Annotated in this window: 56 protein-coding genes and 1 pseudogene (2 of these 57 only partly in view); 33 read left to right on the plus strand and 24 right to left on the minus strand. The window is 41.1% G+C overall.

Annotation, left to right across the window (positions count from 1 at the left end; all coding sequences use genetic code 11):
* Positions 1-793 carry the 3' portion of a Y-family DNA polymerase gene (locus G2999_RS05305; RefSeq protein WP_010179468.1) on the plus strand. Its footprint begins 470 nt before the window's first position, so only the last 793 of its 1263 coding nucleotides appear in the window; its start codon lies off the left edge, out of view; it ends in the stop codon at positions 791-793.
* Between the two features lie 83 nt (positions 794-876).
* Positions 877-1476, plus strand: a complete 600-nt coding sequence (locus G2999_RS05310; RefSeq protein ID WP_010179470.1) for an HAD family hydrolase — start codon at positions 877-879, stop codon at positions 1474-1476.
* 42 nt (positions 1477-1518) lie between these two features.
* Here the strand turns inward: G2999_RS05310 and G2999_RS05315 are convergent, their stop codons facing one another.
* Entirely contained in the window at positions 1519-3768 is a 2250-nt protein-coding gene (locus tag G2999_RS05315; RefSeq protein WP_369769857.1) for a GspE/PulE family protein, read from the minus strand.
* A 321-nt stretch (positions 3769-4089) separates the two neighbouring features.
* Here G2999_RS05315 and rpsJ point away from each other — a divergent pair, with 321 nt between their 5' ends.
* Genes rpsJ through rpsQ form a run of 11 tightly spaced genes read left to right on the plus strand, consistent with a single transcriptional unit; the run spans position 4090 to position 9024 of the window.
* Positions 4090-4401 carry a 30S ribosomal protein S10 gene (gene rpsJ, locus G2999_RS05320; protein WP_010179497.1) on the plus strand — a complete coding sequence of 104 codons (312 nt, stop codon included), beginning with the start codon at positions 4090-4092 and terminating at the stop codon, positions 4399-4401.
* An 18-nt stretch (positions 4402-4419) separates the two neighbouring features.
* Positions 4420-5058, plus strand: coding sequence for a 50S ribosomal protein L3 (rplC, locus tag G2999_RS05325; protein ID WP_010179499.1), 639 nt, complete (start codon positions 4420-4422; stop codon positions 5056-5058).
* A 17-nt stretch (positions 5059-5075) separates the two neighbouring features.
* Entirely contained in the window at positions 5076-5681 is a 606-nt protein-coding gene (gene rplD, locus G2999_RS05330) for a 50S ribosomal protein L4 (RefSeq protein ID WP_010179500.1), read from the plus strand.
* Positions 5678-5977: a 50S ribosomal protein L23 gene (gene rplW / locus G2999_RS05335; RefSeq protein ID WP_010179502.1), complete on the plus strand. Its 300-nt coding sequence runs from the start codon at positions 5678-5680 to the stop codon at positions 5975-5977. Before rplD ends, rplW begins: the two co-directional genes overlap by 4 nt.
* A gap of 14 nt (positions 5978-5991) precedes the next feature.
* Positions 5992-6816 carry a 50S ribosomal protein L2 gene (gene rplB / locus G2999_RS05340; RefSeq protein ID WP_010179504.1) on the plus strand — a complete coding sequence of 275 codons (825 nt, stop codon included), beginning with the start codon at positions 5992-5994 and terminating at the stop codon, positions 6814-6816.
* Between the two features lie 15 nt (positions 6817-6831).
* Positions 6832-7107, plus strand: a complete 276-nt coding sequence (gene rpsS, locus G2999_RS05345) for a 30S ribosomal protein S19 (RefSeq protein WP_010179506.1) — start codon at positions 6832-6834, stop codon at positions 7105-7107.
* 12 nt (positions 7108-7119) lie between these two features.
* A complete protein-coding gene (gene rplV / locus G2999_RS05350; RefSeq protein WP_010179508.1) occupies positions 7120-7452 on the plus strand; it encodes a 50S ribosomal protein L22 in 333 nt (110 codons plus the stop codon).
* A gap of 9 nt (positions 7453-7461) precedes the next feature.
* Entirely contained in the window at positions 7462-8166 is a 705-nt protein-coding gene (rpsC, locus tag G2999_RS05355) for a 30S ribosomal protein S3 (RefSeq protein ID WP_010179510.1), read from the plus strand.
* A gap of 2 nt (positions 8167-8168) precedes the next feature.
* A complete protein-coding gene (rplP, locus tag G2999_RS05360) occupies positions 8169-8582 on the plus strand; it encodes a 50S ribosomal protein L16 (protein WP_010179512.1) in 414 nt (137 codons plus the stop codon).
* A complete protein-coding gene (rpmC, locus tag G2999_RS05365; protein ID WP_010179514.1) occupies positions 8582-8773 on the plus strand; it encodes a 50S ribosomal protein L29 in 192 nt (63 codons plus the stop codon). Before rplP ends, rpmC begins: the two co-directional genes overlap by 1 nt.
* Entirely contained in the window at positions 8773-9024 is a 252-nt protein-coding gene (rpsQ, locus tag G2999_RS05370; RefSeq protein ID WP_010179516.1) for a 30S ribosomal protein S17, read from the plus strand. Before rpmC ends, rpsQ begins: the two co-directional genes overlap by 1 nt.
* 166 nt (positions 9025-9190) lie before the next feature.
* On the opposite strand, the gene G2999_RS12630 is transcribed toward rpsQ, so the two are convergent.
* A complete protein-coding gene (locus G2999_RS12630; protein ID WP_010179518.1) occupies positions 9191-9652 on the minus strand; it encodes a malate synthase in 462 nt (153 codons plus the stop codon).
* A gap of 200 nt (positions 9653-9852) precedes the next feature.
* Here G2999_RS12630 and G2999_RS05380 point away from each other — a divergent pair, with 200 nt between their 5' ends.
* Positions 9853-11418, plus strand: coding sequence for a DUF3612 domain-containing protein (locus G2999_RS05380; RefSeq protein WP_010179519.1), 1566 nt, complete (start codon positions 9853-9855; stop codon positions 11416-11418).
* Between the two features lie 27 nt (positions 11419-11445).
* Here G2999_RS05380 and G2999_RS05385 read toward each other — a convergent pair whose 3' ends face one another.
* Both G2999_RS05385 and G2999_RS05390 read right to left on the minus strand, forming a co-directional pair.
* Entirely contained in the window at positions 11446-12093 is a 648-nt protein-coding gene (locus G2999_RS05385; protein ID WP_010179521.1) for a response regulator transcription factor, read from the minus strand.
* Positions 12090-13499, minus strand: a complete 1410-nt coding sequence (locus tag G2999_RS05390) for a cache domain-containing protein (protein ID WP_010179523.1) — start codon at positions 13497-13499, stop codon at positions 12090-12092. Before G2999_RS05390 ends, G2999_RS05385 begins: the two co-directional genes overlap by 4 nt.
* Before the next feature lie 249 nt (positions 13500-13748).
* On the opposite strand from G2999_RS05390, the gene G2999_RS05395 reads away from it, so the two are divergent.
* The 3 genes from G2999_RS05395 to G2999_RS05405 all read left to right on the plus strand — a co-directional run bounded on the left by G2999_RS05395 (position 13749) and on the right by G2999_RS05405 (position 16808).
* Complete coding sequence (locus G2999_RS05395; protein ID WP_010179525.1) at positions 13749-14861, plus strand: TRAP transporter substrate-binding protein; 1113 nt, start codon at positions 13749-13751, stop codon at positions 14859-14861.
* A 130-nt stretch (positions 14862-14991) separates the two neighbouring features.
* Positions 14992-15525, plus strand: coding sequence for a TRAP transporter small permease subunit (locus G2999_RS05400; protein WP_010179527.1), 534 nt, complete (start codon positions 14992-14994; stop codon positions 15523-15525).
* A 2-nt stretch (positions 15526-15527) separates the two neighbouring features.
* Positions 15528-16808 carry a TRAP transporter large permease subunit gene (locus G2999_RS05405; RefSeq protein WP_010179529.1) on the plus strand — a complete coding sequence of 427 codons (1281 nt, stop codon included), beginning with the start codon at positions 15528-15530 and terminating at the stop codon, positions 16806-16808.
* A 140-nt stretch (positions 16809-16948) separates the two neighbouring features.
* On the opposite strand, the gene G2999_RS05410 is transcribed toward G2999_RS05405, so the two are convergent.
* The gene (locus G2999_RS05410) at positions 16949-17569 is read right to left on the minus strand and encodes a LysE family translocator (protein WP_029257402.1); all 621 of its coding nucleotides are present in this window, start codon (positions 17567-17569) and stop codon (positions 16949-16951) included.
* A 43-nt stretch (positions 17570-17612) separates the two neighbouring features.
* Entirely contained in the window at positions 17613-18305 is a 693-nt protein-coding gene (locus tag G2999_RS05415) for a FadR/GntR family transcriptional regulator (protein WP_010179532.1), read from the minus strand.
* 114 nt (positions 18306-18419) lie between these two features.
* Between G2999_RS05415 and G2999_RS11935 the strand changes: the two genes are divergently transcribed.
* The 5 genes from G2999_RS11935 (at position 18420) to G2999_RS05440 (ending at position 25253) form a co-directional block, all read left to right on the plus strand.
* Positions 18420-19304, plus strand: coding sequence for a S9 family peptidase (locus G2999_RS11935; RefSeq protein ID WP_010179535.1), 885 nt, complete (start codon positions 18420-18422; stop codon positions 19302-19304).
* Positions 19304-20569, plus strand: a complete 1266-nt coding sequence (kynU, locus tag G2999_RS05425; RefSeq protein WP_010179537.1) for a kynureninase — start codon at positions 19304-19306, stop codon at positions 20567-20569. Before G2999_RS11935 ends, kynU begins: the two co-directional genes overlap by 1 nt.
* 89 nt (positions 20570-20658) lie before the next feature.
* Positions 20659-21876, plus strand: coding sequence for a 3-deoxy-D-manno-octulosonic acid transferase (locus G2999_RS11940; protein WP_010179539.1), 1218 nt, complete (start codon positions 20659-20661; stop codon positions 21874-21876).
* 160 nt (positions 21877-22036) lie between these two features.
* Positions 22037-22837: an SDR family oxidoreductase gene (locus G2999_RS11945; RefSeq protein ID WP_010179541.1), complete on the plus strand. Its 801-nt coding sequence runs from the start codon at positions 22037-22039 to the stop codon at positions 22835-22837.
* Between the two features lie 145 nt (positions 22838-22982).
* A complete protein-coding gene (locus tag G2999_RS05440) occupies positions 22983-25253 on the plus strand; it encodes a hypothetical protein (protein ID WP_198006090.1) in 2271 nt (756 codons plus the stop codon).
* A gap of 1 nt (position 25254) precedes the next feature.
* Here G2999_RS05440 and G2999_RS05445 read toward each other — a convergent pair whose 3' ends face one another.
* From G2999_RS05445 to purU, 3 genes are all read right to left on the minus strand, one after another.
* Positions 25255-25929: a nitroreductase family protein gene (locus G2999_RS05445; RefSeq protein WP_010179545.1), complete on the minus strand. Its 675-nt coding sequence runs from the start codon at positions 25927-25929 to the stop codon at positions 25255-25257.
* A gap of 51 nt (positions 25930-25980) precedes the next feature.
* On the minus strand, positions 25981-28179 hold the full coding sequence (locus tag G2999_RS05450) for a M3 family metallopeptidase (RefSeq protein ID WP_010179547.1): 2199 nt from the start codon (positions 28177-28179) through the stop codon (positions 25981-25983).
* A gap of 62 nt (positions 28180-28241) precedes the next feature.
* Positions 28242-29096, minus strand: coding sequence for a formyltetrahydrofolate deformylase (purU, locus tag G2999_RS05455; protein ID WP_010179549.1), 855 nt, complete (start codon positions 29094-29096; stop codon positions 28242-28244).
* Between the two features lie 326 nt (positions 29097-29422).
* Here purU and phbB point away from each other — a divergent pair, with 326 nt between their 5' ends.
* Entirely contained in the window at positions 29423-30145 is a 723-nt protein-coding gene (phbB, locus tag G2999_RS05460; RefSeq protein ID WP_010179551.1) for an acetoacetyl-CoA reductase, read from the plus strand.
* 67 nt (positions 30146-30212) lie between these two features.
* On the opposite strand, the gene G2999_RS05465 is transcribed toward phbB, so the two are convergent.
* The 9 genes from G2999_RS05465 to G2999_RS05505 all read right to left on the minus strand — a co-directional run bounded on the left by G2999_RS05465 (position 30213) and on the right by G2999_RS05505 (position 39361).
* Positions 30213-31409 (minus strand): lytic murein transglycosylase, encoded by a 1197-nt coding sequence (locus G2999_RS05465; RefSeq protein WP_010179552.1) that lies wholly within the window; start codon positions 31407-31409, stop codon positions 30213-30215.
* 64 nt (positions 31410-31473) lie between these two features.
* Positions 31474-32700 carry a polyhydroxyalkanoate depolymerase gene (locus G2999_RS05470; protein WP_010179553.1) on the minus strand — a complete coding sequence of 409 codons (1227 nt, stop codon included), beginning with the start codon at positions 32698-32700 and terminating at the stop codon, positions 31474-31476.
* Positions 32701-32828: 128 nt separating this feature from the next.
* Entirely contained in the window at positions 32829-33176 is a 348-nt protein-coding gene (locus tag G2999_RS05475) for a phasin family protein (RefSeq protein ID WP_010179554.1), read from the minus strand.
* 36 nt (positions 33177-33212) lie between these two features.
* A complete protein-coding gene (gene phaP, locus G2999_RS12635; protein ID WP_010179555.1) occupies positions 33213-33857 on the minus strand; it encodes a TIGR01841 family phasin in 645 nt (214 codons plus the stop codon).
* A 225-nt stretch (positions 33858-34082) separates the two neighbouring features.
* Positions 34083-34505 (minus strand): polyhydroxyalkanoate synthesis repressor PhaR, encoded by a 423-nt coding sequence (gene phaR, locus G2999_RS05485; RefSeq protein WP_010179556.1) that lies wholly within the window; start codon positions 34503-34505, stop codon positions 34083-34085.
* A 130-nt stretch (positions 34506-34635) separates the two neighbouring features.
* Positions 34636-36000, minus strand: a complete 1365-nt coding sequence (locus G2999_RS05490; RefSeq protein ID WP_010179557.1) for an NAD(P)(+) transhydrogenase (Re/Si-specific) subunit beta — start codon at positions 35998-36000, stop codon at positions 34636-34638.
* A 12-nt stretch (positions 36001-36012) separates the two neighbouring features.
* Positions 36013-36288 (minus strand): NAD(P) transhydrogenase subunit alpha, encoded by a 276-nt coding sequence (locus tag G2999_RS05495; RefSeq protein ID WP_010179558.1) that lies wholly within the window; start codon positions 36286-36288, stop codon positions 36013-36015.
* A complete protein-coding gene (locus G2999_RS05500; RefSeq protein ID WP_010179559.1) occupies positions 36285-37439 on the minus strand; it encodes an NAD(P) transhydrogenase subunit alpha in 1155 nt (384 codons plus the stop codon). Before G2999_RS05500 ends, G2999_RS05495 begins: the two co-directional genes overlap by 4 nt.
* Positions 37440-37579: 140 nt before the next feature.
* Complete coding sequence (locus G2999_RS05505; RefSeq protein ID WP_010179560.1) at positions 37580-39361, minus strand: alpha/beta hydrolase; 1782 nt, start codon at positions 39359-39361, stop codon at positions 37580-37582.
* 236 nt (positions 39362-39597) lie between these two features.
* On the opposite strand from G2999_RS05505, the gene mrcB reads away from it, so the two are divergent.
* Positions 39598-41904: a penicillin-binding protein 1B gene (gene mrcB / locus G2999_RS05510; RefSeq protein WP_010179561.1), complete on the plus strand. Its 2307-nt coding sequence runs from the start codon at positions 39598-39600 to the stop codon at positions 41902-41904.
* Positions 41905-41941: 37 nt separating this feature from the next.
* On the opposite strand, the gene G2999_RS05515 is transcribed toward mrcB, so the two are convergent.
* A complete protein-coding gene (locus tag G2999_RS05515) occupies positions 41942-42370 on the minus strand; it encodes a hypothetical protein (protein ID WP_010179562.1) in 429 nt (142 codons plus the stop codon).
* 22 nt (positions 42371-42392) lie between these two features.
* On the opposite strand from G2999_RS05515, the gene G2999_RS05520 reads away from it, so the two are divergent.
* The 3 genes from G2999_RS05520 to G2999_RS05530 all read left to right on the plus strand — a co-directional run bounded on the left by G2999_RS05520 (position 42393) and on the right by G2999_RS05530 (position 44595).
* Complete coding sequence (locus tag G2999_RS05520; protein WP_010179564.1) at positions 42393-42749, plus strand: hypothetical protein; 357 nt, start codon at positions 42393-42395, stop codon at positions 42747-42749.
* Between the two features lie 257 nt (positions 42750-43006).
* Positions 43007-43345, plus strand: coding sequence for a P-II family nitrogen regulator (glnK, locus tag G2999_RS05525; protein ID WP_010179567.1), 339 nt, complete (start codon positions 43007-43009; stop codon positions 43343-43345).
* An 11-nt stretch (positions 43346-43356) separates the two neighbouring features.
* Positions 43357-44595, plus strand: coding sequence for an ammonium transporter (locus G2999_RS05530; protein ID WP_010179569.1), 1239 nt, complete (start codon positions 43357-43359; stop codon positions 44593-44595).
* Positions 44596-44669: 74 nt separating this feature from the next.
* On the opposite strand, the gene G2999_RS05535 is transcribed toward G2999_RS05530, so the two are convergent.
* Positions 44670-45995: a DUF3422 family protein gene (locus G2999_RS05535; RefSeq protein ID WP_010179571.1), complete on the minus strand. Its 1326-nt coding sequence runs from the start codon at positions 45993-45995 to the stop codon at positions 44670-44672.
* Positions 45996-46286: 291 nt separating this feature from the next.
* The gene (locus tag G2999_RS05540) at positions 46287-46844 is read right to left on the minus strand and encodes a sugar O-acetyltransferase (protein ID WP_010179573.1); all 558 of its coding nucleotides are present in this window, start codon (positions 46842-46844) and stop codon (positions 46287-46289) included.
* Positions 46845-46881: 37 nt separating this feature from the next.
* Here G2999_RS05540 and G2999_RS05545 point away from each other — a divergent pair, with 37 nt between their 5' ends.
* The 3 genes and pseudogenes from G2999_RS05545 (at position 46882) to G2999_RS05555 (ending at position 49902) form a co-directional block, all read left to right on the plus strand.
* The gene (locus G2999_RS05545) at positions 46882-47115 is read left to right on the plus strand and encodes a VF530 family DNA-binding protein (protein ID WP_010179575.1); all 234 of its coding nucleotides are present in this window, start codon (positions 46882-46884) and stop codon (positions 47113-47115) included.
* A gap of 154 nt (positions 47116-47269) precedes the next feature.
* Positions 47270-48951: pseudogene (gene ggt / locus G2999_RS11955) on the plus strand (gamma-glutamyltransferase).
* Positions 48952-48978: 27 nt separating this feature from the next.
* Positions 48979-49902, plus strand: coding sequence for a Dyp-type peroxidase (locus G2999_RS05555; RefSeq protein WP_010179580.1), 924 nt, complete (start codon positions 48979-48981; stop codon positions 49900-49902).
* Positions 49903-49940: 38 nt separating this feature from the next.
* On the opposite strand, the gene hemL is transcribed toward G2999_RS05555, so the two are convergent.
* The 3 genes from hemL to G2999_RS05570 are packed head-to-tail and all read right to left on the minus strand — an operon-like array spanning position 49941 to position 52955.
* Entirely contained in the window at positions 49941-51233 is a 1293-nt protein-coding gene (hemL, locus tag G2999_RS05560) for a glutamate-1-semialdehyde 2,1-aminomutase (protein WP_010179582.1), read from the minus strand.
* Positions 51230-52258: an aspartate carbamoyltransferase gene (locus tag G2999_RS05565; RefSeq protein WP_010179585.1), complete on the minus strand. Its 1029-nt coding sequence runs from the start codon at positions 52256-52258 to the stop codon at positions 51230-51232. The genes hemL and G2999_RS05565 overlap by 4 nt, the downstream gene beginning before the upstream one ends.
* Positions 52259-52313: 55 nt before the next feature.
* Entirely contained in the window at positions 52314-52955 is a 642-nt protein-coding gene (locus tag G2999_RS05570) for a TetR/AcrR family transcriptional regulator (RefSeq protein WP_010179587.1), read from the minus strand.
* 100 nt (positions 52956-53055) lie between these two features.
* Here G2999_RS05570 and G2999_RS05575 point away from each other — a divergent pair, with 100 nt between their 5' ends.
* The 3 genes from G2999_RS05575 to G2999_RS05585 all read left to right on the plus strand — a co-directional run.
* Entirely contained in the window at positions 53056-54198 is a 1143-nt protein-coding gene (locus tag G2999_RS05575; RefSeq protein WP_010179589.1) for an efflux RND transporter periplasmic adaptor subunit, read from the plus strand.
* A 12-nt stretch (positions 54199-54210) separates the two neighbouring features.
* The gene (locus tag G2999_RS05580) at positions 54211-57369 is read left to right on the plus strand and encodes an efflux RND transporter permease subunit (RefSeq protein WP_010179591.1); all 3159 of its coding nucleotides are present in this window, start codon (positions 54211-54213) and stop codon (positions 57367-57369) included.
* A 124-nt stretch (positions 57370-57493) separates the two neighbouring features.
* Positions 57494-57671: the 5' end (the start) of a DUF2982 domain-containing protein gene (locus G2999_RS05585; RefSeq protein ID WP_010179593.1), read on the plus strand. Its footprint extends 521 nt past the window's final position; only the first 178 of its 699 coding nucleotides appear in the window; it begins with the start codon at positions 57494-57496; its stop codon lies off the right edge, out of view.

Below are 57671 nucleotides of genomic sequence, written 5' to 3' on the forward strand. Positions count from 1 at the left end.
TGGATTCACCCGAGGTATTGCTGTGATTGATACGCCTCAGCTACGCGAACAAGTATTATCACAAATGGCGACTCAAGATGTCTGGGGTATTGGAAAGCGGATTGCAAAACGTTTAAGTATGATGGGGATTAATACGGCGTGGCAGCTGGCAAACTATTCTCCAAAAGCGATGCGTAAACAGTTTTCAGTTGAAATCGAGCGGACGGTTCGCGAGTTAAATGGCGAAACCTGTTTAGCTTGGGATGATACTCGGGCGGCAAAAAAACAAATATTTTCTACGCGTGCGTTTGGTGAAAAAGTCACCGATTATATAAGCCTACGTCAGTCATTGTGTTTGCACGCAGAGCATGTCGGTGCTAAAGCTAGGCGTCAAGGGAGTGCTATCCATGCGATGCAGTTTTTTGCGCGTTCGAACCCGTTTCAGCCTGATCATTATTATCATAAGTCTCATGTCCATCGATTTTCTGTACCGACAGCAGATACGACGCAACTGGTATTAGCTGCGACTCACGCGGCACAGCAAATATATCAACTTGGTGTGATTTTTCATAAATCAGGTGCTGGTGCGATTGAGTTAGTACAAAATGAATTTGTACAAACTGATTTATTTGAATATAGCCAAGATAAGCCTAAACTCATGGCATGTATGGATCATATCAATCAAAAATATGGTACTCATACTGTAGGGTTGGCGGCTAAAGGCATTATGCCAAAATGGCGAATGCGGCGTGCTTATTTATCACCTCAGTTTACGACGCGCTGGTCTGATATACCCAAAATACGATGTGAATAACGTCAAATATAGTGCATAGACTATATCTTCTAGATTGATATAAATGCTAATGTCTTGGATATAATAATTAAGAGTTGAACACCATGCATAATAATCCAATAAAAGGTTTTATTTTTGATTTAGACGGTACATTAGTGACTAGTGATCTTAATTTTACCAAAATGAAAGAAAGGGTAGGTTGTCCTATCGCTGAAGATATCCTTGAATACATTAGCCATATCGAAGATGACCAAAAACGTATAGCAGCGGAAGCGGCTGTTGTTAATATGGAAATAGAAGATGCATTGATCGCTAAATGGATCCCAGGAGCCCAACGTTTTATTGAGAAATTATATTTGCGCAACATACCCATGGCCATCGTGACTCGGAATTGCAAAGCGGCCACGTCGATCAAAATAGACAATAATAGGATTCCAATTAAGTCGGTGATAACGCGTGAAGATGCACCGAGTAAACCGGATCCTACGGCATTACAAATGATTGCCCAAGAATGGTGTATGGAACCTAGTAATATAGTATATGTGGGAGATTATATTTATGACATACAGGCAGCGAATCTAGCCAAAATGCGTGCTTGGTCATTTGGATTTGATGCTCAAGGTTATACGCATAACAAAGTTGATAGGTATTTTGACTGTTTTACCGAGCTATATAATATAGCGGAACTCGTTGCACTAGAATAAATGCTTAACCAGCCTAGATAGTAATGATAATCTCCAAAATCACTATTCTAAACCGCCTAAAATCTGAATTTGCTTGATATCTGTTATTCCGGACAATAGCTTTTTGATCCCATCTTGCATCAAAGTTCGCATACCATCATTAGCAGCTTGCCTAGCGAGTTTAGATACATTGGCGGATTTATAAATGAGACTACGTAGCTCTGGGGTCATGGTTAATAGTTCATGTACAGCGGTTCTACCTTTATAGCCAATGTCATCACAGCATTCACAGCCTACTGCATCATATACGATGATTTGATCTTGTAAATTAAGTTCAGCAATAATGCTGTCACCATATTGACGGTAAATAAACTCAATCTCTTGTGATGTCGCGTTATGAGGAATTTTACATTCTGGACATAAGGTACGAATAAGGCGCTGTGCCAAAATACCCACACATGCATCGGAAAAATTGACAGGGTCAATCCCTAAATCTAATAACCTAGTGATAGTTTCAGGAGCTGAATTGGTGTGTAGTGTTGATAATACCAAGTGACCAGTGAGAGAGGCTTCAATAGCCACATGTGCAGTTTCTTTATCTCGCATTTCACCAATAAGAATAATATCAGGATCAGCACGTAAAAATGCACGTAAGGTACTGGCGAAGGTCACGCCGATTTTTGGATTAACTTGGACTTGTTGCAAACCAGATTGCGTGATCTCAACAGGATCTTCTGCCGTCCAGATTTTTTTATCACGGGTATTTAAGTGTCCTAATGTGGCATGGAGCATGGTCGTTTTACCAGAACCAGTAGGACCTACAACAAGCATAATACCATGAGGTTTACAGACCGCTCTCTTAAGCATAGATAGGTTTTGTTCAGACAAATTCATTTTGTGTATAGGTAAAGCTCCACCGTTCGTTAACATTCGCATGACGACACCTTCACCTGCTACCGTTGGGATTGTTGCAACACGGACTTCAAAAAGCTGATCAGATATTTTAAACGTGAGTTTGCCGTCTTGAGGTATCCGTTTTTCAGCGATATCAAGGTTTGCCATGATTTTAATGCGAGCAATAACCGCATTATGATGTGAAGCTGGGATGTTATTTAAATCACGACAAATACCATCGACACGCATTCGAACATGAGTGGCGGCAGATTTATCCGGATCAATATGAATATCTGATGCGTTAAGACGTTTAGCTTCATGTAAGATCCTAGATACTAGACGTACCACCGCTGGCGTATCATCGGAGAGGGTTTCTAGATCTTCATCTACAGTATTAGTGCTGGTACTAATTTCATCTAGGATATCTGACATATCACCTAGACCAAACATACCAGCAGGTTCGCCTAAAAATTGTAAAATATGGGTAGGGAAGCCAACTGCAATGCAACAAGACTCAATACACAAAGCGCGTTCAATTTCCCTGATAAGTGTCATATTGTTCGGTTGAGCCATCAAAATAATAGGTTTGTCATCATTTGCAGCAATAATCGCAACATGATTACGCTTCAAGTAAGAAACATTTAAATGATGAGCTGTGGAATAGACATGATAATGTTCAGAGTCATAACTGATATAGGGGAGTTGGTAGTACACTGAAAGTGAAATACCGATAATGTTATGGCTTATACCATGTTCGCTGACCAGTCTTGGGAGCAGAAAGGTAATATCATCATTGAGATAATTATCGATATCTAAAGACTCTAAGGCCTTTTCTGTGATGAGACCATGATGAATTAATGTATCAAGTGGCCGCTTTGTACCGCCAAGATCATATCCAAAAGTGTGACCTAATAATTCAGCAACATCTTCACCAAGAGAGATATCATAAGTAAAATTATCAATTGTATTAATTAACTGTAAGACGCCTACTAGTGTGTCTTGTTGGAGTATGGGAATACATAATATATTACGGGTCATCTCAGTACATTGTTGATCAAATTGATCGTTAAACCTAAGGTAAGGATTTATCGCACTTAGTACTTTTTCATCATAAGGATCTGAGACAATCAGCGGATGTTGAGATAAAGCGACATAGCCTGCAATTGAGGCTGGTGAAATAGGTAGATGTATATGAGGGGCAAATGATGTTGAATTAAAATGCAACGTCAAAGATTGTTGTTGTTTACGATATTGGAAAATATAGACACGCTCAACATTGAAAATGCTAATTAGGATTGCTTCCAATTCAGTAAAAGCAGCAGATAACGTATCATGCCTATCCAACACTAATCGCACTTTGTGTAAAGGGGCAGGAATATGATGAGCGAAGGGACTAAAGATATGAGAAGAAATAACAATCACCTGCAATAAAAGAGATTATAGACCTATTTAGTTAAAATATAGATGAATAAAAATAAAAGACCTAACAATAACTTGCAATCTGTACTCCAAAGTGTATAATTCGCGCCCATTGTCCATTGAGGCAATACCATTAGTAGTTGATGTAACAGGTATATTATTTTGGTACATTCAGCAGCAAACTAGCCTCGGCTAAGGCGCAATACTAATACTATGAACAGGATCCCGATATGGGATCATCGGTTTACGCACATCTTTTCTACCAAATAAGAATGGTTGGAGAAGGTGATTTTTTTTGTTCTTTCGATTGGAGCTTAATCGATGCCAAATCAAAGAATTCGTATTCGTTTAAAAGCGTTTGATCACAAGTTGATCGATCAATCTACGGCTGAAATCGTAGAAACAGCGAAACGTACTGGTGCGCAGGTATCTGGACCTATTCCATTACCTACGCGTAAAGAGCGTTACACGGTTCTTATTTCTCCGCACGTCAATAAAGACGCGCGTGATCAATATGAAATTCGTACACACAAGCGTTTAGTAGATATCATTGAACCAACTGATAAAACAGTTGATGCATTAATGAGATTGGACTTGGCTGCCGGTGTTGATGTTCAAATCAGCCTGGGCTAACAAGAGAGGGTTTTAACAATGGCGATTGGTCTAGTCGGTCGTAAAGTAGGTATGACTCGCATCTTCACTGAAGATGGTGTGTCAATTCCTGTGACCGTTATCGAAGCGACCCCAAACCGCGTTACTCAGTTACGTACTGAGGAAACTGACGGTTATCGTGCACTACAAGTTACTGCTGGCACTAAAAAAGCCAACCGAGTAAACAAAGCTGAAGCAGGTCATTTTGCTAAAGCTGGCGTTGAAGCGGGCAGTGGTTTGTGGGAATTCCGCCTTGACGATAGTGAAGGTGAGAACATTGAAGTCGGCAGTGAAATCACTGTTGAGTTATTCAATGACACAAATAAAGTTGACGTAGTGGGTACCTCTAAAGGTAAAGGTTTCCAAGGTGCTATTAAGCGCTGGAACTTTAGTTCACAACGTATGACTCACGGTAACTCATTATCACACCGTGCACCTGGTTCAATTGGTCAAAACCAATCACCAGGTAAAGTATTTAAAGGTAAGAAGATGGCAGGCCAATTAGGCAACAAACGTGTCACAACTATCTCTTTAGAACTAGTACGTGTTGATGTTGAGAACAACCTTTTATTAATTAAAGGTGCCGTACCTGGCGCAACTGGCAGCGATGTTATCGTTCGTCCAGCTGTTAAAGCGTAAGCTTGGGGAGTAAACTGATGGAATTAACATTAAAAGACGCAAATAGCGCTCTTGAAGTATCAGATGCGACCTTCGGACGTGAATTCAACGAAGCACTTGTACACCAAGTCGTAGTTGCATTCGGTGCCGGCGCTCGTCAAGGTACAAAAGCACAAAAGACTCGTTCTGAAGTACGTGGTGGTGGTAAGAAGCCATGGCGTCAAAAAGGAACAGGCCGTGCGCGTGCTGGTACTATCCGTAGCCCAATCTGGGTTGGTGGTGGTCGTGCATTTGCTGCGAAGCCTCGTGACTTTGATCAGAAAGTAAATAAAAAGATGTACCGCGGCGCAATCCGTAGCATCTTATCAGAATTAGTTCGTCAAGAACGTTTAATCGTCGTTGAAAAATTTGGTGTGGAAGCGCCGAAGACTAAAGAATTATTAAATGCATTAAGCACTTATGATTTAAACGATGTGTTAATTGTGACTCCTGAAGTCGACGAGAACTTATTCTTAGCGTCACGTAACTTATATAAAGTTGACGTACGCGATGTACAAGGTATTGACCCAGTAAGCTTGATTGCATTTGAAAAAGTGTTAATTACTGCAGACGCTGTGAAACAACTTGAGGAGGCATTAGCATGAACGAAGAACGTTTATTAAAAGTGCTTTTAGCACCTCACGTTTCAGAGAAGTCTACATTAGCGGCTGAGACGAACAATACGGTTGTATTTAAAGTAGTAAAAGACGCGAATAAAGCAGAAATTAAAGCTGCTGTAGAGAAACTTTTCGAAGTAGAAGTTAACTCTGTTCGTACTGTGAATTGTAAGGGTAAAACCAAGCGTCACGGTCAGTCTTTCGGCAAACGCAGTGACTGGAAAAAAGCATATGTTGTGCTTAAAGAAGGTCAAGACATCGACTTCGTCGGTGCAGGCGAGTAAGAAGGGGATTAGAAATGCCATTATTGAAAGCTAAGCCAACTTCTGCCGGTCGTCGTCACGTTGTCCAGGTTGTTAATCCTGATTTGCATAAAGGCGCGCCACATGCACCTTTACTTGATAAAAAGAGCAAGTCTGGTGGTCGTAACAACAATGGTCGTATTACGGTACGTCACATCGGTGGTGGTCATAAGCAACACTATCGTATCGTTGACTTTAAACGTAATAAAGACGGTGTTCCAGCCAAAGTCGAGCGTCTAGAATATGATCCAAACCGTTCTGCAAATATCGCATTAGTGCTATATGCAGATGGTGAGCGTCGCTACATTTTAGCTCCTAAGGGACTAAAAGCAGGTGATGCAATTCAATCTGGAGCTGATGCACCTATTAAATCAGGAAATACATTACCAATGCGTAATATTCCTGTAGGTACAACAGTTCATGCCATCGAAATGAAGCCAGGCAAAGGTGCACAAATTGCACGTTCTGCTGGTGCTTATGCGCAAATGCTTGCGCGTGATGGAGCTTATGTGACTCTACGTCTTCGCTCTGGTGAAGTTCGTAAAGTATTAGCTGATTGCCGTGCCACTATTGGTGAAATCGGTAATGCTGAACACATGCTTCGTTCATTGGGTAAAGCGGGTGCAACTCGCTGGCGCGGTGTGCGCCCAACTGTTCGTGGTGTTGCCATGAACCCAGTTGATCACCCACATGGTGGTGGTGAAGGTCGTACCTCTGGTGGCCGTCATCCAGTATCGCCTTGGGGCGTTCCTACCAAAGGTAAGAAAACCCGAAGTAATAAGCGTACCGATAAACTTATCGTACGTCGTCGAAATAAATAACAGCGAGGATTCACCATGCCACGTTCTCTCAAGAAGGGTCCTTTCATTGACCTACACTTGCTGAAGAAGGTAGAAGCTGCAGTGGAAAAGAGCGACAAAAAACCAATTAAGACTTGGTCTCGTCGTTCTATGATCATCCCAGATATGATTGGGTTGACCATTGCGGTCCATAACGGTCGCCAGCATGTACCTGTGTTCGTCTCTGACGAAATGGTCGGCCATAAGTTGGGCGAATTTGCGCCAACGCGTACTTATCGCGGCCATGTCGCTGATAAGAAAGCCAAACGATAATAGGAGATTAAAATGGAAGCATTAGCTAAACACCGTTTTGCTCGTACATCGGCTCAAAAGGCACGCTTGGTAGCAGATCAAATTCGCGGTTTACACGTCGAAAAAGCGTTAGAAGTTTTAACTTACAGCAACAAAAAAGCTGCTGATTTAGTTAAAAAAGTGTTGGAGTCGGCTATTGCCAACGCCGAACACAATGATGGCGCTGACATTGACGAGTTAAAAGTTGCGAAAATCTTCGTTGACGAAGGTCCAACTATGAAGCGTATCAAGACACGAGCTAAAGGTCGTGCCGATCGTATTTTTAAGCGTAGCAGTCACATCACTGTGGTTGTGGCGGATAACTAGGAGTAGATTATGGGACAGAAAGTTCATCCTACCGGAATACGCCTGGGTATCAGCAAACCATGGACATCAACCTGGTACGCTAATACAGCAGACTATGCCGATAATTTGTTTAATGACCATCAGGTCCGTCAATATTTGACTAAACAATTAAAGAGCGCGTCACTTTCTAAAATTGTTATCGAACGCCCTGCAAAGAGCATCAAAGTAACAATCCACACAGCCCGTCCAGGCGTTGTGATTGGTAAGAAAGGTGAAGACGTAGAGAAGCTTCGCAATCACGTATCTAAGTTAGCCGGTGTGCCAGCTCAGATCAATATTGCTGAAGTACGTAAACCCGAGCTAGACGGTCAGTTAGTTGCTGACAGCATTTCTAGCCAGCTTGAACGCCGTGTTATGTTCCGCCGTGCTATGAAGCGCGCAGTACAAAACGCCATGCGATTAGGCGCAAAGGGTATCAAAGTAGAAGTTAGCGGTCGTTTAGGCGGCGCTGAAATTGCTCGTTCAGAGTGGTATCGTGAAGGTCGTGTACCATTACACACTTTCCGTGCTGACATTGATTATGCAACATCAGAAGCGAACACTACTTACGGTATCATTGGCGTTAAAGTATGGATCTTCAAAGGTGAAGTATTAGGTGGATTACCACTTACTCAAGAGCAGCCAGCTGCTCCAGCACCTAAGAAGAAAGGCCGCAACGCTAAGCGAGAGGGCTAATCATGTTACAACCAAAGCGTACGAAATTTCGTAAGATGCATAAAGGCCGTAACCGTGGTCTTGCTATTGCTGGTAGCAAAGTAAGCTTCGGTACTTTTGGTCTTAAATCTGTCGGTCGTGGTCGTATGACTGCACGTCAGATTGAAGCAGCTCGTCGTGCTATGACTCGTCACGTTAAACGTCAAGGTAAAATTTGGATTCGAGTTTTTCCTGACAAGCCAATTACTGAGAAGCCTCTTGAAGTGCGTCAAGGTAAAGGTAAAGGTAACGTTGAGTACTGGGTATGCCAAATTCAACCGGGTCGTGTGTTATATGAAATGGAAGGTGTTCCAGAAGCATTAGCACGTGAAGCGTTTGCATTAGCAGCGGCAAAACTGCCATTTAAAACAACCTTTGTAACTCGAACGGTGATGTAATGAATGCGACTGAACTAAAAGCAAAAAGCGTAGCTGAATTAAACGAAGAATTATTAAATCTTCTTCGCGAACAGTTCAACTTACGCATGCAATATTCTACTGGACAGCTTGAAAAAACTGACCAACTAAGAAAAGTGCGTCGTAGCATCGCGCGTGTTAAAACCATTTTGACCCAAAAGGCTGGTGAATAATGACTGAACAAACTATTCGTACAGTACAAGGTCGTGTGGTCAGCAACAAGATGGATAAAACCATTACTGTTGCAGTTGAGCGTAAAGTGAAGCACCCTATCTATGGGAAATTCATTAAACGTACAACTAAACTACACGCACATGACGAAGCTAACGTGTGTAATGAAGGCGATTTCGTGTCAATCACAGAATGTCGTCCTCTTTCTAAGTCCAAAAACTGGATGTTAGTTGACGTAATTACTAAAGCGTAATCTACGCCTTAGACATTGCAAATGAATAAAAGCCGTTGTGCCTAGCACAACGGCTTTTTTGTATGGCTAGATTTAATGTTTATTTAAGATAAAAAAAACTCAGCTTATGAGCTGAGTTCTAACACTTATGCATGTAGGGTACACAAGTTTATGTCATTGATTCTTTTTAAATCATGTAACTAGAACCATCAGGGGCAGTAAATTCTCGCTGTGTTGCAAGTTCTACTTGTATATCTTGAATACCAGCACAATGAGTTTGGCCACGAGTACCATTTCGATTAAATTGTATTTCAACATGTAAATCGTTCTCTTTTAATATAATTGATTCTGGTGTTTCTTTATGACCAGATAGGGCAACAAATTGCTTTGGATGTTTAAAACCACAATGTGACCCATCTTTAAAAAACGCCATAACATGACGGAAATAAACTATATATTGTTTAACATCTGCATGAGAACCGTTATCTAATGGGAAGCGTTCATCCAGCATTTGTGTGACCAACTGTGGGTTTACCATTAATTGGTAAGCACTTTGCCAGCGTATATTTCCAATAGTTGTAAAATGACCAATATTAGCAATTTGTGCAGGTGTTTGAGTTTGTTGTAAGTTGAATGCTGGCATGTTCATAGTGTTTCTCCTGATGAAATATCATCATTGTGTAAAATAAGTGTTTAAATTCGGTGCACGATGTGACTAGTTAAAAAGTCATTGTCGCCGCTTGATTTAAATAATAGAATAAAAATTCAGATAATTTCACAATAAAAATTACACAGTGTAAATTTTACAAAAACAACGAATGTCGAAAAATATTTCAAAAGGTATGCAATATGAAATCTGTGCTTGGAAACAACAGTGGTAGCCTAGGACGTAAAACACATTTGTTGGGTACTAAAGTGCGTAATTTACGAAAGCGAAATAACCTGACTCTAGATGATTTATCATCCCGTTGTATCCGCTTCGATGCAAATAATGCGCCCTCTGTGTCATATCTGTCCATGATTGAACGAGGTAAGCGTGTACCTAGTTGGGATATGTTAGATGTGATTGCCCAGGTGTTTCAAAAAGAGCCAAGTTGGTTTTTAGATGACGAACCTGAGCAAGATGATATTATTATTGATAAAGGTTCTCATGGCGGGATTTCAGGTATGCCATTGGAACCAAGCTTTTTATTTACAAACGATATTTTACAAATTGCTATCCCTGAAATGCTCTCGCAAACAGGGATCAGCGGACGTCAGTTTGCCCATTTGCTCATCCGAGCTCACCAAGAACATCATCAAAACCATTTTCCTGATCTAGAAAAAGCTGCCGAAGAAGTTGGAATGAAGCGTATGCCATTATCCTCTCAGGAATTAATGATTTTAGCACAACAACAAGGTCTCACGATTAAATGGTTTTCACGCTTGCCCAAAAGCTTTGCTATGGAGTACGGAGTCCAAAACACTTCTGTAGTGACTTCCTATTTGGGCCCCAATAATACAGTGTACTTAAATAAACTGCTGGAAAAATATGAGCGGCGTTTAAAATATGATATTGCTGTGCATATTGGACATAGCGTATTACATAATAATGATGGATTAAAGAGTGTGTTAGTTACCGGCCTTAACCAATACTCTGTTATGCAAGGTGGCAATAACCAGCAACTCCAATCTTCCCAGATCAATACTCGGGATATTCTACAAGCATGGCGTGATTTTGAAGCCAGTTTCTTTGCCGGTGCTCTTTTATGTCCTAAAGTGCCATTTAGGCAACTACTCGATCGAAATGGCTATGAAATAGCGACTCACACACAAGTGGGGGTATCAGCTTCTGTCGCAATGCGAAGAATGACGGCTGTTTCACCGTATAAGCACTGGCATTATTTTGATGCCTATGCGCCAGGTAAGCTAAAAGCGGTTTATAGAGGAAATGGTATTCCTTTACCTTGGGGGAACATGCGAGAAGTTGCTGATCCATGTCAACATTGGGCTGTGTTTAGAATGATTAATACGCCGGTAAAAGGGACTTCTGCTCAGTTGTCTATTTTAAATGTGGGGAATGAGCCTAGGATTTATTGTTGTGAATCAACAAATGTCACTGATATGGCCAAAAACCAACATGTCTTATGTTCAGGTATTGATTTGAATCCGGCGATCAATGCTCAAGGTGTTGATGCACAGGAAATAGCCCACGATATTAAACAATTATGTGTACAAGGAGGTGGTTCAGCACAACTACCTGCATCATTAAAAAAGAAATTACAAAGTGTTGCACGGATCTTGAATATTCATTGGGTGGAACGAGGCGTACTAACGGACCCTCGTTTGATTTGTTCTAGAGGCGCTGAATGCCCGCGTGAACCAAGTTGTTACGCAGGAGATGATAATGTGATTGCCACTAGTTTTATCGCCTAGGTGGTTTTACATTGCATGAGTGACAAACTAGGCAGAATTGACTAGTCCTTGTTCAATAGCATAACGCACTAGTTCAGCTAAATTATCAATGTTGAGTTTGGACTTGATGTTTCGACGATGAGCTTCTACGGTACGAACACTGATATCGAGGGTATGGGCGATGGCTTTGCTTGATTGCCCAGTAGCAATATGTGACAAAATCATCTGCTCACGAGCCGTCAGTCGTTCGTTTGAAGGATTCGTCGGACTCGCCAGAAGCATTTGTGCGATGTTACTACCAAAGTAAGACTTACCTTGAGCGACTGTTTTAATCGCTTGATAGACCTCTTCAGAATCCGTATCTTTTAAGATATAACCGGATGCGCCAGCTTGCACGGCATTTTTCACAAATTCGCTACTTTCATGCATACTAAAAATCAAAATTTTTGTATCAGGAAATGTTTCTTTAATGATTTCAGTCGCTTCAAGTCCGTTTTGATTCGGCATGCTGATATCCATTAAAATCACGTCAGGTAAACATTGTTTAGCTGTCTGGAGCACTTCAGTACCGTCATTGCATGCCCCGACGATAGCGATATCATCATAGAATGATAAACAAGCACTCAGTCCATCACGCACCATAGGATGGTCATCAACGAGCATGATTTTTATAGGGGAGGGTGAGAGTGTATTCATATTGACTCCGCCAAAATAGGTTCTTGTTTTTGTGTGTAATGATGTGCAAAAGCGGAGCGAGGGATTTTCGCGACGACAGTTGTGCCTTTTCTGCTAGAGGAGAGTTTAAATTGACCTCGATGATATTTGACCCGTTCAGCTAAATTGCGAGTGCCAATCCCACTATGTAAAGATGGCTCATTCTCATTCATCTCGTACATTCCGATACCGTTATCTCGAATGGTCAATGTCAGCCAATTGTCCATAATCGCTAAATCTATACTCGTTTTAGTTGCTTGTGCATGCTTTTCAATGTTCATCAATGATTCTTGGACCACTCGATATAACGTGATATTGATATGATCAGGCAATAACTTACTGAGTGCCGGTTTAGTAATTGTGACTGCAATATTCGTTCGCTCTGAAAATTCTTTGCCTAATGCTTCCATTGCATCTGATAATCCTAGTTCATCTAATATGCGAGGATGCAGATGATGAGAAATACGGCGAATATCAGTAATTGCATTGCTTAAATTGGTTTGAGCTTGGATTAGCGGAACCGGTTTTTCTACGTTTTGATGAGCCAAGAATTTGCCAGTAGCTTCTAAAGAGTATTTAATTGAGACTAATATTTGCACAATACCATCGTGGAGTTCACGGGAGATATGACGCTGTTCGTCTTCTTGCAGTGTAATGATTTTTTGGCCCAATTGGTCGATTTGTTTATCGCTTTCTTTTTTCTGAGTGAAATGTAATATCGTGCCTATAGTGAAAATCACAAAAATGGACGACATGGCCACAAATAAAATAATAAAACGAGTGTTATCAGTATGCTCGTCAATAGCGGTTTGAACAGAAATCAGTTGCTGTTGTACGTTATCTAAATAAACACCTGTTCCCATCATCCAGCCCCATTTAGGCAAAAAGTCAGAATAACTTAATTTCTCTGTGATAGTTTCGGTAGACGGTTGATTCCAAGGATAGCGATAAAAGTCACCACCATTTTTCGCATTTTCGATCAGTATCTGAATAGTGGGCTCGCCTTTGTCATTGAGTAAATCCCAATAATTTTGGCCCACTCGATAAGGCTCTGTAGGCAGAACAATGTTTGTTCCATATTCATCATAAACAAAGAAATAACCATCATGACCATCATAAATTAGCGTCGAAAGAATATTAGCGACAAGTTCTTGAGCAACGGGGTCATCTTTGGCTGCTCCTGCATAAATATGTTGAATTGAAGCTTTAGCGATCTCTGTATAATTCTTTAGTTCTTGTTGTTTTTGTTCGATTAAAAACGCTTCAAGCGTAGCGACATTTTGCTCAGATAAATCACGATATTCATTCGTTACGAAAATGTAAGTAAACAAAGCGGTGAGGATAACTTGGATAACCGCAAATAATTGGATCCGAAATGAAAAAGGCATAGGTAAGACCAAAGGTGTATGTTAAATCACTGTTAATGTTCTCAGGTTTTTAAATGTAAATCTATCCTCAAGGTCAATAAAAACAAGGTGTTAGACTATCGTCGTAGGTGTTTATACGTATTCCTGCTTAGTAGTTATACGAATGGTGCTTTAGCTTTAATTCATTTACATTCTGTAAACAATTTGAAACAGTGCAATTAAGTCTGTCTTAGTTGTTATTATCTACAATAAAGTGATCAAGGAAAACTTATGAAAATTAAAGCGCTTATTTCAGCCTTAGCGGCAGCCGTTGTGATTGGCTCGCTATCGGGTTGCAATGATAAAGCCGCAACTGATACTTCAGCTGCAGCAGCACCTCAAGAAGTTCAAACAGTCAATTGGCGTCTCGCTGAAACGTGGGGACCTAACTTCCCTGTATTTGGTGATGCGACTAAGAATATGGCTCGTATGGTTGATGAAATGTCGGGAGGTCGCTTTAAGATCCGTATCGATTCTTCAAACAAGCATAAATCTGCACTAGGTATCTTCGATTTCGTTAGAACTGGGCAATACCAAATGGGTCACTCTGCGTCTTATTACTGGAAAGGTAAAGACATTGAGACATTATTCTTCACCACATTACCTTTCGGTATGACCACAGCTGAGCAATATGCATGGTTCTACCATGGTGGTGGTATGGAATTAATGAAAGAGACTTATGACAAGTATGGCATTATGTCTTTCCCTGGTGGTAACACAGGTAACCAAATGGGTGGTTGGTTCCGTAAAGAAATCAATTCTCTATCTGACCTGGAAGGTCTGAAAATGCGTATCCCTGGTTTTGCGGGTGAAGTATTAGCAAAATTAGGTGCTAAGCCAACTAATATCCCTTCTGCAGAGCTATACACAGCATTAGAACGTAACACTATTGATGCATTAGAGTGGGTAGGTCCTTCACTTGATTTACGTATGGGCTTCCACAAAATTGCACCTTATTACTACACTGGCTGGCATGAGCCTGCAACTGAACTACAGTTCATGGTTAATCAAGCGGCATTTGATGAACTACCTGCTGATTTACAACAAATCTTAGTGGTAGCAATGAAAACTGCTGCATATGACATGTACACTCAGTCAACTCACGAAAGTGCGGTTAATTTAGCGACACTTCAACAAGATTTCCCTAATGTGAAAATCCGTTCTTTCTCACCTGAGATCATGAATGCGATTAAAGCAGAAAATGATAAGTTATTAGTTGAGTTTGCAAATGCCGATCCACAGTCTAAGAAAATCTTAGATTCAATCGAAAGTTACAAAGCTAAAGCTCGTCAGTGGACTAATTTCTCTGACCGTGCTTACTTAGATAACTTTGATTCAAAGTAATATTATTGGTTAAGTAATATGAGGCACCTGTCGTTTATGATAGGTGCCTTTTTATCGTATTTAGCGATAGTTTGACCCACAGTGATTCGAACGCTCACTGGTTTTATACTTATAAAAATAGCAGGATTTCATGAATTTTTTACACAATGCATTACGTAAGTTAATAGATGCAATGGGCCAGTTATGCGTCGTGTTGATGCTATTAATGGTTGCCAACGTTTTCTATGACGTTTTGATGCGATATTTTTTCAACGACGTCAGTATTGGCATGCAAGAGCTAGAATGGCACTTATTTGCAGCGATGTTCATGTTTGGTATCGGATACACTCTTAAAGAAGATGCTCACGTACGCGTAGATATCTTTTATGAAAAATTACTCCCTCATACCCAAGCGTACATTGATATTTTTGCAGCGCTGGTATTTGCATTACCGATTACGCTAATCATCATGTATTACGGCTATGGTTATGCGATAGATGCTTATCAAATGAATGAAGGCAGCCCTGATCCTGGCGGTTTACCGCATCGTTGGATTATCCGGTCTGTAATCCCGATTTCTAATGTATTTTTACTCTTATGTATTTTCTATACCATTTTGGAGAACGTGCTTAAGTTACAAGGTCCGAATGAACATGAAGACCACATCCATAACGAGGGCGTGTAAGCATGGAAGGTATATTATTATTTTTTGTTGCCCTAATATTCCTATTTTTAGGTTATTACGTGGCATTCACCTTTGCGGGTGTATCAGTCTTGGTCGGTGTTTTTTTCCTCGGCGCTGAGTTATTTGAGTTCATGCCATACCGGATCATGAGCATCATGGAAAATACGACGTTAATGTCGATTCCGATGTTCATTTTTATGGGGATAGTGTTACAAAAAACAGGTCTAGCGGAGCGCCTATTAGAGTCTTCAGCCAAACTGTTTGGCGGTATGTCTGGTGGTGTGGCCATTTCTACGATCATTGTCGGGGCATTATTAGCTGCCTCTACAGGTGTGGTCGGTGCATCCGTAGTGGCGATGGGGGTGATTTCATTGCCAGTGATGCTTAAAAATAACTACCATCAGCCAACGGCTGCTGGGGTGATTTGTGCATCAGGTACTTTAGGACAAATCATTCCTCCGTCGATTATCTTGATTATCCTTGGAGATGTGATGGGACTAGCTGTTGGTGATTTATTCAAAGCCGCGGTTATTCCTGGGATGATGCTCATCGGGGCGTACGTGTTGTATATTTTGGCTTTGAGTTATGTGAAGCCGGATTATTGTCCACCCATTCCAGTACATGAAGATAAAGCAACCATCCTAAAACAAGCTGCTCGTGATATTGTACCGCCACTATTATTAATCGTGGCAGTATTAGGCTCTATCTTTTCTGGTATCGCAACGCCAACGGAATCATCTGCTATTGGTGCTGTTGGAGCATTAGTTCTGGCACAGTTTTATGGCGGAGTATCGATTAAAACGATTTTCCAAGTGTCTAAAGAGTCGGTTAAGGTCTCGTCTATGATCTTTGCTGTACTTATAGGTGCAACAGCGTTTTCAATGGTCTTTAGCTACTCTGGTGGTGAGCACTTAGTCGAAGAGTTCTTCTTAGACTTACCTGGCGAGAAATGGACGTTCATTATCTTAGTGATGATTGCTATCTTGATCTTAGGGTTCTTTATCGACTTTATTGAGATTGCATTTTTGGTTGTGCCGATTATTACACCTGTGGCGATGGCATTGGATATTGATTTGATTTGGTTTGCGATTTTGATTTCAATGAACCTGCAGACCTCCTTCCTCTCGCCGCCATTTGGATTTAGTCTATTCTATCTCAAAGGGGTGGCACCGAAGTCGATGAAAACTACCACTATATACAAAGGAGCGGTCCCGTTTATTATCCTCCAAGTATTTGTGTTAGGGTTAATCGTGGCCTTCCCTGAAACATTTATTATGTTCTAGGTACTCGGTTAATGACAAAGATCATTGACAGATAAAATACAAACGCCTAATAAGTAATTATTAGGCGTTTTTTATGGTGAGTATTATTTTGTATATTGAATATTCATTGCGTGTAATGCACACCGCTCGATTGTAGGCTATTAAGAGAACGCTAACCAAACACCCACGGCAATCAGTAAAGTGCCACCGACTCGATTAATATAATGCACTTTATCATTTTTATTTAACCAATGACTCAATCCTTTACCGCCAGTGGCATACATAGACATACTGATAAATTCGCTGATTAAGATGATCGAAATAAATACACTGAGTTGTAGGGTGAGTGACTTATTCGGTTCAAACAATGGCGGTAGTAACGACACCATAAATGCCCATCCTTTGGGGTTTAATATTGCAGTCATAAAGCCATTATTGAACAGCGCTAGAGGAGTGATGGTCTTAATCTGTTTTAAATCATATTGAGCTAGCTGTACAGGCGTTTTCATGGTGCAAACGCCAACATATACGATGTACAGTCCGCCCACTATTTTGGCGTAAAAAAACACATCTGGATAGGCAAGGATGAATTGAGCTACACCGATGACAGATAAAATCCCTACCACAGCGACACCAATTAATTCACCGAGCATCATCCATAGGGTCTTTTTATATCCAACTGTCATTCCTAATGTCATCGCTAGACTCATACATAGGCCAGGGGATATCGACACTAGCAACCACGTTGGAATAAAAATAAGTAATAAAGATAATTCAGGCATGTCAGTATTAATCTATGTTGGATATATGATTGTTGTAAGATGGTTAAATATTGGCTTCGATGATCCGTAAATCATCTAATAAAATCTCTTCAACTAATTGATACGCCAGTACATCTTCACCTTGAGCAATGGCACTATATAATTTGGTATGAAATGAGATATCATTGTAATTGACGCCCTTTACTTGATTAGTATATCGAATACTGACTTTCAATGCTGCTTTGACAAATTGGGTCAACTGAATAAAAAAGCGATTGCCACTGGCCAGTAATATCGTATTTAGAAAATCAATATGAGCTTCTAATACATCATCTAAGCCATGATGGGCATCCGCAATGCGTTGTAAATTGTCATTAAGGATACTGAGCTGGTCACTGGTGACGTGTCGTGCAGCTAATTGAGCTGCGACTGGTTCAATGGCATAACGTACTTGTGTGAACTCTTTGAGCAAACTAAGAGAAGGTTTACTTTGTAAAATCCAGCTGAGCACATCGGTATCAAACAAATTCCATTGCGATTCAGGAAGGACGGTGATCCCTTGTTTGGGACGAGAAGAAATTAAACCTTTTGCTGCCAGCATCTTTACCGCTTCACGTGTTGCACTGCGACTGACACTGAACTGTTCGCACAATACTGCTTCTGAAGGCATGCGTTGATTGACAGGGTATTCGCCTTTAATGATCATGACACCTAGCTTATGCGTCATATCTTGGGTTAAATTGCGAGTGAAGTTCATTACATGCCTATGTGCTTGTTGTGACTAATTTTTTGTATCGAAGAAGGTATCTGTGTAATCATACGATAAAGTATGTATCACGCAACCTAAAACTGCCGAAAAGGAACAATCTCTGTGATAGCCAATCGACCTTCTGTATTTGTTATACCACTTTTATATAGCTTATTGTCTATCATCTGTGTGGTATTCTCGAGTGTCACATTCGCTAATCCCAAGCACCAGCACCTTGAAAATATACCGTATATGAAAATCTCCGAGCTACCTACTACTAGCCCTACTCAGACCTATACCTATGGTCAAAATGAACATCAATATATTGCATTTTGGGCTGGCAAAGGGAGTACTAAAAAAGCACCTATTATTATGATCCATGGCGGTTGTTGGCTCAGTGTATTTGATATGCAACACAGCATTGCTCAAGCCAATGGACTGGCTGCGGAGGGGCATGATGTGTATTCGCTGGAGTATCGTCGTACTGGTAAAAGCGGAGGGGGGTGGCCTGCTACCTTTGAGGATGTACAAATGGGGATCCTGCATGTGATAAACATGCTAGATAAAGATGTGATGATGTTAAACCTGATTGGGCATTCTGCCGGTGGGCACTTAGCGTTATTAGCGGCAAGTGATATACAACGTCATTTAGCGTCAGCCGAACGAGATGATATTCGACTCAATGTGGTTGGGTTGGCTGCGATTACTGATATTGCCCAATACGCTCGCGGTGATAATAGCTGTCAAAAAGTGACCAAAGACTTTATGCAAGGTATGCCTGAACAAGTACCGGCAAGTTATTTTATGGCAAACCCGATACATATACCGTTAACAGATTCAGCCATTAGTAACGTCATCTTATTACAAGGTGATGCTGATACGATTGTGCCAGTGAGGCAGGCTCGACATCCTCATGGGCAAACTGTGATAGTACCTAATGCTGGACACTTTGATTGGCTTCATCCACAGTCAGTGGCCTTTGGACAATTACTCGAGGTGTTACGCTAATGCAACCCACTCTATTTGATTCACTCTACACCCAAGCACAGCAACTTGATAAGCATGATCGTTTAGCCGCTACTCGGGAATTATTTGCCTTACCTAAAGATATGATCTACTTAGATGGAAATTCATTAGGGCCTGTCACGTATATTGCAAAACAGCGTGCTGTAGAAGTCGTGGAAAAGCAATGGCAACCCGATTTAATTAAAAGTTGGAATCAACATCAGTGGATTGATTTACCTCGGCTCGTAGGTGCTAAAATTGCACCATTAATTGGTGCAGATCCTTCTGAGGTGATTGCGTGTGATTCGATTTCAGTGAACTTGTATAAGCTGCTGCATGTTGCATTATCTATTCAACATGAATCATCACCTTCTAGGTACAAAATTATCACTCAAATCGGTAATTTTCCTACCGATGGTTATATCGCCCAAGGTGTTGTAGCCCATCACAACCAAGCCCTAGAATTAGTGTATGCCGAAGAGACAGATATCATTGCAGCGCTTGATGAAGATGTAGCGGTATTAATGCTCACGCACGTTAATTATAAAACAGGCTTAATGTTAGATATGGCTGAAATCACAGCTAAAGCGCATGCGGTTGGGGTGATAGTGATTTGGGACCTGGCGCATACGACGGGTGTGATACCGATTGATTGTCAGGCATGGGATGTGGATTTCGCTGTAGGATGTGGATATAAGTATCTTAATGGCGGCCCTGGTGCTCCTGCTTTTGTGTATGCAGCTCGACGATATCATACGCAGCTCTTTCAACCCTTAACAGGGTGGATGGGACATGCTAATCCATTTGCTTTTGATCAAGACTACCAAGCAGGAGAGGGGATGCAATCCTTTCTTTGCGGTACGCCTTCGGTGATCTCAATGTCGGTATTAGACGCGTCGCTTGATGTGTTTGAGCCGATTGACATGCAAGATGTACGATATAAATCTGTGCAGTTAACTCAATTTTGTTTGCTGTGTATGGAAGCGTCCGATTTATTAGTCGAGTTACCTTGTATATCACCAAGTGATGGTCAGATTAGAGGAAGTCAGTTGGCGTTTACTCACTCTCAAGCTTATGCAATATGCCAAGCACTTATCGCTAAAGGCATTGTCGCTGATTTCAGAGCGCCGAATGTGTTGCGTTTAGGATTTGCCCCATTATATGTGAGTTATCAAGATATTGTGACGAGTGTACGTACGTTGAGTGCGATTATGAGTGAAAAAATTTACCTAGACGATGACTATCAAGTACGTCATGCGGTTACCTGATATTAATTTTTGTTATTACTAGGGATGTTGCATGCCCGCAGGTTACGGTATGATAAAACACCTTCTAAATGATTATATGATATCAAATTGTGACGGATAACTATTCACATCATAGTGCCACAGTCAGTGTTATTTCTGTCATCAAGACAGAATTTGCACGTTTTACTTATACCGCATTAGTAACAATAGTGTGGCTGTTTGCTATGTTGCGTTGGTGCATATTAGGACTGATACGCAGTAAAAAATTCGAGAATCGACGCCTGGAACGTTATGGTCAATTAGGTGAGCTCGTAGCTGAAACAAAAGGCGGTGCATGGTTTCATTGCGTATCGGTAGGCGAAGTGGTTGCTGCTTCTTGTGTCATTAAAGCTTTATTAGCAAAAACTCCGGAACATCCCATTATCATTACCACGACGACTAGTACTGGCGCGCAGCGGGTAGTGGAGATATTTGGTAATGCAAGTCATGTTGCACATCATTATCTGCCTTACGATTTACCTTGGTTAATGCAACGTTTTATTCGCCATATCCAGCCAACTCAAATCATGATCACTGAAGTTGAGTTATGGCCAAATTTGATTCACTATGCGGCTAAACTTAATATTCCAGTCACCATGATCAATGCGCGCATGACCGATAAGTCAGCGCGGCAATATGCTAAAATTAGTTGGTTATTTATGCCAATGCTAACCCATCTTGATCACGTGTGTGCACAAGGTCAACGAGACTATGATGCTTATCTGCGTTTAGGTGTAGTGCCTGAAAAGTTGACGCTCACGCAAAATGTGAAGTTTGATCAAGTCACTGATAATCGCATTCCTGAGGATATCAAAGTATTTGGTGATGCCATCATAGCCCAAGGTCGCAAGGTACTGATAGCCGGTTCAACCCATGCTGATGAAGAAATATTTTGGTTGAATGTATATCAGTATTTATCTCAAGAATGCCCCGAGTTATTACTGGTGCTAGTCCCTCGTCACCCACAACGCTTTGATGAAGTACAAAGGCTCATAGAAATACAGCAATTGTCATTGCAGCGTTGGGAACAGCGAATGGAGATTAATCCTCAGACGCAAGTACTATTAGTTGATGCTATGGGGGTGCTAACGCCTTTATATCATTGTGCAGATATTGCTTTTGTCGGCGGGAGTATCGCTGATCGCGGTGGACATAATGCATTGGAGCCAGCCAGTATGGGGGTTCCGGTGTTAATGGGGGCGTATATTTATAACAATCCGGTGATTTGTGAAACATTAATTCAAGCCCGGTGGATTATATATTATCAAGAACGAAACAGATGCCATTGAGCATGTCAAAGATGGCTTAAGCAACCTCAAATAGCCCATCAAGCGGGTCAAAAAGGATTGAATGTTATTGAGCAGAATCAAGGTGCACTGGGTAAGACGATAGATGTAATTATCAAATAAAGTTTGCGCATCGCGATACACTCATTTTGGAGAACTGGATATGAAACAAGTGATACTTATTACCGGTGGTCTCAGTGGTATTGGTTTAGGGCTAGTAAAGCATTATTTGCGGCGAGATGCGCATATCGCTATTTTTGATGTGCTGGCACCTAATGAGTTAGAAGAACATCTCGATAAAGCGACATATCATGTTGTCACTGGCTTAAACGTAAGCTACTTCCAAGTGAATATCGCTAATAACAAACAAGTTCAACAAGGCGTGAAACAGGTTAGCGTTCAGTTAGGCGTACCGAACTTAGTCGTTAATTGCGCTGGTATATTAAGAGCCGGTCCTTTTGAAACCTTAACTGCGGATGACTTTAGTGCTTCTTATCAAGTGAATGTATTAGGCTCTCGCCATTTGGCTGCTGCATGTTTACCATTGATGGCCAGTGGCGATCAATTTGCGTTTATTGCTTCTATGGCAGGTACAGTAGGGATCTACGGATATTCTGCATACGGAAGTTCTAAATTCGCGGTGCTTGGTATGGCACAATGCATTCGAGCAGAATACGCCCCCAAGGGCATTACTGTTAGTGTAATTTGTCCGCCTGAAATTGATACGCCTATGGTCACTCAAGAGCTTAAAACAATGCACCCGGCCACTCGTATCTTGAAAGATTTCGCAGGACGGCTCACCTTATCTGAAGCACTTACGCAGATCATTAACGGACTAGATAAGAAACGCTTCATCATCATTCCTGGATTTAAAGCTAAATGCACATTTTGGATGAACCGTCTAACCCCCATTTGGTTGCAAAATAAAGTGATAGATGTGATTGTGAAACTCAAACTTGAATAACCGCTACTATTACATCTCAATGATAAATCATAAGTAACACTTTACTGTTTTTATCAATTATTTACGGTCATTAATTGCGTTTTCGCAAACGTCTACTAGGGTTAATTATATACATCAATATAATTAATAATAGGATGCATGGAACATGAACTGTGAATCGCAAACTCGCTTACTCAACGATACTTACTCCCTCTTAAAAAAGAGCGTTTACACAACCATGTTGACTGCAATGTTCTGTTCAAATTATGTTAATGCTGGCACTGCCATTGTATTGCCAGGTTTGCATGAAGATGGATATGATTTACAGAATAATACCATTAGTAGTGCAGATGTTATCGATTGGGAAATTACTAATGCGGATATTGTGTTTGGCGCCTATGAAAATGTCGCTTACAATTCGCGCGTGCGTACATTGGGCTACATGAATAATCAAATTTTAGACTTCAATCCACAGTGGAGAGAAGACGCCATTCGCAACACCGCTGAATTAAATGGTGTTGATTACGAGGATTTTTTCTTACATTTTTCTGAAGATACCGTTCTCGCTGAAGTCGATTCTTATTATGGTGAAGATTCAATATTAAATAGAAAGCCGCTTATAGTTGGCTATACAGCCAGTGCTGACCACTCCGGTTTTTGGCTATATCAAGATCCTAATTGGGATGCCGATGTGTTCAAAGATGCGCTAAACGGCGGTGCACTGTATATCTATCATTCAGAACAATTCGACCGGCTTAGATTTGATTTTAGCCAATTTGCGGGGGCTGGACATTTCACGATTGAGTATCCATCACAGATTAATAGTTTTGGACAAGTCACCCAATGGCAGTCGTTTGACATCAACAAAGATAACACACGGAGTTTTACACGTAACCAAAATGTGATTTGGGAGATGCCTGAAGATTGGATAAGAGCTACCACGAGCGATGGTAGCGGGCTGACCTATGGCGGCGGGCAATTCTTTGCCAACCAATTTATTCGTGACGGTGGGCGCTTGTATGTTGTCCGTGTAAAGTGGCATAGCGATAATATAGCGACTAGACCACGCTTGAATAATATTAGACTCGAAGATAGTTTTAAAATCGTTCAACCTGCAGGCGCGCCCGATACCGACTATGAAGGTCAAAGTATTACTCAATGGCGTCTAATTAAAGGGTTTGATATCAGTGCTGATACCAATAATGATAATTATTTATCTCACAAAGAATTCAGAAAACGTAAAAATAAAAATGCAACGGCACGCTTTCGTTGGGAATCGCGCGTCATCCCTTTTGGTAAGATGTGGAGTCAGAAATCTTCTTGGGCTCTCACTAACGTCAATCACCCTGATTTTGCCAATGCCATCTATAGTCATTATGCCGTGCAATGGGCTGAAAAAGGCTTAAACGGCGCGTATAACGACGATACTAATAAGCTAATTGGAAAGAATCAATTCACCGTTTTCTCTGGTGGTAGGGTAGAAGAGCTTGGTTTGGAAGCCGGCAGTGATGAGGCTGAAATGTTATATTCAGATCAATTCTCCTCATTATTGAGTCGGTTTACAGATGAAATCCCTGATGCGTTAATTGGTTTAAATGTGGGTACCGCTAACCTCTTTGGCCGTAACGGTCAGAATGAGTTAACTGACGCTGGTAGTGTGTATTTGAGAGAGCATTATTTATTCCCATCTACCGGCTTTAGTGGTTATGCCGGGCTGTCGAAATATTGGGATAATTCGGTCATTGCCGCTGATGGCAGAAACGTCATATTCCAAGGGACAACTCGCTATGGGAGGGTGCAATATTTTGGTAATACTGAGGAAAATTGGAAAAAAGACCAATATTCGAACTTGGCGCAGTTTTACTTAAATAATCATGAACAATTGAGTTATTTCCATCAATGGAATAATGGATATATTTATGGAAGTGACAACACGACAGAAGATAATTTTTGGAAGGCAGATATTGCGAAAAATATTGCGTATCAGCCCACACAATTACTCGCCGTTGAGCTAGGAAATCCTGCTAATAGCGCGCCAGATAATGCCGATTTGATGCCGCTTATGCTATCAACAAGTACACCTGAGCCGAGTGATTATACAATTGTGGGTAATTCTGCATCGGAACAAGCGATTCATCCTGACCTACCTGGCTCAGCTGTGTATGTTAAGCCGACCTACACTTATTTTGCCTATCGCTCTGCTAATAATGTGATCCCTGGTGCGCCGGTGGAGATGGTATTGGCACGCGAGTTTGAAAATGGACGAGTGCTCTATCGCACTGATTTTGGCGGTAAGAATCCAGACTATTTTAACGCCCCGACGATCACTATCGATTTAGCGGTGCCGATGCGAACGGTTGATGCCAATGGTAATATTGGCGCGTATGTGTCTCAGATCGAAATAGGTGGCTACGAAGGATTGTTTTTACTTTATTGATTTACAAAAACGTCGAAATATCATCTAAAGACTTTTTGTTTAATGCATGTTCTGGCACAGTAGCATGAACACTTGGGTAGCCAGCTATAATCAGCATATAGGGTCTCTCATCATCAGGCCGGTTACATATTTTGCTCAAAAATGTCATGGGTTTTGGCGTGTGTGTTAACGTTACTAACCCTGATTCATGTAGTGCAGTAATCAGCATACCTGTCGCAATACCAACGGACTCGTGGACATAATAATTAGTGTGCTTTTCACCGACATTCACGCCGCCTTTCTTTTGACTAAATATCGCAATCAGCCATGGGGCATGCTCTAAATACGGTTTTTGAGCGTCAGTCCCGAGTGGCTTTAACGCATCTAACCATTCATCTCCGGCTCGTCCGTCATAAAAGCGTTGCTCATGGGCTTCCGCAGCTTCGCGCACTTCACGTTTTATCTTGGGAGAGTGTATGGCGACAAAGTGCCATGGTTGATGATTGGCCCCGCTAGGGGCTGTTCCGGCTGCTTTAATACAGTTTTCGATCACCGTTTTAGGCACATCACGATCACTGAATTGCCGAATGCTGTGACGCCGTTTTAAACTGGTATAAACAGCAGCGGATCGAGTTATCATTTCTTCGATAGAAAACTCAATATAATCGCTAAGAGGTTGGTTAGTATGAGGCTTCATATGGTTTAATCAGTATTCAGAGTTGCCATTTCGGCAACTCTGCTACATCGATTACTCTTCTTCTGCTTTGGGTACGGGGAAACCACGATCACGCATCAGCGCTTCTACGTTGGCATCACGTCCACGGAAAGCACGATATGCATCAGCTGGATCCATTGCATTTCGTACGGCGAACAAATACTTCACTAAGCGATCCGCAACTTCTTCATCGTAGAAACCACCAGGTGCTTCAGCGAATGCTTCGGCCGCATCTGAGGTCAGTACTTCTGCCCACATATAACCATAATAAGCAGCAGCATATCCTTCACCAGAGAAGATATGTCCAAAATGAGTGGTTCTGTGACGCATCACGATTTCTTCTGGCATACCCAGTTTCGCTAGTTCTTCACGCTCAAATGCATCAGGTTCAATCGTACTTGGATCAGTTGTATGATACTTCAAATCCATGATGGCTGAGGCCATGTATTCAGTGGTTTTGAATCCTTCATTAAATGTCGATGCATTTTTGATTTTTGCAACAAGATCTTTGGGAATTGGCTCGCCGGTTTCATAATGCACTAGGTAATTATCAATCACTTCATCTGTTAATATCCAACGTTCTAATAACTGTGATTGGAACTCAGTGTAATCACGCACACCACTGTGTGATGAAGGATACGCAACATCAGACGCTAAGAAATGCAGAGCATGACCAAATTCATGGAAATAGGTTTCTGCATCATCCCAAGAAATCAATGATGGCTCACCCTCAGCACCTTTCACAAAGTTGGAATTATTCGATGAAAGTACATTGGTTTCACCATCAAACGTCGTGTAAGAACGATAATAAGTTGCCCATGCGCCAGAGCGTTTACCTTGACGTGCAAATGGGTCTAAATACCACAGACCAATATTATCGCCGCTTGTTTTATCATTCACTTCCCATACTTTCACATCAGGATGCCAAACCGGGACACTGCCTTCTGGAACAGGCGTAAATGAGAAATTAAATAAACGACCGGCCACATAAAACATCGCTTCGCGTAATTTATCTAGCTGTAAGTAAGCTTTTACTTCGTCTGAATCAAGATCATAAGTCGCCTTACGTACTTTCTCTGCGTAGTAACGATAATCCCATGGTGCGATTGTAATATCCGCACCCTCTGCATCAGCAATGGCTTGCATATCTGCCACTTCTTCTTCAACTCTTGCGATTGCCGCGGGCCAGACTTTATCCATCAACGCCATCGCATTTTCTGGGTTTTTAGCCATACGATCTTGTAAGCGCCATTGGGCATAATTATCAAATCCAAGCAACTGCACTCGTTCATGACGAAGAGTTAATATTTGTTTAATGATCTCATTATTATCAAATTCGTCACCATTATCCCCGCGTGAATAATAGGTATTCCATACTTTTTCACGAAGTTCTCGATTATCTGAATACGTTAAGAAAGGGTCCATGGATGAGCGAGTATTGGTAATCGCGTATTTACCTGCTTGTCCACGTTGCTCTGCTGCCGCTGCGGATGCTTTGACAAATGAATCGGGTAAGCCAGAAAGCTGATCTTTTGTGATATAAGTGACATAGCTTTCTTCGTCGTTCAAGACATTATTAGCAAACTGAGTATGTAATTTGGCTAGTTCTTTATTTATCTCAGCTGTACGCTTTTGACCTGCTTCATCAAGTAAAATTCCACTTCTCACAAAGCCTTCATAAGATGATTTCACGATGCGTTGTTGTTCTAATGTCATCGTTTTATATTCGTCACTTTCGTAAACCGCTTTAACTCTTTCAAAGAGTGCTTTGTTCTGAGAAATTTTTGAACTAAATTCTGATAATTTAGGACTTAATTCACGTTGAATCGCTCTAAATTCTGGACTAGACATGTTGGATGCCCAGATACCCCAGTAAGTAAATACGTTATCTAATGCTTTACCTGCGCGTTCCATTGCAGCAAAAGTATTTTCAAAATTTGGTGCGGCAGGATCATTTGCAATAGCATCAATCTCAGCTAATTGTAATTCCATACCGGCGGTCACCGCTGGAATAAGTAAGTCTAAATTCATTTTATCAAAAGCTGGAACACCTTCATAAGGACCAGTAAAGGGTTGCATGAGGATATTCGTGGCGGCGACTGATTCTGCCGTTGATGCTACTACTTGATTCGCTGCTGTGGCATCAGCTACTGTTATATTCGGTTTCTCTGAGCAGCCAGCAAGGCTAATAACGACTGCTGCTGCAATCGCTGAGATAATAGGTTTTTTCATAAATGGTATCCATCGTTAATATTGTTTTTATTCCGAAGCATACCTTATGAAAAATGAGGGTATTATGCAAACACTATGGTTTTATTCTTGTCGATCATCACACGATCTTCTATGTGATAACGTAACCCGTTAGCGAGTGCCGTTTTTTCACAATCGCGCCCTTTACGAACCATATCAGCAGCTGCGTCACTGTGTGAGATACGCATGACTTGTTGTTCAATGATAGGACCTTCATCTAGATCAGAAGTCACATAATGACAGGTTGCACCGATCAGTTTCACTCCACGGTCGTATGCTTGTTGATAGGGTTTAGCTCCTGCAAAAGAAGGTAAGAAACTATGATGAATATTAATCGCATGACCATGCCATTTAGTACACATCGCTTCTGGGAGAATCTGCATAAATCGAGCGAGTACAACGGTATCAATGTCATATTTCTCAAGTGTATCTTCAATTTGAGCAAATGCGTTGGCTTTGTCTTGGCCTTTAAAATCAACAAAATAAAACGGTACTTTGTACCAAGCGGCAATATCGGCGATTTTCTCGTGATTTGCAATAATACAAGGGATATCACAATTCAGCTCACCGGTATGCCAGCGATGTAAAATATCGGCCAAACAATGCGTTTCATGGCTTGCTAATAGCGCGACTTTCGGTAAACGTGCAGGATCTGAAATAGTCCAATCCATATTGAATTTATTCGCGATTGGAGTAAAGGCTGCTTCAAATGTCGCCATATCTAAATCGACTGAATCGGCTTGAATTTCGTGACGCATAAAAAAGCGTTTTGTGGATAAATCAGTATGGTGATTAGCTTCTAAAATAGTGGCGCCATATTGTGCCAAAAATTGAGATACTTGAGCGACAAGACCGACCTGGTCCGGACACTGAATGCTCAGGCGAAATGAATGTTGCATGTAAAAGTTTCCAAAATAAACGTATGAAATGAGTTTACTCATTATCGAATTGAGAAGCTATATTTTAGTGCATAAGAATCAACACCTTTAAGTACCTAAAGAAAGTGTGACGTTGTTCTTCAATTAATCCTATCTAAAACGTATTACCCTACTATCCCTTTATATTTATAAGTATAAAACTCAATATTTATAAAAACCCACTAAAGTAGTATAAAAAATATACACAATGTTAGCTTACAATAGGGATATACGTTATCCAGATTACACATTTTGCAATGATGTACTGAACCATAGTTATCATTATAATTAATTCAAGGAGAGTTAAAATGGCACGAGTTGCTCTAGTTACAGGTGGTACTCGCGGGATAGGTGAAGCGATTTGCCTTAAGTTAAAAGAAATAGGTTACAACGTTATTGCTAATTATGGTGGTAATGATACCGCAGCTGCTGAATTTACGAAGCGCACAGGTATCCCCGCGGTGAAATTTGATGTATCAGATTTTGATGCGACAAACACAGCGATCCAACAAATAGAAAATGATATTGGACCGGTTGATGTGTTAGTTAATAATGCAGGTATTACACGTGATGGTACTATGCATCGCATGTCTTTTGAGCAGTGGGATGCGGTTATCCAAACTAATTTAGCATCATGCTTTAATACATGTCGTGCAGTAATTGAAGGTATGCGTGAGCGTAGTTTTGGTCGTATTGTGAACGTTGGTTCGGTTAATGGTCAAGCTGGCCAGTACGGGCAAGTAAATTATGCTGCTGCAAAGTCAGGAATTCATGGATTTACCAAAGCGTTAGCTCAGGAAGGCGCAGCAAAAGGGATTACGGTTAATGCGATTGCCCCAGGCTATGTAGATACTGATATGGTACGTGCGGTACCTGAAGATGTGCTAGCGAAAATCATTCGCACTATCCCTGTAGGACGTTTAGGACGCCCAGAAGACATTGCTAACTCAGTAGCATTCCTAGTTAGTGATGAATCTGGTTTCATCACCGGTTCTACATTGTCAATCAATGGCGGCCAACACATGTACTAAGTCTTTGGCCTAGTATTTTGTGAGAGCAATTAAGGAAAACACCTACATATAATGTAGGTGTTTTTGTTTATGAGGTGGCTAATTGGGCGGCTTTTTCAAATACTTCAGGATGCGCAAACCCATCTGCAATCATGCCATTATCTAGCTGAAAAGCGCGAATTGCAGCACGTGTACCTGAGCCAATCACTCCATCTATACCATTGACATCATAACCAAGCGCTTGCAAATGACGCTGTAAAGCTTTGGCTTCATCGCGCAATATTGGTTGTGTATTGGGGAATGATGCTACTAAGCCTGGGGCATTATTGATTTGTTCGGCTAATTTTCCCACTGCAATAGCATAAGATTGTGATGCATTCCAACGCATAATAATGTGAAAGTTTTTATAGGCTAAAAAAATTGGGCCATTATAGCCTGATGGTACGATGACCGACGCTGGATAATCAATATCCGATAGGGCATGTCCATAAACCGTTTTTACGCCTTGTTCACGCCAAAAAGAAAGTGGCTTTTTAATTTTTCTGTCTGCGAGTGAGTAGTCAAAATCTCGTGGCAAGGTGACTTCTCGGCCCCAGCGATACCCAGGCTCCCAGCCAAGTTTGTGAAGAAAGTTTGCAGCAGATGCCAGCGCATCACGCTCAGAATTAAATAAATCAATATTCCCGTCACCATCGCCGTCAATAGCATATTGTGCATAAGTCGTGGGCATAAACTGAGTATGACCCATCGCCCCAGCCCAAGACCCTTTCATCGTATCCACATCTAAAGATTGATTTTGTACAATATCCAACATGGTCATTAGCTCATTCGTGAAGAAGGTTTTGCGGCGAGGTTCACATGCCAGAGTTGCTAATGCATCAATCGTTGGGATCTTACCTTTGTACCCACCATAGTTTGTCTCTAAGCCCCAAAATGACATAAGATATTGACCTGGGATACCGTATTGGTCCGTAAGTGCTTGTAAGAACTCTCGATGTTCATTGAATTTTTCACGACCTTTGTTGATACGCCAGTCATTGACCCGTTTTGAATAATAGTCTGCAAATGTTGCTAGGAATTCAGGTTGGTTACGATCGAGCTTCACAACTTGTTCACGTTGTTTGGCCTTTTTAAGGGTTTTGTCTATCGTCACTTGGCTTATGCCGTTAGATTTAGCTTGAGTTGTTAATGCACTGATGCACTCGGAGAAATTTATTTGTGCATAGCTAGGTAAAGTCATCCCAAAACTTGCTGAGATGATAAATAAAGAGGGTAAAAGCTTCATGCGTGATCTCATTCTAATTATGAAATTGAATAGTACGAGATTTTGCATGAAGTTTCACATAGATTTAGCGTTTATCGTATTTATGGATAAATTCAGAGATTAATGGACGAATATATTGGCGGAATTTTGAACCACTAAAAATCCCATAATGTCCTGCACCTTGTTGAACATGGTGTTTACGCATGCCATTAGGTACTTGTGTACAAATATCTTGAGCCGCTTCGGTTTGCTTCAATCCGCAAATATCATCATCCGCACCTTCAACGGTTAATAATGCCGTATTGTTAATAGCGTCGAAATTTACAGGCTTATTATTATAGGTGATTTTACCTTGTGCAAGTTCATTGTTTTTAAAGATGCGTTCAATGGTTTCTAAGTAAAATTCAGCTGGAATGTCTAATACTGCCATATATTCATCATAAAATGCGCGAAAACGATCTGCATCTTCAGTGTCACCGACCAACAAATTTTGGAAAAAATTTATGTATTTCTTATTATGCGTTTCTTGGTTCATCGAGATAAAACCACCCAACTGCATAAAACCAGGGTATACATTTCGCCCTTCACCAGGATATCCATAAGGCACTTGCATGATAGCTATATTTTTAAACCAGCTCATAGGACGTGTTTGCGCAAATTCATTCACACGGGTTGGATTTTGAGTAGGGTCAATTGGGCCAGCCATTAAAGTCAATGATACCGGTGTCGCTTTGTCTTTATTTTCTGCTAATACTGCTGTCGCAATCAATGCTTGAACGGTTGGCTGGCAAATTGCGATTAGATGAGTGTCTTCACCTAAAAACTGCATAAATTCGATAAGATAGGATACATAACAATCAAAGCTGAAAGGCCCCTCTGATAGCGGGACTTCTCGCGCATCAGCCCAATCGGTGATATATACTTCGTGGCTTGGCAGTAACTCTTCTACAGTGCCTTTTAACAGTGTCGCAAAATGCCCTGATAAGGGGGCGACTAATAACACTTTATGGTTGTCCGTTTTACCCATACGTTTGAAGTGGATTAGATCACAAAATGGTTTGGCAAAAGCAACTTCTTCTTTAACTAAGTAAGTGTTGTCATCAATAGTTACTTCATCAATGTTAAAGCCAATTTTTTCATACCGACGAGTTAAGCGCATGGCGGTTTCAAGAGATGCTTTGGTGACTTTGCCAGGCCAAGTGTAAGAAAAAGGATTCGCTGGGTGGCTACTAAAGTCATTTAGGATACTTAATCCTTCATGCATGACTTGCGCGCTACGGGCCATATAGTCATAAGCTTGGTAATTGTTCATGCGGTGTCCTTAGCTTGTTACTTGAAGCATAGAAAAGAATTTATGCCGTATATATAAATAACACTTCGTAGCATCACTATTGCGGCACTAACGAAGTGTTATGTCATATTGCTTAAAGAACTGACTAATTACTTAGCAGCTGCCGTTGCAAATTTAGTACCCATTTCTTCAGAAGCTTCTTTTACAAGCTCAGTTGCTTTCTTTTGAGCAGAAGTTATGACTTCATAAGATTCTTTAGCTGCTTCGGTCACAGTTTCCTGCAAACCTTCGATGTAGGCTTTTTGTGTTTCAGCAAGAGACATAACATCTTTTTGCTTGCTTGCCGTTTCAACGAAAGACATGCCGTCGCTTAATAAGCTAGAGAATAATGCGTTTTGTTTTTCAGCGATGTCTTGTAATGTAGACATGTTTAATGTTGCTAGTTCAGTTACTGGTTTCATTGACTCTTTAAGTTGGTCATTTAGTTGTTCAAACATGATGTTACTCCGTTTAGTTTAATATAAAAATTGGTATTACGCTTTTGTCGCTGCAGCAGTTGCTGGAGTCGCAGTGTTTTGCTTTGTAGTAGGCTTTGCAACCGGTCTAGCTTCTGCTTTCACTACTGGTTTTGCTACTGGCTTTGTAACAGGTTTATTTTGTGCTTCTTTTGCAGATTTTGCTGTCGCCGGCTTGCTTGCTGTTTTTACTGCAGGTTTCGCTTTAGCCGCTGGCTTTGATGCCGGTTTAGCAACTGCTTTTTTAGCAGGAGCTTTAGAAGCTGCTGGTTTTGCAGAGGCTGCTGGCTTAGATGGTGCTGCCGTAGCTACAGTCGGCGCTTGAAAAGCGGCTGGAACTTCTGCAGATGCATCATTTAAACTGGTTTTTAATAAATCCGTATACTCTTCGCGGATGTCATTAATTGCACCATAAGTATGTTTAGAAGCGTTAGCGATGCGCTCTTTAACCGCTTCTGCATAAGATGTTTGCGCGGCAATGACACCCTTGACTTCAGTTTGTATGGTAATTGCCTCAACGTATTTAACGCTATCAGCCATGAAGCCTGTGAAAAATTCTGTTTGCATTTGCGATAATTCTTCCAATTTTTTCGCGTTTAATGCAACAAGTGAGTTGACCGGTTTTGTCGATTTTTTAACTTGCTCTGAAAATTTACCAAACATGATTCTGTCCTCAATCACTTAATTAAATGCTGCGCTGCAACATTGACTTGATTTAATAATAGTAACTGTACAAAAAAAGGTCAAGTAAAAATTGTTGCGGTGCAACATAAATTTTCAGATTTATTTTTAAAAGTTTTTTATATCAATATCTTGAGGGGTGTTGCGGTGCGAAAAAATATAGTCGTAATACGATGGTGGTAGTGAGTTGAATTGTGCTGGTTGAGGTTATTTTTTATCTTTGCTTGCGTTCCATGCTTGCAAATTCGTTTCCATCATTTTACCAAAAATCCCAATTGGAGATGTATCGACCATATTTTTAACCACGGATTGCACTTTATCTTGTTGTTCCATGAATTGGACCAGAGACTGCTCGAGGTATTGCCTCACAAAAGGCTGCATATCTGAACCATAAAAACGAATCAATTGTTGCAGTAGCTTATCAGTTAACAATGATTGAGATTGGTTGGTTTCGGATTCGCTAATGATCTGTAATAAAATAGACTTAGTAATCACATCCGCTGTTTTCGAATCGACAATTTCAAACTCGATACGCTCGTTGATTAAGGTTTTGATGTGCTCAAGGTTAATGTATTTGCTCTGTGATGTATCGTATAAACGACGATTAGGGTATTTTTTGATAGTAATCACAGAGGAGATTTCCTTGGAGGCAGGATTATGAACAATACAGTTAAAACAATACTGTATAGCAGTTTCCCCATACTCGCAAGGAAACTGCTATTTTATCTCTTCATTAGGATGGTAAAGAGAGGCATATTAATTAATCGTTAAATTGACGTACGATGTTGTTGATAACCTCTTTTGCATCACCAAAAATCATTCGTGTATTATCTTTGAAGAACAAGGGGTTATCTACACCAGCAAAGCCTGAAGACATACTACGTTTGATAACAAACACGTTTTTAGCTAAATCTGCATTAATGACAGGCATACCATAAATTGGGCTACCTTCCAGTTCACGTGCTGCCGGATTAACGACATCATTAGCACCAATGACAATCGCAATATCAAAGTTTTCCATCCGAGGATTCACTTCATCCATTTCTAATAATAAATCATATGAAACATCTGCTTCTGCTAATAATACATTCATGTGGCCTGGCATACGCCCCGCAACAGGGTGAATACCATAGACTACCTCGGCATCATTTTTTTCTAACAGTTCTTGTAATTCTTTCATTGCATGTTGTGCTTGAGCAACTGCCATTCCATAACCAGGGATAACTAAAATAGACTGCGCCGCCTCAAAAACATAAAATGCATCTTCGGCACTGATCGGTTTAATTTCACCTTCGACCACAATTTCGTTGGTTACTACTTCTTGGAAACCACTCGTGAGCACGTTGATTAATGAGCGATTCATCGCCTTACACATAATATTCGTAAGAATAATACCGCTGGCTCCTACCAGAGCTCCTGCGACAATTAAAAGGTTATTTTCAAGGGCGAAACCAGCTGCACAGGCGGCTAAGCCCGAATAACTATTTAATAAAGAAATGACTACGGGCATATCTGCACCACCAATGGGTAATACCACCATCACCCCGATGGCTAGTGCCAATACAATTACCACAACAATAAAGAATAGCGAAGAGGGATTTAGCACATACAAGCTACTGAATAGTATTGTTGCTGCAATCAATCCATAATTAGCGATAGCTTGTTGATTAAAAACGATAGGTTTACCGGAAACTCGCTCGGATAATTTGCCCCATGCGACTAATGATCCTGAAAATGTGACTGAACCTATGATTAAGGCAATGACACTTATGCTTGCAATCCCACTAGATAGCTCTGAGGCGACCATCGCAGCTATCGCTACTGCAGCACTGGCTAAACCACCCACACCGTTAAAGAGTGACACTAACTCTGGCATGCCTGTCATTTCAACTTTTTTGGAGACATAGACCCCGACGGCTGAACCCGCAAGAATGCTGACCATGATCCATCCATATGACACGATATTTTGGTCCATTAAGGTCACAATAATGGCAACTAGCATCGCGAGCCCTGAAAGCATATTGCCTTTTCGGGCTGTCGCAGGGTTGCCTAATAGTTTGAGACCAAAAATAAATAAAGCTGCGGCAATGACATACACAATATTGATTAATATTAAATTATCCATAAATTTGTCTCCTTACTTCTTTTTGAACATGGCAAGCATGCGGTCAGTCACTAAGTATCCACCTACCACATTGACTGTCGCACAAAACACAGCAATGACACCTAGCACGGTGGCAGCAGTACCAGAATCATTTCCAGCCAGAACAATAGCCGCTAAAATAGTAATGCCTGAGATAGCATTGGCACCTGACATTAATGGCGTGTGCAAAGTTGCAGGGACTTTTTGAATCAATTCAAAACCTAAGAAAATGGCTAACATGAGAATGAATAGTAAATAAATAGCGATCATACAGTTTTCTCCAAATCAATATTGTGGTGTTTACGGATCACTGGATTGACAATATTGCCAGCATGGGTGATGACACAGCTTTGTAAAATGTCATCAGTTAAATCTAAGTTCACCGTGTTCGTTTCTTTGTCAGCAAATTCACTGATCAAATTAAGCATATTGTTGGCATACATTTGACTGGCATCTTTAGCAACCATGCAGGGCCAGTTGCCATTACCTACTAAGTAAACGTTTTGTTTTAATACCGTCTTGCCTGCGACCGTTCCTTCTACATTTCCACCATTTTCAGCAGCCATATCAACAATCACACTGCCAGGTTTCATTTTACCAACAGTCTCTTTACTAATTAATTTCGGTGGTTTACGACCAAATAATTGTGCTGTAGTGATCACGATATCTGAATCTGCAATACAAGCTTCTTGCGCAGCTTGCTGCTTAGCCATTTGTTCGGGGGTCAGTTCGGTGGCGTAACCTTGTTCAGTTTGGGCCGTTTGTCCCAAATCAATCTCTAGAAACTTACCACCGAGTGATTTAACTTGTTCGGCAACCACTTCACGGGTATCAAACGCAGTCACGGTTGCGCCCAAGCGCTTAGCTGTAGCGATGGCTTGTAGACCTGCAACACCAGCTCCAATCACGAATACTTTCGCCGATTTAATGGTGCCTGATGGGGTCATCATCATGGGTAATATAGTATTTAATTGTTGCATGCCGATGCTTACCATCGAATAACCGGCGAGACTTGCTTGGGAGCTCAACGCATCCATTTTTTGGCAACGACTTGAACGGGGGATCATTTCCACACTAATACTCGTTTGCCCTGAGTCGGATAGAGCGGTGAGATAATCTAATTCATTAAAGGGATCTAGGAAACTAATCAAACATGCTTGGGATTTGCATAGTTTAACGTCTGCTAAAGGGAGTTTATTGACGGTAATCACAAAATCGCCAGCAGCGAGAATGCTCTCACGCGAGGTGACTATCGCACCTGCGGCTTCATAAGCATCATCGGAAATGAAGATATGATCTCCTAGTCCACTTTCTACAACGATATCAAGACCTAATAATGTATAAGCTTTGATATTACTAGGCATTAACGCACAGCGTTTTTCATCCTGTTTGATCTCTTTTGGAAATGCAATGGTTGTCATCTATACCTCCTTTTCTAATTTAAATTCGAGCGCAAGCAAACCTAGTTATCTTTTACAACAACTAAAAGTAAAGTGGTGTCACCATAAGGACTCACTTAAATCGCATCTTATCGATATTGACGCGTTTGCTTTTTATATGTTTACAAGCGTTTTAACACATATTTCCCCGGCGCTGGGTAAAGCGTGGGATAGTCTTTGTGTGAACCAGGCTTAAGTGCCTTGGTGTGTTTGCTTGATTTTTGGTCTAGCCATGTATGCCAATCGTTCCACCAGGAACCGGCATGCTCAGTTGCACCGCTAAACCATTCTTCTGCGTCGTTAGGGAGGTTATTATTTAGCCAATGTGGGTACTTGCCCCCATTGATTGGGTTGATGACGCCTGCTAGGTGGCCTGAACCAGCTAATACAAAGCGTTTATCTCCAGATACATATTGTAATCCTTGGTAAGCTGACTTCCATAACACGATATGATCAGCCATCGTTGCGAGGAAATACACTGGGACGTCAATGTTTGACAAATCAATGCCTACACCGTCAATGACCCAGGCATTCGGATCTTTCAACTTATTTTCCCAATAGGTGTTACGCAAGTATTGCTTGTAACACGCTGCAGGAATGTTGGTTGAATCAGAATTCCAATATAAAATATCAAATGGAGCAGGATCTTTGCCCTGTAAATAATTTTTGATAAAGAATGACCAAAATAGACTGTTTTCTCTGAGTAAACTAAATGAAAGACCGAGGATCCGACCATCAAAGATCCCTTTGATATCAGCATTATTCTCGATCATCGGTAACATTTCTTCAGATAAATAATTTCCAATTTCACCCGGTTCAGAAAAGTCTAACAAGGTCGTGAGTAGAGTTAACGAAGCAATGCGATTATCACCTTTGCTGCGTAGGTAAGCCGTTGTCACTGAGCTGAGTGTGCCACCGACACAAAAACCCGTTAAGTTGACTTGTTTTGCTTTAGCTATAGCACACACCGCATCGAGTGCCGCTATGGGGCCTTTTTTCATATAATCAGTAAAATCTGTGTCAGCAAGTTCAGCATCAGGGTTTACCCAAGAGATCATGAATACATCATTACCTGCGTCAAGTAGCGCTTTGACCGCTGATTTTTGTTCGTCTAAATCGAGCACGTAATATTTATTAATAAACGGGGGTACAAATAAAAACGGTAATTCGTTGGTGTGTTCTACTGTTGGATGATAATGAATCAATTCAATTAATTCATTTTTATATATGACCTCACCGGGAGTGGTTGCGAGATTTTCACCTACTGTGAAAGCGTCGGGATCGGTTTGAGTAATTTTAAATGCTTCTAAGGGGGACTTTTCCAAGTCTTCCATAAAGTTTTGCATGCCCTTGAGGATGCTTTCACCATTCGACTTTAAAATATCTTCACACACTTCTGGATTAGTCAGGACGTAGTTAGTCGGGGAAACAGAGTTGATATATTGGCGAGTGTAAAACTTGATTTGATCCGCTGTTTTTACATCTTTGAAATCCATCGCATCAACAATATTTTCGATCATTTGTGAATTTAATAAATATGCTTGCTTGAGATAGTTAAATACGGGGTTTTCTTGCCACTCATCATGGCCAAAGCGGCGATCAGAACGCGGCTCAGTAATGACTGGCTGGGCAGCTTCACCCATCATCGCCATGCTAGCTTGTTGCCATAATGCAGATTGTTTTTCCATGAATGAGATTTGCGATTGGAGTAATTTCGCAGAATCAATCTCCACTTTATCTGACATTAGCGAGATAAGTTTGTTAGGATCAAAGATCGAAGCAACGTTGGAGATTTTGGCATCGTCAGTGGCTTGTTTAGATAAAATATCTTGTACCATCGCATTAAATACTTGGCTGTATTTGTTAATGCTTTGAAGTATTTCCTCGTGCTCACTTTGTCCCATGGTCTTTTCTTGCCTATGCAGTAAGATGGTCAATATGTAACCATACTAGAAATTACTGTATAGCTTGTCTATAACATTACGACTAGAGTGTTACAACGATACTGTTACTATTAAGTTAATAGATAATTAATGTACTGTGTGTTGGTATTTTTAATTTAAAATAGTCTTATGTTTATCAATAATTTAGTCGCTTTTGTTAATATGCGAAATGTAAATATTAGAATGAGAAAAAAATCTTGCTAAAAAGTATATCCGGCTGGTTTAAAGCGCATTTCTGGCCCTTGACTATTGTGATGTTCACATTAATAGCTGCGTATTTGTTGTATTTAGATGCGTTGATTAAGCCCCATTTTTCTGGCAATAAATGGCAAGTACCTGCTCAAATTTATGCCCGTCCTTTGACATTTAGCATCAAAGAAGAAATTACTCAAAAAGAAATTATTGATGAGCTCAAACTACTCGGATATCGGCGTCAATCGACCGTCACGAATGTTGGTGAATATGCCGTTGGGCGGAACTCATTAGTGGTTTATCGGCGGGCATTTGATTTTGCCGATGGATACGCGGCACAACGACATGTTCGAATTCAATGGCAAGAAGGGCGTATCAGCGCTATTAATGATTTAGATACAAATCATTCCTTACCTCAATTGCGCTTTGAGCCTTGGTTGGTTACTAGACTCGTGCCGGGCAGTCGAGAGGACAGGATGTTGGTTACGCTAGATGAAGTGCCAGTGATCCTGACCGAAGCCTTGATCATGGTAGAAGATCGCAGTTTTTATTCTCATTGGGGAGTGAACCCCATCGGCATTGCCCGTGCTTTGATGGCCAATATCAGTGCCGGTCGAAAGGTTCAAGGGGGGTCAACCCTCACTCAACAACTCGTTAAAAACTTATATTTAACTCGCGAACAATCTTATACCCGTAAAATTAAAGAAGCGTTAATGGCACTGGTGATTGACGCGCGTTATAGTAAAGAAGCGATTTTACAAGCGTATTTGAATGAAGTATTTATAGGACAAAATGGGGGAAAAGCAGTACATGGTTTTGGACTGGCGTCACATTTCTATTTTGACCGTCCGATAAATGAGCTTAACCTTCCTGAGATTGCAACTTTGGTAGGCATGCTTAAAGGTCCCTCTTATTATAATCCAAGACGATCGCCAGAACGTGCTCAAATAAGACGTGATTTAGTGCTTAAAATTCTATTTGATGCAAATAAAATTGGGAAAGAAGCCTATTTAAATGCGGTCAATTCGCCATTAAAAGTTGCCAGTGGAACGAGTTTAGCTAGCGGAAAACATCCTGCGTTTATGGATCAAGTTTCACGAGAACTGAGTACTATATTAGCTGATCCCAATATTCGCCAATCAGGTTTGAAAGTTTTCACAACGTTAGATATTAATGCCCAACGCCGCGCTGAGAGAGCCTTATCAACTCGAGTGGCAGCGATAGCGAGTAAGAGAAATATAGGTGCTTTACAGGGGGCGATGGTGATCAGCGATATTCGCAGTGGTGGTATTCGTTCCATGATTGGTGATGCCGTTGTGGATACGAAAGGCTTTAATCGTGCGTTGGATGCACGCCGCTCAATTGGCTCTTTAGTCAAGCCTGCAATTTATTATAATGCTCTACGCGAGCCGACAGTGTATCAACTTGCCAGCATGTTGCCTGATCAAGCGATAGTGATGGAAGATCCACAAGGAAAGCGCTGGGCGCCACAAAATGCAGATAAGAAATTTTTAGGTGAAGTACGCTTATTAGATGCGTTGATCAATTCACGTAATTTGCCTGCTGTACAAGTCGCGTTAGATACTGGTATTGAAAATGTAGTAGATACCCTAGCGGCATTAGGCATCGATGAACCTGTACCCGCGTTACCGGCTATTTCATTAGGGGCAGTCAATTTATCGGCATTACAAGTCAATCAAATGTATCAAACGCTCGCTAATGATGGCTTATATAGACCCTTACATGCGGTGAGCGCGGTGTTATCACCTGACAATGTGTTGTTATGGATGCACAGTGATTACAGTGAGCAGCGCATTGATGAGCGCGTGGCGTATTTATTAAATTATGCATTGCATAAAGTCACCAAAGAAGGCACAGCAAAACAACTAGGCGCACGTTTTGGTGGGATTAATTTAGCGGGTAAAACCGGTACGACAAATGATTATCGTGATAGTTGGTTTGTAGGGTTTGACCGGAATTTACTCGCGAGTATTTGGGTAGGGGATGATAATAATGCTAAAACCGGTCTTAGTGGCAGTAGCGGTGCGATGCAAGTCTATATGGATTTCCAGGCTCAAATGGAACCAAAGTCATTATCTCGACGTTTCCCTTCAGGTTTAGAAATCGCTCATTTTAATGCTAAGACGGGGGCGCAAATGTTAGCTGGTTGCCCTGGGAGTATATCATTACCGGCTATTTCATCAGGTTTGAATGAAAAAGTAATGAGTTGTAATGGGGCAGTGGTGCAAAAGCCTAAGCCCGTCAAACCGAAGAAAAGATCGTGGTGGGAGCGACTCTTAGGGAACCTTTGATAAATTGGTTTTTTTTGTGTTTATTACTGGGTCATGTTTATGGTTTGGGTTCGCGTCGTTTAGGTGTGAGCAGCTCACCTGAACGTTCTCGAGGACTTAGCTTTTGCAAGCGTTTTTGAATAAACGGATCAATATCCCCTTTCTGCTGACACACTACAGCTTGTAACGTAAATGCACTGATAGTGGCTAATACTTGGTTGATCCCCTTAGCACAATCCACATCAATCTTAGCATCATGTATTAATTTAGTATCCTGCATCTGCGCACTTAATGGCACCGTGCCTTTAAATAACCGAGGACTTATTTGTTCTTTGGCATAGGCATTGGCTTGTTCTTGCCTTAGCGCATCGAGTTCTATCCCTGATCGTTGATTAAAATATTGAGTTATCGCTTGTCTTTGATCACGCTGAAACGCTATTTTAGCCTGCGCTTTTATCATGTCTGTTTGTGCAGACTCATCTTTCATCAAAGCGACCTCGGGCTTATCTATGGGGGGTAGCACGTCTACAACTGAGTCCTCTCCAGCGACATTTGATTTTGATGTGTCATTTTTGATTGTCTCTGGTAACAGCTTAGAAGATTCAATTTTCAATGGTTCATTTAATACCTCTCGAGGAGGTTCAGGTGAAGGGCTCGGCTTTGGCGCTAGAGGTATAATGAGCCTGGCATTGAGTATCGGTGGTGCGGTGAGTCGAGGGGTGTCTGGCGGATTTGAAAATGTACTCAGGACTATCAATAGCCCACTATGCAGCAAGATAGAAAGGATGAACCACGCCCACATATTCGTGCGGCGAACCATAGTGCTTGACCGTTTATGTGCATCAGGTATTGATATGTCATGGTGAATTATCATCGTCATGAGGAGTAAGAGAGTGCGTTTATCAATTAGTTCATATTCGGTTGGATCATAGCAAATAAATGCACTTTTTAGATGCACTTATTAAGTGCATTTTGAACTATTTTGAGAGATATGAGTGCATTAAGAATGTGGAAACCAAACGCCAGTTTAATTTAAATCATTGTTTTTATTGATAAAAATAATTTTGGCATAATGTTTGTAATAGGATGTATGAATAATAATTTTTACATTTAGGAGCAACACATGAAACTGATCACTGCGATTATCAAGCCATTTAAATTGGATGATGTGCGTGAAGCTATCTCCGATATTGGTATTGATGGACTTACCGTCACTGAAGTAAAAGGATTTGGTCGTCAAAAAGGTCATACCGAATTATATCGTGGCGCAGAATATCAAGTCGATTTCTTACCCAAAGTAAAACTAGAGATCGCGGTCAATGATGACCAAGTTGATCGATTAGTTGAAGTCATTACTGAAAATGCCCGTACTGGCAAAATCGGTGACGGAAAAGTATTTGTCTATAACCTTGAGCAAGCTGTACGTATTCGTACTGGTGAAGCTGATAGTGAAGCGTTGTAAGGAGAACTAACATGGAAACAACATTTGAATTAAGTTACGCACTCGATACATTTTATTTCTTAATCTGCGGTGCATTTGTAATGTGGATGGCAGCTGGTTTTGCTATGTTAGAAGCCGGACTCGTCCGTTCTAAAAACACGACTGAAATCTTAACTAAAAATATCGCGCTTTATGCGATAGCTTCAATTATGTATATGATTTGTGGTTACTACATCATGTATGGCGGAGCAGGTATCTTCTTAGACGGTATTATGGGTGACGGCGCAACCGGTGTGGCCGAAGATGCAGCGACTTATGCACCATCAGCTGATTTCTTCTTCCAAGTGGTTTTCGTAGCAACAGCGATGTCAATCGTATCTGGTGCGGTTGCTGAGCGTATGAAGTTATGGGCTTTCTTAGCTTTTACTGTTGTGATGACAGGCTTCATCTACCCAATGGAAGGTTCTTGGACTTGGAACGGCGCGTCTGTATTTGGCATGTATACGTTAGGTGATTTAGGTTTCTCTGATTTCGCAGGTTCAGGTATCGTTCACATGGCTGGTGCGTCAGCTGCATTAGCAGGTGTATTAGTACTAGGCGCACGTAAAGGTAAATACACTAAGGACGGTAAAATCAATGCAATCCCAGGTTGTAACTTACCATTAGCGACATTAGGTACATTTATTTTATGGATGGGTTGGTTTGGATTCAATGGTGGTTCAGTATTAGCTACTGCGACAGTTGAGAGTGCAAATGCAGTAGCCGTTGTCTTTATGAATACTAATATGGCAGCAGCCGGTGGTGGTGTAGCAGCATTGTTACTAGCACGTGTTCTCTTTGGTAAAGCTGACTTAACTATGGCATTAAACGGTGCATTAGCGGGGCTAGTTGCAATCACTGCTGAACCGTCAACGCCGACACCATTACAAGCGACTATCTTCGGTGCTATAGGTGGTGTGTTAGTGGTATTCAGTATCTTATCACTTGATAAGATGAAAATTGATGATCCAGTTGGTGCTATCTCTGTTCACGGTGTCGTGGGTCTATTAGGTCTATTATTAGTACCAATCACTAATGACGGTTCTTCTTTCTCTGGTCAAATCATCGGTGCATTAACTATCTTTGTATGGGTATTTGCAACGAGCATGGTGGTATGGTTAGCGTTAAAAGCAACTATGGGTATCCGAGTTAGTGAACAAGAAGAATATGAAGGTGTGGATGTAAGTGAGTGTGGCTTAGAAGCTTACCCTGACTTTACTACGTCAAAATAAGTATTCAAATATTATAATAAGAACTATCTAATGTGTGTAAAAGCCCTTCTTCGGAAGGGCTTTTTTATTGTATGTTATAGATTACGGGTATGTGCTAACGTTCTGATTTTTTTATGCACTCGTTTGGTCATAAACCAAACACTCCCAATTATCACTGGGACAGTAATACCCATGATCATCGGTTTATTAATCGCAAAACCAGCATTGTATATCGCATCCGTTAAATATTTAATGAGCCCAACAGTATAATAACTAATAGCAGCAACGGATAAACCTTCTACCGTATGTTGTAAGGCCAGTTGTAAACGTGAACGACGCTCAAGAGAACTGAGTAGTTGCTGATTTTGACTTTGAATACTCAGTTCCACCCGGGTTCTAAGCATATCTGAGGCGCGATTAACTCTTTTAGATAGGTTTTCAAGTCGATCTTGCGCATTGCTACAAGAATTAACTGCCGGCGTTAGCCTACGTGTTAAAAACTCTTTGATAGTTAAGTGTCCACAGACTTCATCTTCTTTCAATTCATTGATTCTAGCTATCATGACACCATGATAGGCAAGTGATGCATTAAACCTAAAAGTTGTTTTGGCTCTGATAGCCTCAATAGTGGCCGCTAAATCCGTAAGTGCTTTAAGTAAATCGTCATCATGTGACGCTGAGCCATTTGCTAACTGGTCAGTAATGTCGGCTAATGCGTGATCCATTGAGGCAAGCTCAGGCGTTAAGGCGCGAGCTTCCATAAACCCTAACATGGCCATTAGCCGATATGTTTCAATCTCTATAATACGTTGGACCATTCTACCCATTTGACCTTTCGACATATGGTGATTAAAAATTAAAAATCGTCCAAAGTTATCATCATGAGTATGAAAACTTGTCCATACTTGTGCTGCGCCATGCTGGGGTAAACTGCCAACCATTAATTTATGGTCAAAGACAGGCTTGAGCTTCTGGGGTTTAGGGAATGAGGTCACTTTGTTAAAGTTAACCTGCATGTGAAATGCTGCAATAGTTTTGCCAGGAAAATCAGCAAACCAACGTTGGGGTAATCGGTGTAAAGCGGTCTTGGCGAAAGGTTCAGATGCTGAGGTATTAATGGCTGTATCAGTAATCGTGAGCGTCGAAAACTCTAAATGGTTTTCATATCGAATAATAAAATCTTTACCTTGATAAACTTGACAAGAGCCTTCGATTCTTTCTACATCGATATCTAGCTGTTTAAGTAAGGATAATAAATGTTGTCGTTGTTGTTTTTTTTCTTTTTCATTAGTTAATAATGCCACATGCGATATATGGGCATCTGAAGAGATTATTTTAAAGGGTCTGGAGTGTAATTCGGCATAAATATTATGCCGATGTTCATGCCATTCAAAACCGTATTCAATGTGAGTCAAAGACATAATTATTTTTTACTAATAGCCAAAAATTCAGTCTAAACATAACTCAATTAATGATACATCATGCTTTGGTAGGGAATATTTCTATACTTAATGACGGGATGATTAATGACACCTAATGCCAGTAAATGTATCGATATTAATTTACTAAGCAATTATAGATAATGAGTCTGTTAAATTGCTAAAATTGACTTCTGGTAAACATTCAAATCCAGGCTTATTAAATAGAAAGCCTTGCATTAATTCAATGCCAGCATCCTGCAACCAAAGTCGTCAAATGCCGTTAAAAAGCCTCTATGATTGTAAGATACGTGCAGGATTGCCTGCAATCACTACATTACTATGGAAACTCTTAGTCACAACGCTCCCAGCACCGACAACAACGTTATCACCTAATGTTACGCCTGGGTTGATCACTGCATTACCGCCTATCCAACAGTTATGACCTATACTAATAGGCTTAGCAAGTTCAATGCCTTTTTTTCGAGCTACCGGGTCTAGAGGGTGTGTAGCTGTATAAATTTGCACATTAGGTGCGAGCATACAATCATCACCTATCGTTACGGCTGCACAGTCCAAAATAACACATCCAAAATTAGCATAAAAATTTTCGCCTACATGAATGTTATAGCCATAATCACATTTAAATGTAGATTCGATATAAAGACGCTTTCCTGTTTGTCCAAAGAGGTCTTTTAATACATTCGCACGCTGTTTGACTTGGTCTTGTGGCATGGCATTGAGGATATCGAGTATTTTTCTGGCTGCAAACCGTTCCTTAACTAGTGTTTTATCACTCGCAAAATACTCAAGGCCTTGGATCATTTTTTGTTTTTCGGTTAATGTACTCATAAATGCCTTATTAATTGTTGTTCATAAGAGAAGATAGATGTCAGATAACCCGATAGCACCGATGACTCAAAAAAATAATCCATTGCATGGATTGACGTTGCAGACGATTTTGACCAAGTTAGTGGAGCATTACGGTTGGTCTGATTTAGCGCTAATGATTAATATTAATTGCTTCAAAAACGATCCATCGATTAAATCGTCTTTGAAGTTTTTGCGTAAAACCGAATGGGCACGAACTAAGGTTGAAGCACTTTATCTTGATACGTTTTAAAACGTATCTGTAAGTACTCCTTCTCTTAAATATAACCTAATTCAAGGTATATTATATCAATACTTTAAAGGGAACTGTCATGTTGGTACAAACAATAATAAAAATAAAGTCAAACATATCAATAATCGACATTAGTGCAAAACTGAAATGTACTTTGGGATCATTGCTACTAATCTCTTTAACATTGGTCACGCCTTTAGCCAGTGCTTATGATCGTGTAACAGGTAAAGCGTTTGCGAGTCGCTCAGAAGTCATTGCTCAGCATGGTATGGCGGCCACAAGTCAACCTTTAGCCACCCAAGTCGCTTTAGATATTCTTAAAAATGGTGGCAACGCAGTAGATGCGGCCATTGCCGCCAATGCGATGCTGGGGCTCGTTGAGCCAACTGGCTGTGGTATTGGAGGGGATATTTATGCCATCATTTGGGACGCCGAAACCAAAACACTCCATGGCCTAAATGGGTCTGGTCGCTCTCCGCAAAGCCTGACGTTAGATTATTTTAAACAGCAAGGGATCACTGAAATCCCTAAGTTTGGTGCATTGCCTGTCTCTGTTCCAGGGACAGTAGATGGTTGGTTTGAGATGCATGAAAAATTCGGTTCCACACCAATGACTGACATTTTAGCCCCTGCCATCCAATATGCTCGCGAGGGATTTCCTGTTTCTGAACTGATTAGTTATTATTTACATCGCTCAGTGGCACGTATTGGTCAATATGAAGGTTTTAAAGAGACGTATATGCCGGATGGTGAGATGCCTGATACGGGAGATATTTTTAAAAATCCTGCACTTGCTGCAACTTATGAAAAAATTGCCAAAGGTGGACGTGATGCGTTTTATAAAGGTGATATTGCGCGTACGATTGACGCTTACATAAAAGCTCAGGGTGGATTCTTATCTTATGCTGATTTAGCCAGTCACACTTCGACATGGGTGAAGCCTGTCTCTACTAATTACCGAGGTTATGACGTTTGGGAACTTCCCCCTAATGGGCAAGGTATTGCTGCACTTCAAATCCTCAACATTATGGAGCATTATGATGTTGAAAGTATGGGGTTTGGTTCGCCAGAATATGTGCATACATTTGTTGAGGCGAAAAATTAGCCTTTGCAGACCGTGCAAAATTTTATTCTGATATGGATTTTAACGATATACCAGTTGAGCGATTGATTTCAAAACAATATGCAGCAGAACGTCAACGCACTATTAACCCTAATCGAGCGGCTAAGCGTGTGGATGCAGGAATCAATGAAGGCGATACTATTTACCTGACAGTCGCAGACAAGAATGGCAATATGGTATCGCTTATTCAAAGTAATTTCCGTGGCATGGGTTCGGGAATGACGCCGACTGGATTGGGCTTTGTGCTACAAAATCGTGGTGAGTTATTTGCCTTAGATCCTGAGCATTTTAATGTTTATGCGCCGAATAAACGCCCGTTCCAGACCATTATTCCGGCCTTTGTGACCAAAAATAATGTGCCATATTTAAGCTTTGGAGTCATGGGCGGTGGTGCTCAACCGCAAATGCATGCTCAAGTGATTATGAACATGATTGATTTTGGTATGAACACCCAAGAAGCCGGTGATGCGCCGCGTATACTTCATAGTGGCTCATCTCAGCCAACGGGGTCTGAAATGACCGATGGCGGTTATGTTTCACTTGAGTCGGGCTTTGCGGTAGAAACTCGAAGAGCGTTATTAAAAAAAGGTCATGTTTTGCGCGATGTATCTGGTGCATTTGGCGGATATCAAGCGATACGCTATGATGCCAATAATAAAGTGTATTTTGGCGCGTCAGAAAGCCGAAAAGACGGCCACGCCGCAGGATATTAGTCGCTAACTAGTTGAGTTGATAATAGTATGAGCCAACCACAAAAGGGGATCTGTGCAGAGCCAAATTTGCATGCACAGTTTTTACAATACAACATTATCGATGAAGATGAACAAGCGGTCCGAGCAAAATTAGCTCGGGTACTGGATATCTTTGATAATTTTGATAATGAGCACTATGAGGCGATGGTTTCTGGTGTTGTTTGTATTGGCAGTGATTATTTTTCCGAACTTTATCCTGGGTTGCGTCCGTTGGAATTAAGCCCATTTCCTGATATGCAGTGTGATGATCGTGTTGCACCTTCAAACACTTCCGATTTATTAATTCAAATCCGCGCCGATAGATTAGACATTGTGCATGCCATTAGTATGCAAGTACATGATTTATTACGTTTGCATGTAGAGTTAGTTGAAGATATAAAATGCTTTAGATATCTTGATGGGCGTGACCTGACTGGCTTTATTGATGCTGATGATAATCCCCGTGGTGTAGATAAAAAGTCAATTGCATTAATTGGTGATGAAGATCCAGATTTTATTGGTGGCTCTTATGTACATACGCAAAGATATTTACATGATATGCAGCGCTGGCAGTTATTGTCGGAACGTCATCAAGAGAAAATTATGGGTCGCACTCGTGAGCACCATTTGGTGAGCGAGGAGGCGAACGCTAATTCTCATTATATCCGCTCCCGAGTCACAGATTTATCCGATATTAACGGTAAACAATGTCTACTTCGACAGTCAATGCCATATGCGAATATGCGCGAACAAGGACTATTTTTTGTCAGTCATTGCCATTCTTCTCAGCCATTTAAAACGATGCTTCATAGTATGATTTTTGGGACACAAGCAGATGAATATGATGCTTTTTTGGATTACACCAACGCGCTAACTGGCGGGGCATATTTTGCCCCTTCGCTTGATTTCATCAAATTAAGAGGGCAGTCTTGAGCGCCTAATAATAAGGCGCTCGTTACTCTAAAGTCGTTTTACGAAAGATGTGCCACTTGTGCAAATACTTTATCGGCAGCGGCGAGAGTCGCTTCAATAATTTCCATCGTGTGTGCTTTTGATACAAATCCTGCTTCATAAGATGCGGGGGCCAAATAAACGCCTTCAGCTAACATGCCATGATAAAAGGCGTTAAACTGTTCCGTATTACAATTAATGGCTTGTTGGTAGTTAGTGACTTTCTCCACATCAGTAAAGAATATGCCAAACATGCTCCCAGCGACGTTATAGGTCATAGGAATGCCATGTTTGTGTGCCAAGGCAGTCATCCCTTCAGCAAGTGCTTGGGTATTTTCAAATATACTCGTATATAAATCAGGTGCTTCAAGTTGTTCCATTGCGGCTAAGCCTGCGGCCATTGCAATAGGATTACCAGAAAGTGTACCCGCCTGATAAATAGGCCCTGTTGGTGCGATATGGGTAATAATTTTTTTACTACCACCGAAACAACCAACAGGCATACCGCCACCAATGACTTTACCTAAACAGGTAAGATCGGGTTTAACACCGTAGCGCTCTTGAGCCCCGCCACGGGATACACGGAAACCGGTCATCACTTCATCAAAAATCAATACAGCCCCAAATTCATCACAAACCGCACGTAAGCCTTCAAGGAAACCGGCTACGGGTGGAATACAATTCATGTTACCCGCAACAGGCTCTACGATAATGCAGGCAATTTGGTCAGGGTGTTCATTAAAGGCGGCTCTAACACTGTCTAAATTATTATATTCAACTGTAATAGTGTGTTTGGCAAAACTTTCAGGGACACCCGGTGAAGAAGGCACACCCATAGTAAGTGCGCCAGAACCCGCTTTAACGAGTAATGCATCGGCATGGCCATGATAGCACCCTTCGAATTTAAGGATTTTATCTCGTGCTGTATAACCACGTGCTAAACGAATCGCAGACATGGTCGCTTCTGTACCTGAATTGACCATTCGGACCATTTCCATGGACGGTACCATAGAGCTGACTTTTTCAGCCATATGTATTTCAGCTTCAGTTGGTGCGCCAAAGCTTAACCCATTGACACTTGCTGCAATGACCGCTTCGCGAATTTTGTCATTATTATGTCCAAGTACCATCGGACCCCATGACTGTATGTAATCGATATAGCGATTGCCATCGGCATCCCACATATAAGGGCCATCGGTTTTAGTGATAAAACGCGGTGTGCCACCTACTGCTTTAAACGCGCGAACAGGGGAATTCACGCCACCAGGAATGGTCAGTTGAGCGCGGGCAAATAATTCTTCAGATTTTGTCATAAGGTACTCTTTGGCGTATGCCATAAAACAGGTTTTTCATGTTGTTGAAGTAGGTTCTCAACGCCTAATGATAAGGCAAATAAGGCCATTCGTACCAACACTCCATTATCCGTTTGGCGGAAAATAGCTAAATTAGGGTGTTGATTTAAATCATTATCTAGTTCGTTCGCCTCGGCACGCGAATCACGTGGCAGCGGGTGCATAATGACGGTTTTTGATTGAAAATGTTTGGTGTAAATTTGTTGATCAAGACGGAATTTACCGCGGAATTTATCCGCTTCACTTTGAGAGGTAAAGCGCTCTTCTTGAATACGAGTTTGATAACAAATATCAGCATCAAGGCTTCCGGATAATTGGTCTGTGACAGTGAGTTGATGACCACCATTAGTGATGGCCGTCAAGATACTTTCCGGCATTGCTAATTCTGTAGGGGATATTAAAGTAAAGTGAACATTTTTATATAAACTCAACAATTTACATAGTGAATGAACGGTACGTCCATATTTTAAATCACCGATCATCGCAATGTTTAGACCATCAATAGAAGAGCCATGTGCATGACACTCTTTTTCAATGGTATATAAATCAAGTAATGCTTGGGTTGGATGCTCATTGGCACCATCGCCGCCATTTAATACTGGTACGCGTGATCCTGCAGCAAATTCGGCAACTGAACCTGCCTGGGGATGGCGCATTGCAATAATATCTGAATAACCGCTCAGGACTCGAGCAGTATCATATAAGGATTCGCCTTTCGCCAATGCTGAATTACTCATACCAACGGTCTCGCGTACTTCACCACCGAGCAAATTAAATGCGGTACCAAAACTTACTCGTGTTCGTGTTGAAGGCTCAAAGAATAAATTCCCTAAAATTGCCCCACGTAGCACTTCAGTGCGCTTTTGGCGCTGCGCATAGGGTTGCATTTGATTAGCAATATGGAAAATATATTCAATCGCATCACGGTTAAATTGATTGACCGACAAAATATGATTACCAGCGAACTTGGAGGTAGATGCAGACATAAGCACTTGATTAAGTTTAATTTAGAAGATTATAGCAAAAAGCCCGACCGAGTGCCTAGACTCTAGCAGGGAGTATTTTTAAAAACTTTTGGCAACGTTGCTTTGCAAAGATGACTTGATCACTGTCTGACATTGGCTCGTATAATCCCATGATACTTTTCATGTGATACTCACCTTTTAATAAATTAAAAAAGTCAGTTGCATAATCAAATGCATCTCGCTCTGCCATGCTTGGGAACATGCCCATAATAAATTGTTGAACTTGTATCAAGGTGCGCAGCGGGCCTGTTTGATAAAATATTTGAGCAACATGGGGCTGTGTCTTGGATTCACTGATGAGTGCTTGATACATAGAGCAAACGATAGGGTCGTGCATTAATGCCACAAACTGAACTGCTAATCGTTGTAATGCTTCCTCAAACTCTGGAACACTCAGTGCTTGGGTGTGGCTATGTGCTAAATCGTCAAGTCGATACTCATGACATTTATCGATAATCACTGCAGTAAAGAGGTCATCTTTATTAGCAAAGTGAGAATAAACGGTTTGTTTCGATACCCCAGAATGCTTAGCAACGTTATCCATACTGGTGTTAACAAATCCATTGTGAAGAAATAATTGTGATGCGCTGGTAAGAATTTTTGTACGTTTTTCAAGGCTTTTTGGGCGACCTTTAGCTGTGTTTGGGGAATTTAGCATCAAAAACTCTCTTTTAATCATTAATCACACTAGACGGTCTAGTATTTATAGATTAGCATTAGGTTAATAGGATTACACTCACTTTTTTCCAAGGACATGTATGACTCAGACAAAAACACAAAACAGTAATCAATCTTTATTATTTATATTGGTTGGGGTTAGTGTCATTTTATTAATGAGCCTTATGATGTTCTCAGGTTTTGGCAATGCTCAACATCGCTCTCCAGAGGTGGTTGAACAAATCGTGGATGTGATACCGGTTAAATATCAAGATACGTTTGCGAAAGATTATCGTGCAATGGGGCGCATCGAGTCTACCTCGCAAGCGCAGATAGGATTTGAACGTGCCGGGCGCATTGCACAGGTATTGGTTGAAGATGGGCAGCGCGTCGAACGTGGTCAAACAATGGCTATACTTGATACAAAACGTATAGATGCTCAATTACTGGAGCTGCATTCAGCATTAAATGTCGCTAAAGCAGAAGCTAATCTGACAAATATCTCGGTGTCACGTATTACTGAACTAGTGAATGCAAAACTAGAATCCCCGCAGCGTTTAGATGATGCACAAGCAGCAGATAATATTGCCAAAGCACGCTTGACTCAAATAGAGGCTCAATTGGAAAGCTTGGCGCTGGAATTAGAAAAATCTACCATTAAAGCACCTTACACTGCCGATATAATTGCCCGATTGGTTGATGAAGGGGCGGTCGTTAATGTCGGGCAACCGATATTTGAAATTGCTAATAATAGAACGTTAAGTGCACGTATCGCCATTCCACCAGAAGTTGCTAGTACGTTAAATATTGGGAATATTTATCCGCTTAAAGTCGATGATTTGATAGTAGATGGCGAACTGCTGACTATTAGTTCTCAGCGTAGTTTGCGTACACGCACGGTAGAAACGGTCTTTTCTGTGCCTAATGCTGATAATGCGTTAGTCGGTGATTTAATCGCTGTGGATTTATCTATCACTCTGGATCAAACGGGTGTTTGGGTGCCGATATCAGCACTCGCTAATGGTGTGCGAGGTATGTGGAACGTCTTTGTCGTGGCAAAAGAAGGTGCGACTAATATTGAAAATCGTGCTGTTGAAATTATTTATTCTGATGGACAGCGAGCGTTCATTCGCGGCGCAATCGATGATGGAGAGTTATTGGTGTTGGCTGGCACACACCGATTCGTCTCTCGTCAAAATGTCACTGCACGAGTGAGTGATATTGCTACGACAGTTGCTCAATAAGGATACTGATAGATGGCAAATAATACATCAGATTACCCATGGTACAGTATGTTTATACGAAGTGGGCACTTACTTGCTTTAGCTATCATTATTGTTATGGTGGCAGGACTTTCTGCTATTCATACGTTACCCCGTTTGGAAGATCCGCGAATCGATTTACGTAATGCATTAATTTTAACCCCTTATCCTGGCGCCTCAGCTGAACGTGTAGAAGCGCTGGTAACGGATGTGTTAGAAGACGAATTGCGTGAGCTGTATGAGATAAAGTGGATTGAATCGACTTCAAAAGCCGGTTTCTCATCCTTAATCATCGAATTACAAGATTGGGTAGATAACTCAAATAATCAACAAATATTCTCTAAAATACGGGATAGTATGAATGATGCTGCAGCCCGTTTCCCTGCTGGAGCTGGGGTACCTATTTTAGAAGATAAAAGAGGGGCTACTGCGTTTACAGCATTATTTTCTGTAAAATCAAAATACCCCGATACTCTATCTTTGGCGATGGTGGGACGTTTTGCTAGTGAACTGTCAGATCAGTTTCGTAATATCAGCGGTACTGAGATTGTCAATATCTTCGGACAACCGTCCGAGCAGATCACTGTAAGTATAGATCCAGATAAATTAGCAAGCATTGGGATAACTGCCCAAGATGTGTCGAATGCTATCCGTAACGCTGATCCGAAATTGCCTGCGGGTGTGGTATTTACTGAGCAAGCTAATCTCCGTATTCAAGTAGCCCAAGAGTTAGCCAGTTTAGATGTCATCAATAATATTCCCGTGTTTTCGGAAAACGGAAATTACTTACGTGTCAGTGATGTTGCTCGCGTATCTAGGGATTGGCAAATGCCGATGGCAAATAAAGCATTATTAAATGGCGAGGAGGTTATTTTTGTTGCCACTCGGATGCAAACGAATGTGAGGGTTGATCAATGGACGGAGCAGGTTAAAAACAAAGCAGCTGAATTTACAGCTGCTTATGGCGACTCAGTGGATGTTCAGCTGATTTTTGAACAAAATAGCTATACCGAAGATCGGTTAACAGAGCTGACTGGAAATCTCGTGTTAGGTTCAGCCGTAGTCATGCTCGTGATCCTATTTTTTATGGGCATTAAGTCTTCATGGATAGTGGGCTTATCCTTGCCCATGAGTGCATTTTTTGCCGTCTTTACACTGGCTTTTTTTGATGAACAAATTCATCAAATGTCGATATTTGGGATCATTATAGCGATAGGTCTACTAATTGATAATGCCATTGTGATGACGGATGAAATTAGACAAAACTTATTAAAACCTAATGCGACTCGAGTGGGAGCATTTGTCGAAAGTATTCAGCACTTATTCGCCCCTTTGTTTGCATCAACATTGACTACGATATTAGGCTTTATGCCGATATTTCTACTCAATGGCAATATTGGTGATTTTATCGGTTCTATCGCGATATCTGTCGTTATGGCGTTAATCGGCTCGTTTTGGATTTCTATCACGATAATTGCGGCTCTAGCTGCACGTTTTTTACCAAAGTCACATGCCCATGATACCCCTTGGTACTTACAAGGGTTTCAATTGCCGCAGGTGTCCAATGCCTTTCAAGATTTCTTACGTAAAGCACTGCATAAGCCACTTATCGTCCTAACCGCATGTGTTGTTATTTGTTTAACCGGTTTTGGTTTAGCTACCACACTCGCAAATGTATTCTTTCCATCTGCTGACCGTGATCAATTTGTAATTGAGGTGTTTTTACCTCGTGGGACTGCGCTTGAGGCGACCTATGATTTGGCATTGCAGATAGATGAGATCGTCAATGATTGTGATGGCATAGAACAAGTGACATGGTTGGTCGGTAATTCTACGCCGATGGTTTACTACAACCAAGTCATGAACAAAGATAATTCACCTGAATATGCCAATGCAGTGCTTAACGTAGATAGCCCGCAACGAGCTGAAAGTTTAATTGATCGTATGCAATTAGATCTGCAATCCTCATTCCCACAGGCTAAAATCATCGTTAAACCCTTCGGTCAAGGTCCTCCAATCCCTGCACCTGTTGAAGTTGATGTATATGGTCCTGATCTAGCTATTTTAGAAAAAATTGGCAAAGATATTCGTATAATCATGTCTGAAACGCCGGGTATTTCACAGTCTATAGCCTCTATTAATATTTCTGAGCCTGAGCTCATTATTGATACAACACGAGAGCTAGCGAGTAATTCAGGTCTGAATTTAAGTGAATTATCAGGGCAATTACAGCTTGCACTGAAAGGACAAAATGGAGGGTCCATTGTCGAACAAACTGAAGAAATTCCGATTCAAGTGCGATTAGGTAATGAGCAGCGTCGTGATTTAATTAATTTAGCAGCATTACCATTGGCGGCTACTGGATATGATCCGGCTAATGCATGGTTACCGCTGTCGAGTATAGGGGAGTTCACACTTAAACCTGCTATCGCAGGCATCACACGCAAAGATAGTGAGCGAGTTAATCGTGTACAAGCTTGGTTGTTACAAGGAGTACCTCCGGTAGATGTCTCGAATCAAATTCGTTTAGCGTTAGCGGATTATCCTTTACCGGCTGGATACCGAGTTAAAATGGCCGGTGATGCAGATAAGCAACAAGAAGCGATTGGGCAATTAGCCACATATGCGCCTGTTTTAGTAGTGATGATCATCACCACGTTGATTTTAACATTTAAAAGTGTGCGGTTTGCCGCAGTGATAGGATCAGTGATGATACTATCAATAGGTTTGGGAATGTTGAGTCTGTGGCTATCAGGTTATGCGATTGGATTTAATCCTATTTTAGGATGTGCCGGCTTGGTAGGTGTGGCGATTAATGGTTCTATTGTCGTCATAGCAGCGATTAACGGCAATGCAAAAGCGCTATCTGGTGATACTGAAGAAATTATTAAAGAAACTATGAGTTGTAGTCGCCATATACTATCGACAACGTTTACGACTGTCGGTGGTTTAATTCCGTTATTGCTATTTACTTCAGGTTCATTTTGGCCACCTTTAGCGGTAGTCTTAGCCGGTGGTGTTGGATTTTCAATTTTATTATCCTTGGTATATACCCCAGTTATCATCGCAACATTATGCCGGATAAGAGCACGTAAGCAGGCAAAAATAGATGCACAACATCAAGCTAAGTTAATCAATCAGGCACAACACTAAAAATGTAGAACTGAGGATTGTGCTAAATTAATATGTGATGAGTATATAATTAGATAAAGAAGATAAACATAACATCAGATTGTTAGGTGTTGGCATCAATCTGCGTTTATATATAGAGGCTTATATGACTCAACCTATTCAGGTTTCGGATAAAATTATTCGTATTAAAGCGGCATCAAAAGGTAACGGGCTCACTACTTTATTATTGGGTATTGTCGCATTATTTATCGGTTTTTCTTTATTAGGGGTTGTGCCCCAACAATTCATACTCGTTGCTATTGGCTTTATCGCTTTAGGGATTA

This window comes from Glaciecola sp. HTCC2999 (genome assembly GCF_000155775.1).
Classification (GTDB): domain Bacteria; phylum Pseudomonadota; class Gammaproteobacteria; order Enterobacterales; family Alteromonadaceae; genus Opacimonas.

Coding starts and splice junctions, on each gene's coding strand:
- G2999_RS05570 (WP_010179587.1), bottom strand. CDS start 52,955: ATGCTAAATTCCCCAAACACAGCTAAAGGTCGCCCAAAAAGCCTTGAA.
- rpsQ (WP_010179516.1), top strand. CDS start 8,773: ATGACTGAACAAACTATTCGTACAGTACAAGGTCGTGTGGTCAGCAAC.
- G2999_RS11945 (WP_010179541.1), top strand. CDS start 22,037: ATGAAACAAGTGATACTTATTACCGGTGGTCTCAGTGGTATTGGTTTA.
- G2999_RS05505 (WP_010179560.1), bottom strand. CDS start 39,361: ATGGGACAAAGTGAGCACGAGGAAATACTTCAAAGCATTAACAAATAC.
- G2999_RS05495 (WP_010179558.1), bottom strand. CDS start 36,288: ATGATCGCTATTTATTTACTATTCATTCTCATGTTAGCCATTTTCTTA.
- rpmC (WP_010179514.1), top strand. CDS start 8,582: ATGAATGCGACTGAACTAAAAGCAAAAAGCGTAGCTGAATTAAACGAA.
- G2999_RS05475 (WP_010179554.1), bottom strand. CDS start 33,176: ATGTTTGAACAACTAAATGACCAACTTAAAGAGTCAATGAAACCAGTA.
- G2999_RS05545 (WP_010179575.1), top strand. CDS start 46,882: ATGTCAGATAACCCGATAGCACCGATGACTCAAAAAAATAATCCATTG.
- G2999_RS05390 (WP_010179523.1), bottom strand. CDS start 13,499: ATGCCTTTTTCATTTCGGATCCAATTATTTGCGGTTATCCAAGTTATC.
- G2999_RS05400 (WP_010179527.1), top strand. CDS start 14,992: ATGAATTTTTTACACAATGCATTACGTAAGTTAATAGATGCAATGGGC.
- G2999_RS05540 (WP_010179573.1), bottom strand. CDS start 46,844: ATGAGTACATTAACCGAAAAACAAAAAATGATCCAAGGCCTTGAGTAT.
- G2999_RS05450 (WP_010179547.1), bottom strand. CDS start 28,179: ATGAAAAAACCTATTATCTCAGCGATTGCAGCAGCAGTCGTTATTAGC.
- hemL (WP_010179582.1), bottom strand. CDS start 51,233: ATGACAAAATCTGAAGAATTATTTGCCCGCGCTCAACTGACCATTCCT.
- rplV (WP_010179508.1), top strand. CDS start 7,120: ATGGAAGCATTAGCTAAACACCGTTTTGCTCGTACATCGGCTCAAAAG.
- G2999_RS05465 (WP_010179552.1), bottom strand. CDS start 31,409: ATGAAGCTTTTACCCTCTTTATTTATCATCTCAGCAAGTTTTGGGATG.
- G2999_RS12630 (WP_010179518.1), bottom strand. CDS start 9,652: ATGAACATGCCAGCATTCAACTTACAACAAACTCAAACACCTGCACAA.
- rplW (WP_010179502.1), top strand. CDS start 5,678: ATGAACGAAGAACGTTTATTAAAAGTGCTTTTAGCACCTCACGTTTCA.
- G2999_RS05500 (WP_010179559.1), bottom strand. CDS start 37,439: ATGACAACCATTGCATTTCCAAAAGAGATCAAACAGGATGAAAAACGC.
- phbB (WP_010179551.1), top strand. CDS start 29,423: ATGGCACGAGTTGCTCTAGTTACAGGTGGTACTCGCGGGATAGGTGAA.
- G2999_RS05575 (WP_010179589.1), top strand. CDS start 53,056: ATGACTCAGACAAAAACACAAAACAGTAATCAATCTTTATTATTTATA.
- G2999_RS05565 (WP_010179585.1), bottom strand. CDS start 52,258: ATGTCTGCATCTACCTCCAAGTTCGCTGGTAATCATATTTTGTCGGTC.
- G2999_RS05405 (WP_010179529.1), top strand. CDS start 15,528: ATGGAAGGTATATTATTATTTTTTGTTGCCCTAATATTCCTATTTTTA.
- rplD (WP_010179500.1), top strand. CDS start 5,076: ATGGAATTAACATTAAAAGACGCAAATAGCGCTCTTGAAGTATCAGAT.
- rplP (WP_010179512.1), top strand. CDS start 8,169: ATGTTACAACCAAAGCGTACGAAATTTCGTAAGATGCATAAAGGCCGT.
- G2999_RS05530 (WP_010179569.1), top strand. CDS start 43,357: ATGGAAACAACATTTGAATTAAGTTACGCACTCGATACATTTTATTTC.
- G2999_RS05385 (WP_010179521.1), bottom strand. CDS start 12,093: ATGAATACACTCTCACCCTCCCCTATAAAAATCATGCTCGTTGATGAC.
- G2999_RS05445 (WP_010179545.1), bottom strand. CDS start 25,929: ATGAAGCCTCATACTAACCAACCTCTTAGCGATTATATTGAGTTTTCT.
- G2999_RS05410 (WP_029257402.1), bottom strand. CDS start 17,569: ATGCCTGAATTATCTTTATTACTTATTTTTATTCCAACGTGGTTGCTA.
- G2999_RS05395 (WP_010179525.1), top strand. CDS start 13,749: ATGAAAATTAAAGCGCTTATTTCAGCCTTAGCGGCAGCCGTTGTGATT.
- rplC (WP_010179499.1), top strand. CDS start 4,420: ATGGCGATTGGTCTAGTCGGTCGTAAAGTAGGTATGACTCGCATCTTC.
- purU (WP_010179549.1), bottom strand. CDS start 29,096: ATGCAACATTCATTTCGCCTGAGCATTCAGTGTCCGGACCAGGTCGGT.
- rplB (WP_010179504.1), top strand. CDS start 5,992: ATGCCATTATTGAAAGCTAAGCCAACTTCTGCCGGTCGTCGTCACGTT.
- G2999_RS05310 (WP_010179470.1), top strand. CDS start 877: ATGCATAATAATCCAATAAAAGGTTTTATTTTTGATTTAGACGGTACA.
- rpsS (WP_010179506.1), top strand. CDS start 6,832: ATGCCACGTTCTCTCAAGAAGGGTCCTTTCATTGACCTACACTTGCTG.
- G2999_RS05415 (WP_010179532.1), bottom strand. CDS start 18,305: ATGAACTTCACTCGCAATTTAACCCAAGATATGACGCATAAGCTAGGT.
- G2999_RS05555 (WP_010179580.1), top strand. CDS start 48,979: ATGAGCCAACCACAAAAGGGGATCTGTGCAGAGCCAAATTTGCATGCA.
- G2999_RS05580 (WP_010179591.1), top strand. CDS start 54,211: ATGGCAAATAATACATCAGATTACCCATGGTACAGTATGTTTATACGA.
- phaP (WP_010179555.1), bottom strand. CDS start 33,857: ATGTTTGGTAAATTTTCAGAGCAAGTTAAAAAATCGACAAAACCGGTC.
- G2999_RS05470 (WP_010179553.1), bottom strand. CDS start 32,700: ATGAACAATTACCAAGCTTATGACTATATGGCCCGTAGCGCGCAAGTC.
- glnK (WP_010179567.1), top strand. CDS start 43,007: ATGAAACTGATCACTGCGATTATCAAGCCATTTAAATTGGATGATGTG.
- G2999_RS05535 (WP_010179571.1), bottom strand. CDS start 45,995: ATGTCTTTGACTCACATTGAATACGGTTTTGAATGGCATGAACATCGG.
- G2999_RS05520 (WP_010179564.1), top strand. CDS start 42,393: ATGGGGGGTAGCACGTCTACAACTGAGTCCTCTCCAGCGACATTTGAT.
- G2999_RS05515 (WP_010179562.1), bottom strand. CDS start 42,370: ATGAAAGATGAGTCTGCACAAACAGACATGATAAAAGCGCAGGCTAAA.
- G2999_RS05440 (WP_198006090.1), top strand. CDS start 22,983: ATGAACTGTGAATCGCAAACTCGCTTACTCAACGATACTTACTCCCTC.
- G2999_RS05490 (WP_010179557.1), bottom strand. CDS start 36,000: ATGGATAATTTAATATTAATCAATATTGTGTATGTCATTGCCGCAGCT.
- rpsC (WP_010179510.1), top strand. CDS start 7,462: ATGGGACAGAAAGTTCATCCTACCGGAATACGCCTGGGTATCAGCAAA.
- rpsJ (WP_010179497.1), top strand. CDS start 4,090: ATGCCAAATCAAAGAATTCGTATTCGTTTAAAAGCGTTTGATCACAAG.
- kynU (WP_010179537.1), top strand. CDS start 19,304: ATGCAACCCACTCTATTTGATTCACTCTACACCCAAGCACAGCAACTT.
- G2999_RS05380 (WP_010179519.1), top strand. CDS start 9,853: ATGAAATCTGTGCTTGGAAACAACAGTGGTAGCCTAGGACGTAAAACA.